General features: G+C 38.3%; 53 protein-coding genes and 10 tRNA genes. 3 read left to right on the top strand and 60 right to left on the bottom strand.

From position 1 onward, the window contains the following. Nucleotides 1–157: 157 nt before the first annotated feature. The 11 genes from AC6F34_RS14235 to AC6F34_RS14185 form a co-directional block, all read right to left on the bottom strand. Nucleotides 158–231, bottom strand: a tRNA-Gly gene (locus AC6F34_RS14235). Nucleotides 232–268: 37 nt separating this feature from the next. Beyond that, nucleotides 269–345, bottom strand: a tRNA-Pro gene (locus AC6F34_RS14230). Nucleotides 346–352: 7 nt separating this feature from the next. After that, nucleotides 353–429: transfer RNA gene (locus AC6F34_RS14225), tRNA-Arg, on the bottom strand. 60 nt (nt 430–489) lie between these two features. Continuing rightward, nucleotides 490–576, bottom strand: a tRNA-Leu gene (locus AC6F34_RS14220). Between the two features lie 59 nt (nt 577–635). Beyond that, nucleotides 636–720: transfer RNA gene (locus AC6F34_RS14215), tRNA-Leu, on the bottom strand. Nucleotides 721–747: 27 nt separating this feature from the next. Continuing rightward, nucleotides 748–820: transfer RNA gene (locus AC6F34_RS14210), tRNA-Lys, on the bottom strand. A 7-nt stretch (nt 821–827) separates the two neighbouring features. Then, a tRNA-Gln gene (locus AC6F34_RS14205) sits at nt 828–902 on the bottom strand. Nucleotides 903–982: 80 nt separating this feature from the next. Continuing rightward, nucleotides 983–1,054, bottom strand: a tRNA-Glu gene (locus AC6F34_RS14200). Between the two features lie 12 nt (nt 1,055–1,066). Next, nucleotides 1,067–1,157, bottom strand: a tRNA-Ser gene (locus tag AC6F34_RS14195). Nucleotides 1,158–1,161: 4 nt separating this feature from the next. Beyond that, nucleotides 1,162–1,236: transfer RNA gene (locus AC6F34_RS14190), tRNA-Asn, on the bottom strand. 280 nt (nt 1,237–1,516) lie between these two features. Further along, a complete protein-coding gene (locus tag AC6F34_RS14185) occupies nt 1,517–1,981 on the bottom strand; it encodes a SprT family protein (RefSeq protein ID WP_500773254.1) in 465 nt (154 codons plus the stop codon). Between the two features lie 91 nt (nt 1,982–2,072). On the opposite strand from AC6F34_RS14185, the gene cmpA reads away from it, so the two are divergent. After that, nucleotides 2,073–2,186, top strand: coding sequence for a cortex morphogenetic protein CmpA (gene cmpA / locus AC6F34_RS14180; protein ID WP_500773252.1), 114 nt, complete (start codon nt 2,073–2,075; stop codon nt 2,184–2,186). A 60-nt stretch (nt 2,187–2,246) separates the two neighbouring features. Here the strand turns inward: cmpA and AC6F34_RS14175 are convergent, their stop codons facing one another. From AC6F34_RS14175 to acpS, 14 genes are all read right to left on the bottom strand, one after another. Further along, complete coding sequence (locus tag AC6F34_RS14175) at nt 2,247–4,463, bottom strand: Tex family protein (protein ID WP_500773250.1); 2,217 nt, start codon at nt 4,461–4,463, stop codon at nt 2,247–2,249. Between the two features lie 37 nt (nt 4,464–4,500). Continuing rightward, nucleotides 4,501–5,097, bottom strand: a complete 597-nt coding sequence (locus AC6F34_RS14170) for a PP2C family serine/threonine-protein phosphatase (protein ID WP_500773248.1) — start codon at nt 5,095–5,097, stop codon at nt 4,501–4,503. Beyond that, nucleotides 5,094–5,888, bottom strand: coding sequence for an RNA polymerase sigma factor SigB (gene sigB / locus AC6F34_RS14165; protein ID WP_500773246.1), 795 nt, complete (start codon nt 5,886–5,888; stop codon nt 5,094–5,096). Before sigB ends, AC6F34_RS14170 begins: the two co-directional genes overlap by 4 nt. Then, nucleotides 5,866–6,339: an anti-sigma B factor RsbW gene (gene rsbW, locus AC6F34_RS14160; RefSeq protein ID WP_500773245.1), complete on the bottom strand. Its 474-nt coding sequence runs from the start codon at nt 6,337–6,339 to the stop codon at nt 5,866–5,868. Before rsbW ends, sigB begins: the two co-directional genes overlap by 23 nt. After that, on the bottom strand, nt 6,339–6,668 hold the full coding sequence (locus tag AC6F34_RS14155; protein ID WP_500773243.1) for an anti-sigma factor antagonist: 330 nt from the start codon (nt 6,666–6,668) through the stop codon (nt 6,339–6,341). Before AC6F34_RS14155 ends, rsbW begins: the two co-directional genes overlap by 1 nt. Nucleotides 6,669–6,725: 57 nt before the next feature. After that, entirely contained in the window at nt 6,726–7,736 is a 1,011-nt protein-coding gene (locus AC6F34_RS14150) for a PP2C family protein-serine/threonine phosphatase (RefSeq protein ID WP_500773241.1), read from the bottom strand. Nucleotides 7,737–7,749: 13 nt separating this feature from the next. Next, nucleotides 7,750–8,151, bottom strand: a complete 402-nt coding sequence (locus AC6F34_RS14145) for an anti-sigma regulatory factor (RefSeq protein ID WP_500773239.1) — start codon at nt 8,149–8,151, stop codon at nt 7,750–7,752. Nucleotides 8,152–8,155: 4 nt separating this feature from the next. After that, a complete protein-coding gene (locus AC6F34_RS14140; protein ID WP_500773237.1) occupies nt 8,156–8,521 on the bottom strand; it encodes an STAS domain-containing protein in 366 nt (121 codons plus the stop codon). Then, nucleotides 8,521–9,351, bottom strand: a complete 831-nt coding sequence (rsbRA, locus tag AC6F34_RS14135; RefSeq protein ID WP_500773235.1) for an RsbT co-antagonist protein RsbRA — start codon at nt 9,349–9,351, stop codon at nt 8,521–8,523. Before rsbRA ends, AC6F34_RS14140 begins: the two co-directional genes overlap by 1 nt. Nucleotides 9,352–9,726: 375 nt before the next feature. Then, nucleotides 9,727–10,077: a type II toxin-antitoxin system endoribonuclease NdoA gene (ndoA, locus tag AC6F34_RS14130; RefSeq protein WP_019156408.1), complete on the bottom strand. Its 351-nt coding sequence runs from the start codon at nt 10,075–10,077 to the stop codon at nt 9,727–9,729. Nucleotides 10,078–10,081: 4 nt separating this feature from the next. Beyond that, nucleotides 10,082–10,363 (bottom strand): CopG family ribbon-helix-helix protein, encoded by a 282-nt coding sequence (locus AC6F34_RS14125; RefSeq protein WP_500773232.1) that lies wholly within the window; start codon nt 10,361–10,363, stop codon nt 10,082–10,084. 188 nt (nt 10,364–10,551) lie between these two features. Further along, nucleotides 10,552–11,718 (bottom strand): alanine racemase, encoded by a 1,167-nt coding sequence (alr, locus tag AC6F34_RS14120; protein ID WP_500773230.1) that lies wholly within the window; start codon nt 11,716–11,718, stop codon nt 10,552–10,554. Between the two features lie 296 nt (nt 11,719–12,014). Next, the gene (locus AC6F34_RS14115; protein ID WP_500773228.1) at nt 12,015–13,043 is read right to left on the bottom strand and encodes a LolA family protein; all 1,029 of its coding nucleotides are present in this window, start codon (nt 13,041–13,043) and stop codon (nt 12,015–12,017) included. Nucleotides 13,044–13,183: 140 nt separating this feature from the next. Beyond that, on the bottom strand, nt 13,184–13,537 hold the full coding sequence (gene acpS / locus AC6F34_RS14110; RefSeq protein ID WP_500773226.1) for a holo-ACP synthase: 354 nt from the start codon (nt 13,535–13,537) through the stop codon (nt 13,184–13,186). Between the two features lie 126 nt (nt 13,538–13,663). On the opposite strand from acpS, the gene AC6F34_RS14105 reads away from it, so the two are divergent. Then, nucleotides 13,664–14,377, top strand: coding sequence for a rhomboid family intramembrane serine protease (locus AC6F34_RS14105; RefSeq protein WP_500773224.1), 714 nt, complete (start codon nt 13,664–13,666; stop codon nt 14,375–14,377). Between the two features lie 18 nt (nt 14,378–14,395). Here AC6F34_RS14105 and AC6F34_RS14100 read toward each other — a convergent pair whose 3' ends face one another. From AC6F34_RS14100 to AC6F34_RS13980, 25 genes are all read right to left on the bottom strand, one after another. Continuing rightward, a complete protein-coding gene (locus tag AC6F34_RS14100; protein WP_500773222.1) occupies nt 14,396–15,895 on the bottom strand; it encodes a PH domain-containing protein in 1,500 nt (499 codons plus the stop codon). After that, complete coding sequence (locus AC6F34_RS14095; RefSeq protein WP_500773220.1) at nt 15,888–16,367, bottom strand: PH domain-containing protein; 480 nt, start codon at nt 16,365–16,367, stop codon at nt 15,888–15,890. The genes AC6F34_RS14100 and AC6F34_RS14095 overlap by 8 nt, the downstream gene beginning before the upstream one ends. Before the next feature lie 102 nt (nt 16,368–16,469). Beyond that, nucleotides 16,470–17,444 carry a phosphotransferase gene (locus tag AC6F34_RS14090; RefSeq protein ID WP_500773218.1) on the bottom strand — a complete coding sequence of 325 codons (975 nt, stop codon included), beginning with the start codon at nt 17,442–17,444 and terminating at the stop codon, nt 16,470–16,472. A 189-nt stretch (nt 17,445–17,633) separates the two neighbouring features. Further along, entirely contained in the window at nt 17,634–19,106 is a 1,473-nt protein-coding gene (gene cshA / locus AC6F34_RS14085; RefSeq protein ID WP_500773216.1) for a degradosome RNA helicase CshA, read from the bottom strand. Between the two features lie 309 nt (nt 19,107–19,415). After that, nucleotides 19,416–20,111, bottom strand: coding sequence for an alpha/beta hydrolase (locus AC6F34_RS14080; protein WP_500773213.1), 696 nt, complete (start codon nt 20,109–20,111; stop codon nt 19,416–19,418). Between the two features lie 312 nt (nt 20,112–20,423). Further along, nucleotides 20,424–21,638, bottom strand: coding sequence for an ABC transporter permease (locus AC6F34_RS14075; protein WP_500773211.1), 1,215 nt, complete (start codon nt 21,636–21,638; stop codon nt 20,424–20,426). Continuing rightward, entirely contained in the window at nt 21,631–22,563 is a 933-nt protein-coding gene (locus AC6F34_RS14070) for an ABC transporter ATP-binding protein (RefSeq protein WP_500773209.1), read from the bottom strand. Before AC6F34_RS14070 ends, AC6F34_RS14075 begins: the two co-directional genes overlap by 8 nt. Nucleotides 22,564–22,576: 13 nt before the next feature. Beyond that, nucleotides 22,577–23,428 carry an ABC transporter ATP-binding protein gene (locus tag AC6F34_RS14065; protein WP_500773207.1) on the bottom strand — a complete coding sequence of 284 codons (852 nt, stop codon included), beginning with the start codon at nt 23,426–23,428 and terminating at the stop codon, nt 22,577–22,579. Further along, nucleotides 23,429–23,833 (bottom strand): GntR family transcriptional regulator, encoded by a 405-nt coding sequence (locus AC6F34_RS14060; protein ID WP_500773205.1) that lies wholly within the window; start codon nt 23,831–23,833, stop codon nt 23,429–23,431. Nucleotides 23,834–23,861: 28 nt separating this feature from the next. Continuing rightward, complete coding sequence (locus AC6F34_RS14055; RefSeq protein WP_500773203.1) at nt 23,862–24,587, bottom strand: hypothetical protein; 726 nt, start codon at nt 24,585–24,587, stop codon at nt 23,862–23,864. Between the two features lie 224 nt (nt 24,588–24,811). Next, nucleotides 24,812–26,221: an ammonia-forming cytochrome c nitrite reductase subunit c552 gene (locus AC6F34_RS14050; RefSeq protein WP_500773201.1), complete on the bottom strand. Its 1,410-nt coding sequence runs from the start codon at nt 26,219–26,221 to the stop codon at nt 24,812–24,814. After that, nucleotides 26,214–26,735, bottom strand: coding sequence for a cytochrome c3 family protein (locus AC6F34_RS14045; protein WP_500773199.1), 522 nt, complete (start codon nt 26,733–26,735; stop codon nt 26,214–26,216). Before AC6F34_RS14045 ends, AC6F34_RS14050 begins: the two co-directional genes overlap by 8 nt. Before the next feature lie 34 nt (nt 26,736–26,769). Further along, nucleotides 26,770–27,273, bottom strand: coding sequence for a TlpA family protein disulfide reductase (locus tag AC6F34_RS14040; protein ID WP_500773197.1), 504 nt, complete (start codon nt 27,271–27,273; stop codon nt 26,770–26,772). 27 nt (nt 27,274–27,300) lie between these two features. Next, a complete protein-coding gene (locus AC6F34_RS14035; protein WP_500773195.1) occupies nt 27,301–27,432 on the bottom strand; it encodes a CcmD family protein in 132 nt (43 codons plus the stop codon). A gap of 16 nt (nt 27,433–27,448) precedes the next feature. Continuing rightward, on the bottom strand, nt 27,449–28,159 hold the full coding sequence (gene ccsA, locus AC6F34_RS14030; protein ID WP_500773193.1) for a cytochrome c biogenesis protein CcsA: 711 nt from the start codon (nt 28,157–28,159) through the stop codon (nt 27,449–27,451). After that, nucleotides 28,159–28,842, bottom strand: a complete 684-nt coding sequence (locus tag AC6F34_RS14025; RefSeq protein WP_500773191.1) for a heme exporter protein CcmB — start codon at nt 28,840–28,842, stop codon at nt 28,159–28,161. Before AC6F34_RS14025 ends, ccsA begins: the two co-directional genes overlap by 1 nt. Beyond that, the gene (gene ccmA, locus AC6F34_RS14020) at nt 28,839–29,528 is read right to left on the bottom strand and encodes a heme ABC exporter ATP-binding protein CcmA (protein ID WP_500773189.1); all 690 of its coding nucleotides are present in this window, start codon (nt 29,526–29,528) and stop codon (nt 28,839–28,841) included. Before ccmA ends, AC6F34_RS14025 begins: the two co-directional genes overlap by 4 nt. A gap of 14 nt (nt 29,529–29,542) precedes the next feature. Then, nucleotides 29,543–29,875, bottom strand: coding sequence for a hypothetical protein (locus AC6F34_RS14015; RefSeq protein WP_500773187.1), 333 nt, complete (start codon nt 29,873–29,875; stop codon nt 29,543–29,545). Continuing rightward, nucleotides 29,872–30,228 (bottom strand): hypothetical protein, encoded by a 357-nt coding sequence (locus AC6F34_RS14010; RefSeq protein WP_500773185.1) that lies wholly within the window; start codon nt 30,226–30,228, stop codon nt 29,872–29,874. The genes AC6F34_RS14015 and AC6F34_RS14010 overlap by 4 nt, the downstream gene beginning before the upstream one ends. Before the next feature lie 15 nt (nt 30,229–30,243). After that, entirely contained in the window at nt 30,244–30,711 is a 468-nt protein-coding gene (locus AC6F34_RS14005) for a cytochrome c-type biogenesis protein (RefSeq protein WP_500773183.1), read from the bottom strand. A 71-nt stretch (nt 30,712–30,782) separates the two neighbouring features. Beyond that, complete coding sequence (locus tag AC6F34_RS14000; protein ID WP_500773181.1) at nt 30,783–32,747, bottom strand: heme lyase CcmF/NrfE family subunit; 1,965 nt, start codon at nt 32,745–32,747, stop codon at nt 30,783–30,785. Nucleotides 32,748–32,772: 25 nt separating this feature from the next. Continuing rightward, nucleotides 32,773–33,216, bottom strand: a complete 444-nt coding sequence (locus tag AC6F34_RS13995; protein WP_500773179.1) for a cytochrome c maturation protein CcmE — start codon at nt 33,214–33,216, stop codon at nt 32,773–32,775. Further along, nucleotides 33,203–34,177 carry a hypothetical protein gene (locus AC6F34_RS13990; protein ID WP_500773177.1) on the bottom strand — a complete coding sequence of 325 codons (975 nt, stop codon included), beginning with the start codon at nt 34,175–34,177 and terminating at the stop codon, nt 33,203–33,205. The genes AC6F34_RS13995 and AC6F34_RS13990 overlap by 14 nt, the downstream gene beginning before the upstream one ends. Nucleotides 34,178–34,449: 272 nt before the next feature. Beyond that, the gene (locus AC6F34_RS13985) at nt 34,450–35,820 is read right to left on the bottom strand and encodes a UDP-N-acetylmuramoyl-tripeptide--D-alanyl-D-alanine ligase (protein WP_500773176.1); all 1,371 of its coding nucleotides are present in this window, start codon (nt 35,818–35,820) and stop codon (nt 34,450–34,452) included. A gap of 62 nt (nt 35,821–35,882) precedes the next feature. Then, entirely contained in the window at nt 35,883–36,959 is a 1,077-nt protein-coding gene (locus AC6F34_RS13980) for a D-alanine--D-alanine ligase (RefSeq protein ID WP_500773174.1), read from the bottom strand. Nucleotides 36,960–37,361: 402 nt separating this feature from the next. Between AC6F34_RS13980 and AC6F34_RS13975 the strand changes: the two genes are divergently transcribed. Continuing rightward, complete coding sequence (locus AC6F34_RS13975; protein WP_500773172.1) at nt 37,362–38,525, top strand: dicarboxylate/amino acid:cation symporter; 1,164 nt, start codon at nt 37,362–37,364, stop codon at nt 38,523–38,525. 212 nt (nt 38,526–38,737) lie between these two features. Here AC6F34_RS13975 and AC6F34_RS13970 read toward each other — a convergent pair whose 3' ends face one another. The 10 genes from AC6F34_RS13970 to AC6F34_RS13925 all read right to left on the bottom strand — a co-directional run. After that, on the bottom strand, nt 38,738–39,340 hold the full coding sequence (locus AC6F34_RS13970) for a histidine phosphatase family protein (RefSeq protein ID WP_500773170.1): 603 nt from the start codon (nt 39,338–39,340) through the stop codon (nt 38,738–38,740). 47 nt (nt 39,341–39,387) lie between these two features. Then, a complete protein-coding gene (locus tag AC6F34_RS13965) occupies nt 39,388–40,083 on the bottom strand; it encodes an ATP-binding protein (RefSeq protein ID WP_500773168.1) in 696 nt (231 codons plus the stop codon). Next, nucleotides 40,080–40,568, bottom strand: coding sequence for an ECF transporter S component (locus tag AC6F34_RS13960; protein WP_500773167.1), 489 nt, complete (start codon nt 40,566–40,568; stop codon nt 40,080–40,082). Before AC6F34_RS13960 ends, AC6F34_RS13965 begins: the two co-directional genes overlap by 4 nt. 1 nt (nt 40,569) lies before the next feature. Continuing rightward, nucleotides 40,570–41,154, bottom strand: a complete 585-nt coding sequence (locus AC6F34_RS13955) for a cob(I)yrinic acid a,c-diamide adenosyltransferase (RefSeq protein ID WP_500773165.1) — start codon at nt 41,152–41,154, stop codon at nt 40,570–40,572. Beyond that, nucleotides 41,151–41,597 (bottom strand): bifunctional adenosylcobinamide kinase/adenosylcobinamide-phosphate guanylyltransferase, encoded by a 447-nt coding sequence (locus AC6F34_RS13950; protein WP_500773163.1) that lies wholly within the window; start codon nt 41,595–41,597, stop codon nt 41,151–41,153. Before AC6F34_RS13950 ends, AC6F34_RS13955 begins: the two co-directional genes overlap by 4 nt. Continuing rightward, nucleotides 41,549–42,160 carry a histidine phosphatase family protein gene (locus AC6F34_RS13945; protein ID WP_500773161.1) on the bottom strand — a complete coding sequence of 204 codons (612 nt, stop codon included), beginning with the start codon at nt 42,158–42,160 and terminating at the stop codon, nt 41,549–41,551. Before AC6F34_RS13945 ends, AC6F34_RS13950 begins: the two co-directional genes overlap by 49 nt. Further along, nucleotides 42,118–42,909 carry an adenosylcobinamide-GDP ribazoletransferase gene (locus AC6F34_RS13940; RefSeq protein WP_500773159.1) on the bottom strand — a complete coding sequence of 264 codons (792 nt, stop codon included), beginning with the start codon at nt 42,907–42,909 and terminating at the stop codon, nt 42,118–42,120. The genes AC6F34_RS13945 and AC6F34_RS13940 overlap by 43 nt, the downstream gene beginning before the upstream one ends. Further along, nucleotides 42,909–43,487 (bottom strand): bifunctional adenosylcobinamide kinase/adenosylcobinamide-phosphate guanylyltransferase, encoded by a 579-nt coding sequence (locus AC6F34_RS13935; RefSeq protein WP_500773157.1) that lies wholly within the window; start codon nt 43,485–43,487, stop codon nt 42,909–42,911. The genes AC6F34_RS13940 and AC6F34_RS13935 overlap by 1 nt, the downstream gene beginning before the upstream one ends. Then, on the bottom strand, nt 43,469–44,545 hold the full coding sequence (cobD, locus tag AC6F34_RS13930; RefSeq protein WP_500773155.1) for a threonine-phosphate decarboxylase CobD: 1,077 nt from the start codon (nt 44,543–44,545) through the stop codon (nt 43,469–43,471). The genes AC6F34_RS13935 and cobD overlap by 19 nt, the downstream gene beginning before the upstream one ends. Then, on the bottom strand, nt 44,520–44,915 hold a 396-nt coding region (locus AC6F34_RS13925; protein WP_500773153.1), incomplete at its 5' end, for a cobalamin biosynthesis protein CobD/CbiB. The genes AC6F34_RS13925 and cobD, both read right to left, overlap by 26 nt.

Here is a 44,915-nt window from a genome sequence, read left to right as displayed (position 1 = left end):
CACGCCGCCAGCGTTCGTCCTGAGCCAGGATCAAACTCTCCAATAAAGTGTTTGATTAGCTCGTTTTTGCACCTATGGTGCTTGTTTAACTGATTACTCAGTTTAGATTAACGTTGACGTTTTTTGTTCGTTCAGTTTTCAAAGAGCAATGTTTTTTTGGAGCGGGTGAAGGGAATCGAACCCTCATCATCAGCTTGGAAGGCTGAGGTTTTACCACTAAACTACACCCGCATATATTATATTAAGTAATAAAATTTAGAGTCTCGCATGGTCGGGAAGACAGGATTCGAACCTGCGACCCCTTGGTCCCAAACCAAGTGCTCTACCAAGCTGAGCTACTCCCCGTTTTATATGGCGCGCCCGAAAGGAGTCGAACCCATAACCTTCTGATCCGTAGTCAGACGCTCTATCCAATTGAGCTACGGGCGCATTTATCAAAAGCAACTTTCATATCTTAACATTTCTATTTTTGATTGTCAACACTTTTTTTGGTGCGGCCGAGAGGACTTGAACCTCCACGGGGTTAACCCCCACTAGGCCCTCAACCTAGCGCGTCTGCCATTCCGCCACGACCGCTTATTTTTAGCGACGAACTTTATAATAGCACACCCAACACATAAACGCAACAACTTTTTTGGTGCGGGTGAAGGGAGTCGAACCCCCACGCCTTGCGGCGCCAGATCCTAAGTCTGGTGCGTCTGCCAATTCCGCCACACCCGCACAAAAATAAAAAAATCACTTTTCAAGTGAGCCATGAAGGACTCGAACCTTCGACCCTCTGATTAAAAGTCAGATGCTCTACCAACTGAGCTAATGGCTCATAGAAATGGCTGGGCTAGAAGGATTCGAACCTTCGCATGACGGAATCAAAATCCGTTGCCTTACCGCTTGGCTATAGCCCAAAATGTATATAACTTCTACAGAAAACAAAAGAGTCGATTTTCATCGTCTCTATTTTCACTAAAACTATAAAAGTGAAAAATGACCCGTACGGGATTCGAACCCGTGTTACCGCCGTGAAAGGGCGGTGTCTTAACCGCTTGACCAACGGGCCAAAATAAAAAAATGGCGGAGAAGGAGGGATTTGAACCCTCGCGCCGCTTACACGACCTACACCCTTAGCAGGGGCGCCTCTTCAGCCACTTGAGTACTTCCCCATATTGGCTCCGCAGGTAGGATTCGAACCTACGACCGTTCGGTTAACAGCCGAATGCTCTACCACTGAGCTACTGCGGAATAATTAATGTCGTTTTTGTAATCCCCATTAAAAGACAGCCGAATGTCCGCATCTCAGAATGTTCATTCAAGTTGCAGCTCGATGCGTACAACTCGAAGTTGTTTCACCGATGCTCTGCTCGTTGCTCTACCACTGAGCTACTGCGGAATAATTTAGAGCTTACATTCAATAACAGCCGAATGGATAAACATCATCTTTTCGACTCTTTAAATTATAATAACCGTACTATTAAAAGTCAAGCTTGTTTTTCTAATATATTTTTGATTTATTATCCTGCAATTATACTATAATTTTTTCTATGAATTTCAACTTTCCTTTACATAATCCGCACACATATCGTTCAGTATTGACTTTTCTTTTTCGTGCATACGTTTTAAGACAATTTTGGCATTGATACACTAATCTCGATTCTCTTTTTTTAACTTGGTCAGGAAGTGTAGAACAATATCTTGGGGCACCGACTCTTCTTAATAACTCTTTGAAGTCGCGATCACTATGCTTATAACCTTTTCCATCTAAATGAAGGTGATAATGACAAAGTTCATGTTTGATAATCCCGATCATTTCTTCCATGCCCATCTGTTGATAATACTTTGGGTTGATTTCAATTCGGTGATCAGAAAGCATGTACCTTCCACCAGTCGTGCGTAAGCGTTTGTTAAACATTGCCTTATGACGAAATGTTTTTCGAAAATCCACAAGTGATATCCGTTCTACTAATCTTTGCAATTCGTTTTGCTCCAAAACACTTCCTCCTAAAAATGTAGTGAACATGACAACCTATTGTAGCATACATTACTTATACACTTATGAAGATTTACGGAGGTGGCCAATCATGCCTACCTGGCTAAAAAATCAAATTCAGCGAGCGTTTTTAGAAAAAAACCGTTCTCAAATCATTTTACTAAACCAATGTTGGTATTTTTACACGAAGAAGAACTGCTCTTGATCGAATATTTTCAAAAATCGAGAGAGAGCCGTAAAAGTCACTTACGACTCTCTATCTAATTTATTGAGGTTTTTTCATCGTTAAGGAGACTCGCCCTTTCTTAGCATCAACTTGGTCCACCCATACCGTCACGATATCACCAACTGAGACGACATCTAATGGATGCTTCACAAATCGATTGCTGATTTTCGAAATGTGCACAAGCCCATCCTGCTTAACCCCGATATCCACGAAGGCACCAAAGTCTACAACATTGCGCACTGTCCCTTGTAGCTCCATCCCATCACTTAAATCTTCTAATTGTAATACATCTTGCTTTAAAAGCGGTTGCGGAAGCTCATCACGCGGATCTCTTCCGGGTTTCATTAACGCATCAAGTATATCGTTTAAAGTCAGCTCACCAATTGATAGTTGCTCAGCAAGTGTTTTACGATCAAGCGATGACAACTTCTCTCGCAATTGCTCAGAACCTAAATCCCTTGTAACAAACCCTATCTCCGCAAGCAATTGCTTTACCTCTGAATACGACTCAGGATGAATAGCCGTTTGATCCAACGGTTCCTTCCCATCTAGGATTCGTAAAAATCCGATTGCTTGCTCATATGTTTTTGACCCCAAGCGAGGAATTTTCTTTAATTGCGTACGACTTGTAAACTTGCCTTCTTCTTCCCTCTTTTTAACTATATTGTTGGCGACCGTTTTAGATAGACCTGAAACATACTGTAATAGTGAAGAAGATGCTGTATTTACATTCACACCAACATGGTTAACGGCTGTTTCAACAACAAAGGTTAATGATTCAGATAACCTCTTTTGCGAAACATCATGCTGATATTGACCTACTCCAACCGATTTAGGATCAATCTTCACAAGTTCAGCGAGCGGGTCTTGAATTCTTCTTCCAATGGATACTGCACTTCTTTCTTCTACTTGTAATTTAGGAAACTCCTCACGAGCAAGGTCAGAAGCAGAATATACACTTGCTCCCGCTTCATTCACGATGATATAGAAGACAGTTTGTTCAACCTCTTTGATCGTCTCTACTATAAATTGTTCCGTTTCACGCGAAGCTGTACCATTCCCAATCGCAATCATATCTACACGATATTGCTCTATCATCTTTATTACTTTGCTTTTCGCTTCATTCTTTTTAGAAACAGGTGGATGTGGATAAATTACATCGATCGCTAAGACCTTTCCAGTTTCATCGATGACAGCCAACTTACAGCCCGTTCGGAATGCTGGATCAACCGCTAAGACAATCCGATCCTTAAGTGGCGGCTGCAATAAGAGTTTGCGCAGGTTTTCCGAGAAAATCGTAATCGCTTGCTCCTCCGCCTTTTCAGTTAGCTCGTTTCGAATTTCACGCTCAATCGAAGGTTGGATAAATCGCTTATACGCTTCTGTAATTGATTCTTCAACAATTGCAGTAGACGGTGAAGCTTCCTTTTTAATCCACTTATTCTTTAAGTACTGAATCATCCGCTCATCATGAGGTTTAATCTGTACACGAAGAATATCTTCCTTCTCCCCTCGATTCAAAGCAAGTGTACGGTGAGGTACAACTTTTGATATCGGCTCTTCATATGTATAGTACATTTCAAATACATTTTTTTCGTCAAGCTCTTCTTTTTTAACAGTAGAAACAATTTTTCCTTCTTTAAAGGTTTGTGTACGAATCCATTTACGAGATTCCGCATCATCAGAAACCCATTCAGCAATGATTTCTTTTGTTTCATTTAAAACGTCTTCAACTGTTAATAGTCCGTGTTCTTCTGATATGTATTCTTTCGCCTTTTCCTCTGGAACTTCGCTCATATCGAAATCTATTATCCATTTTGCCAAAGGCTCTAACCCTTTTTCCTTTGCAATCGTCGCCTTTGTTCGACGTTTCTGCTTATAAGGTCGATATAAATCCTCCACCTCTTGCAGTTTTGAGGCCTTCTTAATCTCTAACATTAATTCATTTGTTAATTTTCCTTGCTCTTCAATTAAGCGCACGACTTCAGATTTACGTTGCTCTAAGTTCTCAATATATTGCCAACGTTCCATTACATGACGAATTTGCAATTCATCTAGTGCACCTGTTAATTCCTTTCGATAGCGTGCAATAAATGGAAGCGTGTTGCCTTCCTCTAATAATTGAATTGTATGTTGGACCTGCTTTGGTTTTAAGCCTTGTTCTTTCGCAATGAGTTGAATTAGCTGATCTCTCTCCAAATCCTTACCTCCAAATGCTGTTTCCTTTATTTTAACAAAAGCTTCGATAAGTTTCATATCCAACATCCATCCATATAAAAAAGAAGCCTACATTTCACAGTAAGCTCCCTACAATAAATGTCGCATCATCATTTGCTGTGGAATTCTGCTGTTTTATTTTTTCAAAAATGCTTTCTACCGACAATGTCGAATAAAGCAATGATTTGACTTCCTTTATAAGAAATCCATCGGTGTGGATGATAAACTTTGAACCTTCTTCATATTGAAAACGATGTGTATTATAGACCGTTTTCGCACCTGACAAATACCCTGTCACCGGCAAGGGGTATGTCAACTTACCCATTTTTGAATAAAGAAAAAAGCGGATGTTGCCAACGCAGCTATATTCGAATAGTGGCTCTTTATAGCAAACTTTGAAGATGGCAACCGCGGCCCCCCTTTTATGTAGTAATTGCTCGTTACATAATCGCATCATATCGGAAACACTTTTGTCATGGTGTTCTTTCACAATTTCTACTGCGGCGGAAGATGACTCCCTGGCGATTTCCCCACTTCCAAGACCATCGGCCAGCACACAAACAAAATAGTCTTTCGTCGTAGTAAAAAAGAAGTCATCTCCACACAATCGTTTTCCTTGCTTTACGACCTGATGTGAAAGCACATGTATTTTTTGATCTTTTAATTCATTCATAATGACATCTCTGATTTTGATCGCTCTGCATTAATTTCATCTTGAAGTTTTTTGATTGCTTTTCTTTGTAATCTTGACACATGCATTTGCGAAATTCCCAATCGATCACCAGCTTCTTTTTGACTAAGATTATCTAAATACGTAAACTGAATAATTTGCTTTTCTCGATCGGTTAATACATATAAAACTTTCTCAAGAACAAGCATTTGATTAACTTTTTCATATCCATTATCAACATTACCAACGACATCTAATAATGTAACCGTTCCACCATCAGAATCCGCCTCGATCGAATGATCTACTGATAATGCTTGATAACTTTTCCCCATTTCCATTGCCTCTAATACCTCTTCCTCTGTTACACCAATAGCATCTGCGATTTCGTGTACTTTTGGAGAACGTTGCAAGACAGTCGTTAACTCTTCAGCTGTTGATTTTATTTTTGGTCCTAATTCCTTTATGCGACGGGGCACATGGACACTCCATGTTTTATCACGTAAAAACCTTTTGATCTCACCAATAATTGTCGGAATAGCAAACGCCTCAAAGGATTTGCCATACGAATCATCATATCTTCGAATCGCTCCTAATAAACCAATCACACCAACCTGTACGATGTCCTCATGCAATGATTGCCCTTTTGAATACTTTCGTGCAATAGATTCAACGAGGTTATGATAATTCATAACGAGGATATTTTGAGCTTCTTCATCTTGATGCTCTTGATACGCTTTTATAAGCGCATTTATTTCCTCTTTCGATTTCTGGTTAGGTTGAGATCTTTTCTGCATCCATCTCCACCTGCTCTCCTTCAAGGTACTTCGTCATAAAGACCGTGACACCCTCTTTTTGATGAATCCTCACCTCATCCATCAAAGTTTCAATCAAGTAAAGTCCTAGTCCCCCTTCACGCATGAATTCCACATTTTCGTTCTCTTTATATGGACCGATGCCTTGTCTTGCCTGAATAAAATCAAAGCTCTTGCCGTTATCGACAACAATGACCTCTAAACGATTTTGATATAGCCCGAAACCAACTAATATTTCGCCACCATCAGCCGACTTATAAGCATGTTGAACGGCATTCGTACAAGCTTCACTCGTTGCAATCTTAATGTCTTCAATTTCATCATAAGTAAAACCTAGTCTGCTTGCTATTCCTGATAGGGTTAAACGAATGATACCTACGTATTCTGCTTTGGCAGGAATCTTCATTTCAATATAATCTAATGATTCGTTCATTATATTCCACCTTCAATCTTACTATTGATCTCAATAATATCAGCCAAACCAGTAATCTTAAACAACTTAGTTAATCGCTCAGATAGCCCAATTAACTTGAATTCTCCATCGTGACTGCGAACATTTTTGAACACACCAACAAACACACCAAGTCCAGTACTATCCATATAGGAAACTTCTGATAGATCCACAAGCATTTTTACTTTTTCCTTGTCTGAGAGAGGAAAAAGACTTTCCCTTAACTTTGGAGCCGTATACGCATCAATTTCTCCAGAAACTTTAATCTCGACTAGCGAATCATTTTCTTTTACATCTATTGTCATATTCATAATTAACCCTTCCTTCAGATAAAATCCATTACTATAAAGTACCCACTTGCTATAACCTTAAACCACTCTTTTTAAAATAATCAATGTAAAATCATCGCGCAGTTGAAAATGTTGAAGTTTTTCTAACTCTTTGTATACGTGATCAACAATTTCCTGTGAAGACATATGAGCATGTTGCTTAATCATATTAAGCAAGAATTCTTTCTCTATAAAACCTTCTTCTGTTCTACACTCCGTAACACCGTCAGACATTAAAATAATCATCCCACCAACATCTACTTTCTTTTCAAAATGGCGATAACGAGCATTTCGATCTACACCTAATAAAATTCCTTTAGATGGTAGCTCTTTAATATCATTTGTGTATGGGTCGAAATATAATCCAGGCTCATGTCCCGCAGAAGCATATATAAATTTATGCTTATCTGTATGATAAATACCGTACAGCATCGATATGAACATTGTAATATCTACGTTTTGTTCTACGACCCGATTTAAATTCTCCAGCACACTATGGGGGTCATTCCTGTTTTCAGGAAGACTATCCATCGCATACTTTATCATCGTCATACAAAGCGCAGCCGGTAAGCCTTTCCCTATAACATCAGCAATTGCTATACTTATTTTATAATCATCATCTTTTACAAAATGATGGTAATCCCCATTCATATGTTTCGCAGGAACACTAATAGCGCCAATGTCTAAACTTGGCACCCGTGGAATTTCCGTTCCTAATAATGTTTCTTGAACATTCGCTGCAATCTCCATCTCTGTTCGGAGCTCTTTTTGCACATCCTTTAATTTTTGATGCTCTCTGTAAGCAAAACCATAGCCAACCATCACTTCCAATAAAATATCAAAGGAATGCGCCAACTCTGTTTTCATTTGTGGACATAATTCTAATAGAACTTGCTTGTGTATACTTATGATTTCATCTGGAGATACCTGTTCCTCAATGACCGTCCTGCTAAACTTTTGCGATGAGTATAGAGATTGCTCAGATTGTTCCTTCATATATTCAAGTAAAATATCTTTGTATGTTTCTTTTAAATCCTCGCGGTTCCCCATTTTGCAAATCCCCCTAACGGAGCCATTTGATTGCTAGAATCGAAGTTCCTTTCTCTGAGGAAGAATCAATAGAAAACTCATCCATTAACCTTCTGACACCAGGAAGGCCAGCTCCCAATCCTCCTGAAGTTGAATATCCATCTTCCATTACTTGTCTTAAATCAGTTATACCTGGCCCTTGATCAATCGCTTTTATACATAAACCCGATTTCCCTTGATCGTACTTTTTCTCAATCGCAATTTGACCTTGACCAGCATATAAGTATATATTTCTTGCCAATTCACTAATGGACGTCGTAATTCTTGCTTGATCCACATTGCCAAAACCAAGCTCTTTTGCTACATTACGTCCTAGCTGACGAGCAGCAACGATGTCCCATTCATTAATAATCTTTACGCAGGATTGGCTCTCCATATGGTTACTCCCCCAACTCCTGTTGTAATTTCTCTAACCCTTTTTCCAAATCTAATGCTGTTTGGACATCGTCAAGACGTATTCCTAATTCAATTAATGTAATAGCCACCCCAGGTTGAATTCCCGTCATAACCACCTTCGCCCCCATCAGGCTTGACATATTAATGACATCTCCTAATACTTTTGCGATAAAAGAGTCAATAAAATCAATTGCTGTTATATCAATGACTACACCTTTTGCATTTGTTTCATGAATTTTATTTAATAAATCTTCTTGGAATTCAAGTGCCGTTTGGTCATCCAATTCCCATTGAATTGAAATCAGCAAACAATTCTTTAATTTTAAAATTGGTATCCTTGGTAACTTCATTATACTTCCCTCACGTACACAATTCTTTGATCGAGCATTTCCAACGCTGTTTCAATACCTTTTTTCAATGTGCTTTTTGTTGTAATTTGATTTAAGTCAATGCCAAGAGTCACAATAGTTTGGGCAATTTCTGGTCGAATTCCTACTAGCATACATTTCGCACCAATTAACCGAACCGCATCAGCAGCTTGAATAATATGATGCGCGACCATCGTATCAACGACAGGAACACCAGTAATATCAATTAAGACAACCTCTGAACGATGCTTGACTGCACCATGAAGCAAATTCTCCATGATTTGTTTCGCTCTTTCTGTATCAACTGTACCAACTAATGGCATCACCGTGATTCCATCAAAGATAGGAATGAGTGGTGCTGACAACTCTTGAAGAGCCATTTTCTGCATTGAAACCGTTCTCTCCCAAGTGGTTGAATACGTCTGCACAATTTTATGAGTAAATGGTGTGATCCATTCATCAAACATATAGAGAAAATCGACTTCATTGTCTTTATGAACCACCCCAGCCTCCTTCAACTCCAGCATCAATACTTTTCGGAATAAGTGAACAGCTTTAGTGGCAAAAGTTAATGACCACCCTAACCGCACTAACTTCTCAGTATAGTCCGTCAATTGAGTGAGGAATTCCTCCTTATCTTCCGTTAAACTCACGATGATTAGATCTAAAAACTCCCTACTAGTTGCTGTATATACTTGATCTGAGACAATATTTATGACACGCTCATCTGCTTGAACCTTCATTTCTTCTAGCCAATGCTTAAAAACTCTATCTTTGTTTTCTTGAATAAACGATACAATTTTACGTTCCATAGTATCCTCCTTATAGTAACACACTAATTTTCCATCACTTGCCAAGAGTGTAAAATGTAAAACAAACTATAAAAATGTTATCGAAATTACATGAAATTAATCGATATGTATCATGACTTTTTTATATACCCAAAAGCAAACATCATCAAACCTATTTTTCCTGTTGTCAAAAGACGAATAGACATATATAAAGAAAAAACCCGCCAAAAAGGCAGGTTTAAACATCAAGAAAAAGTTAATTCAATTCTTAAAAGTATTAGTACTAACTAAAAAAACATCAGAATGAGTTGAAAACTCGTGTCAGGATAAAGCGGATGTCAACCATTCTTAAACAAATAAAAAACGCCCTCCACAGATTGGACGTTTTCGCGTTTATTAAAATTCGATGAGTCCCAAGCTGATTTGCAGAGCTTCATCCACTTTTTCCATCATCTCATCATCGAGATGGGTAATCTTATCGGTTAGACGCTGTTTGTCGATTGTACGAATCTGTTCTAGGAGAATTACAGAATCTCTTTCAAAGCCGTAACGCTTCGCATCAATTTCAACGTGAGTAGGCAGCTTCGCTTTTTGAATTTGTGCTGTAATAGCTGCGATGATCACTGTGGGACTAAACCGATTCCCGATGTCGTTTTGGATGACTAGTACTGGACGTACACCACCTTGCTCGGAGCCAACAACTGGGGATAGGTCTGCAAAATAAACGTCACCACGTTTAACAATCAAGGCATTATCCTCCGCTAACTAGACGTTCAACCGTGTGTTCTGCCTCATATTCCGCTTGAAAACTTTCCGATGCAATCGTCAAATTAATTTTTGCCATCTCCATATATCCACGTCTCATGGATTCACGAATCTGTCTCTTTTTCCGTTCACGCAAATACATTTTCGTTGCCTGATAAATGAATTCACTACGATTCACGTTCTCTTGTTTCACAAAGCCATCTAATTCGGTTACTAGATGCTGTGGCAACTCAACTAATATTTCTGTCGTTGTACTGGACTCAGACACAGACATACACCTCCACCATCACTACACACCATTTTTTGTATCTACCCTTTTCAATATTACCATTATTCATCATGTATGCAAAGACCTATAATTGTGAATTCATCAGTATTATCGGCAAAAGTGTGAAAAAAATATGCATGATTTAAGAAAAAGTACCACTTTTTCTTAACTTTTCATGTCATGACTATTTATATAGTAGGAATTAATGCATTTGATACCGAGACGATTCGACCGTCTTTCCTATAAACCCGCGGTACTCTTGAAGAGATTTGGCAAGTGATCTCATAGTTAATACTTTCTAGCTTAGCAGCAATTTCATCAACAGGAATCTGCTCATTGCCTTGGTTACCAATTAGCGTGACATCCGTACCGACTTCATATTGCTTTGGCAATTTGATCATGCACTGATCCATACAGATTCTCCCGACAATCTTGGCCCTACTTCCATCAATTAATACCTCTTGTCCAGACAATTTACGTAACCATCCATCAGCATAACCGATAGGCAATGTTCCAATCCATTCGTCTTCTGTCGCTTCATACGTAGCGCCATAACTTATTTTTTCACCTTTTTTTAGCTGCTTGACATGCACAAGCTTTGTCCGTAAGCACATCGCTTCTTTTAATGAGAATGGAAGGAGATATTTTATATCCGTAGAGGGAGATAAACCATACATGGAAATGCCAAAGCGAACTGCATTAAACTGCACATCCATATACCTTAGAGCCGCTGCGCTATTGCTGCAATGAACGATCGATGGTGTATGTTCAATCCAACCTAGCATTGTTTTAAAGGTAGCGACTTGTTTTTTAAAATATGTTTCATCCAGCTCATCTGCTGTCGCAAAGTGTGTAAACACTCCTTGTATCTCAATGTTTGAATGCTTGTTAATGGAAGCTTGAATAGAATTCCACTCTTCCTTTTTCCTAACACCAATTCTCCCCATACCAGAATCAAATTTTATATGGAGCTTTAAATGATCTGCTGGTGAGAGAATCTCCCCTGCTTTTTCTATCCATAAATAATCGAACACAGTTAAAACGATGTTATGATCAACGGCTAAACGTGCATTTTCCGGTCGAGTCGCACCTAACACAAGAATTGGCGATGCAATTTGAGCATTCCTAAGTGAAATCGCCTCATCTAAAGTTGCTACAGCTAGAAGCGATGCACCTGCTTGAAGTGCAGTATTTGCAACTTCAACTGCTCCGTGTCCGTATCCATTCGCCTTAACGACCGCTATGAGTTGAACTCCGTCACGAAGATATTTCATCATATTCTCTACATTATATGTGATGTGGTCGAGATTTATCTCCGCCCACGTATCTCTATAAAACAAATCTTGCTGCCACATTCGCCCACTCCCTTTAACTCATTAAAGCTCTTTTCATTCCATTATCAATTAATAAAGAAAAATGTCAAATCTTTTATAAAGTTTTTTTCTAAGAAACGCGAAAATGAGCCAGCATCGTGTGGGCATTGTTGACATGACCCGCGGCCTGTGTAGCCCTCCATAAACCGATAGCTATGGTGCCTGGAATTAGACATTGAACAAGATCGTAAATTACAATTCATCATTTCATGCTTTCTTTATCTTCGCACAAAAAGAGGCTGATTAGATTCATTAAATCTAATCAGCCTCCATTATATTTACTTATCAACATCCACTTCAACTGCTTTTGCAACAGCGATCAACTCATCCTTGGTCAAATCATTGGATGCAAGCATATATTCAACCCCATTGTTTGACCAGGTCACTGTATTATTTGATAATGCTCCGATCGTAAATCCTAAATCAACAGGCTCACCATTTACAGATGTTGCAACAAATGCAACTGGCTTAACATTTGCTTTTTCTTGTATCAATGTGAAGGACTTATCTCCGCCATACGATAGAATGATTCGCTTTCCATCCTCTAAGCTAATCTCCGACTCTTTAATCAACTCAACATTACCAAGATTTAACTGTTCCAAATTAGGATGAAGCACAGAGAATTCGTTCGAAAGACCTTCCTCTCCACTAACTGGAACATGATCAATAGCCGCGCTTGTCATATTTTTCTTCGTATCAAAATCATTCTTATCTAACTTCTCACCAAACTTCACTTCAGAAAACTCAACAGTTACAAGAGGATTTCTGTCCGTGTCCATCACCTTTACATGCACCGGTGTTAAATCTGACTTTTTAAAGGCAATTTCTTGAAGAGGAAGCATTTGATTGTTTTGATATCTTGTTTTTGTTTCGTAAATATAATGATCGTCAGTTGCTGTAAATTTTGCTTCTTTATCTTCTAAAATATCCTTGATTAATGATTGGTATAAATATGCTTGACTGCTATTCTCAGGCCATTTACTTTGGAATTTAAAGCTTTTATTTAATGCTGGTGTTAATACAAAGACACCTTCATCATTACGTAGAATCATTTGACTTTGATCTTTTTCGGCATTCTTTAAGTTTACTCGATAATAGTGTGGATCATTGTACCATACATCGATATCATACGTTTGTGGCTCAGTTCCCATTTGCAACGTCATTTTTGCATTTGCCTTGTAGCTTTTTAAATCTTCTACTTTTTGCCCAAGCTCTTTCGTAACATCCTCCTGTGATTTTGTACCGCAGGCTGCCAAAGCCATTACAGCCGACAGAACGAAAAGCAGTAGTATAAATCTTTTCTTCATCCCTTCAACCCCTTTTGTCACTTTTTTCGGCTTTTTAGCCTCGATTACAAATTGGCCTGTCTCCTCTTTGCACTACGAATATATGAGACAACCTGTGGGATTATACCAGAAGGAATAAGACAAACTAAAAAAACATTAGGTTATTCTTCAATAATGACTTGTGCAATCGCATATTGTTCACTATGAGAGATTGAGAGATGAATCCGATTCTCTTCAGGCTTAACAATAACAGGCTTCCCTCTTTCATCTTTCATAATTTCTATATCTTGAAAGGAAAGATCCTTGCCAATCCCTGTTCCAATTGCTTTTGCGTATGCTTCTTTTGCTGCAAATCGACCTGCTAGAAATTCGGTCTTTCGATGCTTCTGTGTTAGCCTGTCAAAGTCTATACGCTCTCGTTCTGTTAATATGCGGTCAATGAATTTCTTTTGCCTCGTTAAAAGGTTTGAAACTCTTTCCAATTCAATTAAATCAATTCCTATTCCAATAATCATTCTATATGTCCTCCCTTCTTCATAAAAATTAAATGCTTTTGAAGTGCTTATTTGTCCTCATTCAAGCTATTATGTATAGTAAAGGATGTTATACTTTTAGCCCGAGAAACTAAAAGGGGGAAAACTATGTTTGTTCGAACGGAAAACTTCAATGAGTTTAGACGATTTTATCCTGTTATCACAACCATTATTGCCATTAATCTAGCACTTTATCTATTAGGAATGTTCCCGCCAACTAAGGGCATAAATGACCTATTCATTGGCTTTAATCTTTGGATCATGCAAGGGGAGATATGGCGACTCGTTACGCCAATTTTTATTCATGGCGGCTTTGCTCATCTATTATTCAATTGCTTTGCACTCGTCTTATTCGGGCCAGCACTTGAGCAAGCGTTGAAGAAGTGGAAATTTCTTCTCGTTTATTTAGGCGCTGGAATTGGTGCCAATATCGCCACACTATTCCTTGAGCCGCTTATTTATTCTCATGTTGGAGCAAGTGGCGCAATCTACGGTTTATTCGGCTTTTACCTTGCGATTATCGTCTTTAGGCGGAACATGATGTCGCCTGCCAACACCCAATTAATCATTGTCTTTACCGGAATTGGTTTGTTAATGAGCTTCATGGGAACTAACATTAACATTACTGCCCACGTATTTGGATTGCTAGCAGGCTTCCTAATTGGTGTAGCAATGCTAAGAGATGGGCAAGCTTCTGCTGCAGGCTTTTCTCGACCTGCTTTTCGAGGTCGATCACAAAAACCGAAGATTCCTCCAAAAACTGCTCTATTTTTTGGAATCCTCATCCTCCTTGCAGTCATCGGACTCTTGTCGCAACTATAATTCGTTAAAAGCCAAAAGCTATGCTTTTGGCTTTATGTTTTTAATAGGAATATGAGAGAAACCCTCAGGCTGTATTGGTTTCTTTTCAGAATGTGAGTACCATTCATAAATTTCCTCTACATCGCTTTTTTCTAAATCAGCGACCGTTCCACCACTAATACCTGACCCTGCAACTACTGACGCATCGATTGTAGCTACATCTGATCGTACTTGAAAATAGCTTTGGCTCATTCTAAGAGACTGTATACGATTCTTACGCATAAAGATGGTTTGCCTTATGATCCCACGATAACGTAGCACCAACTGCTGTTGTTCGGTAATTGCCCAACCAGCATCTTTAAATTTCATATAACCTAACGCAAGAAGAGCTGGATACAATAGGAGCGCGATCAAACCAAGTGGGCGAAAGAAAATCACTGGAACCGCACTCAGAATAATTGCTGCTACTAGTGCACGAAATAAATACCTGCGTAACGACCGATTCGGTGCTGGTTTCAGTTCATAGTTGAAATCGTATTCTGTCAAATAGGGCTCAATTATTGATTGAATTCTGCTCTTTTTTATATAAGGCAAAATTAAGACGCTCGCACTGCTTTCTTCTGTCATTGATCCACCAGCATTTTCAATCGACACATTCGCAAATCCAAACGGTTGACGCAACAGATTTTCCGAAATATTTACAGATTGAATCCGCTCAAGCGGGATCGTCAATTGCCTTTTTTCCAGTAGCCCTCTTGTAACGACTAAATTCCCTTCGATCTTCTTCAACGTAAAGTCAGAATACTTAAGAATGGTACCAATAACAGCAATCAGCCAGGCAAAAGTGACAACGATCAATGCAACGGTGGCAATAAATACGACACCACTTGAAATTAGATCTTGCAATTCATTAAAGACTCGCTCGTAAGGGATGAACTCATCAAACTGTAGTAAAAACACGATTACTGCAGCAATAACAACTCCAGCACCACCAGAAGTTGAAGCTAGTAAAAGTAGTTCTTTAGGTGAAATTTTATAAAGAATTTCCTCTTTAGGCTTCTGGACTTCGCTTACTTCATCAATCATTGCATCTTGTTTTACTTTTGCATGAGCAATCTCTTCTTGGATTCGTTTAACCTCATCCTTTGTAATAGCTGTTAAAACAGCTTCTGCCTCACCTGAATTTGTAGAACCCGCTGTTTCAATCTTCATTTTCACTAATCCAAATGGACGTTGTAAAATCCCCTCCGATAAATCAAGGCTCTGAATTCGTTCAAATGGGATATAACGTTTTTTTCGTACAAACACACCTGTTTCAATACGTATTTCTTGATCTTCTAATCGATATGTAAACCTAAGCCATGAGATTAAGCCCACTATAAACACAATCACAATGATGGCACCAAATCCGATGAGTCGAAACAAGACTCCATCTGTACCAACAAATAAAGCAATGAGCAGTGGGATAAAAAGGTCTTTAATATACTTCAAAGCATTTGCAACAGCTGAAATTGGATGAAGCCTTCTCGGTTCAGACATCTTCAGTTGCCACCCTTGCAAGATTAGAGATGAAAAATCTAAGCTGTTCTGCCTCCTCTACATCCAATGCAGGTATTTCATGAACCGTCGCTGCTGTTGAAATATTCACTGTCGCTAAGCGATATTTTCTCAATATTGGACCTTGAGCAGTATCTACATGTTGTACACGAATCATCGGGATTAACGTACTGCGAATAATAAAAATCCCATGCTGCAATTCAATTTCGTTTTCCCTTACTTCATAACGCCATCTCTTCCATCTTAAGCCCGGTAAAAGCACGATAAATAAATAAGCATATAAGGCAAAAGCCATTAGCGCAGCACCAATTACCCAAATTGGCCAATCAAATATAAAAGTCAGTACAATCGTACCGATTGCGAATAACAAAACAAAAAAAGAATGAATCGCACCAGAAATTCTCCAAACAGTTAAACCTCGTTTAGAAATTCTTTTGTGTGGCCTTCTAATCATAACTACCTCCTGAAAACTTACATGTTGTTCCTCCTTAGTATACATGACATAGTGTGTACTTGTCGGTACATTTATTTCTGCTTTATTATGTATATATTTCTACTAATCCTTTATTATTTCTTCAAGACTATCCATGTGTTCTCCAATCCAAACCATCTCATTGAAAAATTGAGTTTCCTGATACCTGCCTGGATTAACATTAGAATGGATCCACCAGGTGCTTTCCAAATACCATAACACTTTTAAGGATCGAGAAAACAACCCAGAATTTATGTGCCTTTTTGTTTTGTATCCAGCTAAGAATGCAGATGCTGAGTCAATGTTTAGTGCTTGATTCTTTAACGCGCCCGACATAATCGCACGTCCAATATCTAATTCTAAATAATCAAATCCAAATCGATCGTAGTCAAGTACGGCTGTTACTTGCTCACCAGAAAACAATATATTGTCCACCCATAGGTCACGATGGAGCCAACCTGGTTCACACCCTCCTAATTCTTCAAGATTAAATGCTTTCGTTCTTGAAATTTGTTGATCAATCGTATGATTAAGATTAGGATTCATCCGCTTTACTTGCTCCCAATGCTGTACACGATGATTGATATCGATAGGTTTGAACTTTACACTTCCCTTAGCATATGTTCCATCGTTAAAAGCATTATGAAGATCCGCAATAGTCTCACCAAGATGACGCATTTGCTCCACCGTTAGCTCACCGGGAAAAATGTTCTCTCCTTCTGAAAAAGTCATGACCATAAAGCGTTCACCGGAATTTGTTCTCTGAATGATCTTGTGTTTATGCATTAGTGGCATTGGACATCGAATTCCCAACTTTGAATGCCGTAACTGTTCCTTTACTGCTTGTTCTTGCTCGAAAAATAGATTTGAGTTTCTCAAACTATTAAAACGTTCTTTGCTAAATTGTTTGATGACATACATTCCTTTATCTGTTTCAACTTTCCACTTTTTATTCAAATAACCTCGTGTAAGTGGAGTTGCTTGCTTTATTTGAATTTGAAAAAGTGCTGCAATCGAATCGCTCAATTCTTTTAACATCTCTTCACTAGTAATACTCATTATGACACTCACCTCCACTGAATAAATTCTCGTTGTATCTATGATTACCTGCACTGAACTCCCAACCATGTTTCGGCAGATTACACACTCAAAAGTTTACGAATTTCGCTTTTTTCCTTTCCTAACACCTTAAAATATAAAAAGCCTATTAAAGCTTTTTGGGCTTTAATAGGCTGAATCAATGCATATTTATGATGGACGGTAGCTGTTTGACTTTGGTTTATTGTAAACTCTTTTACCGGCTTTGTGACCACCTTGGCGTGATTTACTTGATCCTTGCTGTCTGCTACCCCGTTGACCTTGGCTTTTATTGCGATCATAAGGTTTACGATCTCTCTTAGCAGGAAGTGGTTTTTCTTCCGTCAGTTTAACAGGCGTTGTGTCTGGTTCTTTCGTTAACATTTTCAATACAGCTTGAACGACTGTTGATGCATCATGTTTTTCTAACAACTCATCGGCAGCTTGCTTGTAATATTGCAGATGGTTTTGGTCAATTGTTTGCTCAATCTTTTCTAAGACTGCCTTCTGTTGGCCTTCTAGCGCCTCATCCAATGTTGGAGCAGGCATACGTTCCATTTTTCTCTTCGTTGTGCGTTCAACAATGTGTAAGTATGACTTTTCTCTAGGGTTAATAAATGTCATGGCTACACCCTCTTTACCTGCTCGTCCAGTACGTCCAATGCGGTGGACATAGCTCTCTGGATCTTGCGGGATGTCGAAGTTGTATACATGTGTAACCCCTGAAATATCTAAGCCACGTGCCGCCACATCTGTAGCAACTAAAACATCGATAGAACCTTCTTTAAACTTTCTTAATACAGACATTCTCTTCGCCTGGCTTAAATCGCCATGAATGCCTTCCGCCATATACCCTCGTAGTGTCAATGCTTCTGATAATTCATCTACTCTACGCTTCGTACGACCAAAAACAATCGCTAATTCAGGTGATTGAATATCAAGCAGTCTTGTTAGCACATCGAACTTAGTCTTTTCTTGAACTTCAATATAATATTGTTCAATTAAAGGCACTGTCACTTCTTTCGTTTTAACCCGAACAATCTGTGGATTCTTCATAAATCGCTCTGCAATTTTCTGAATTGGTCCGGGCATTGTCGCAGAGAAAAGCAACGTTTGACGCTCTACCGGAATGTTTGAAAGGATGGATTCAATATCTTCAATGAACCCCATGTTTAACATCTCATCTGCTTCATCCAAGATCGCAGTATGAACATGATCCAGTTTTAATGTTTTACGATTAATATGGTCGAGGATTCTACCAGGAGTTCCAACAATAATATGCGGACGGTTTTTCAATGCGCGAATTTGACGATTAATATCTTGCCCACCAAAAATTGATAACACTTTTGCACGCTTGCCATATCCAATTTTGTATAATTCTTCTGACACTTGAATCGCAAGCTCTCTCGTTGGTGCAATAATAATTCCTTGGATAAAATCCTTTGTTGTATCAATCTTATCAATCATTGGGATTCCAAACGCAGCAGTCTTACCAGTACCTGTTTGTGCTTGCCCAATTAAATCTTTATTCTCAAGGCTTAACGGGATCGTCTCTGCTTGAATAGGAGTTGCTTCTTCAAAACCCATTCTTATAAGAGACTTCATCGTAGCTGGACTAATACCTAAATCTTGAAACTTAGTCAATGTATTCATTCTCCTTCATATCTTTGAAAATTTAGATTGTCAAGTATGCAGGAATAACTCCTAATGGAAGCATGGGGAATGATTGCTTCTCTATTTACGAAACCCACTTTTTAAGGGTTACTCGTTCATTTTTTCTTTTAGTTCCATGAATGGAATGACCTTATTCATGAAAAAAGACATTCTCCACACCGGAGTATGTCTGGGGTTTCTAAAGAGGTACCTGTTGACACTTTGAAGTTTATCTTATCATCTAAATAAACCGATTGCAACGGCATACCGACCTATAAAATCGTTATTCATTCGTTATCTTTACTCCTGTTCTTCATGCAAAAAACCGTACACCTCATCGAATAATTCCTGTTTTTCATCGCAATGACAAATCATATGATTCGATTTATTAAAGTAAATCACTTTTTTCGCTTCTGCTCCAATATTCTCATAGAGGAAGTCCGCACTTCTCGGTGGAACAACCCCATCAAGCCCTCCCTGAGCTATTAATGTTGGAATACTCACCTGTTTCAACTTTGGTCGCACCGCATTCACCAACCTCCTGAATTGCATCGTCGCTGTGATTGGAGTCGCTTTAAGTTTTCTTTTATACCTTTGAAACATTTCATTTTCCCGAATCTTCCCCTGCACTACATCACTAAACATCGCTTGAATATCCAAAAAGATTTGTTTCGGATTAATATAAAGTGCAGCAGCACTTAGAAGTACCAATTTTTCAACCGGATATTTAACTGCAAGATGACTCGCAATTAGTCCACCCATTGAAAACCCAATCACATAAACTTGATCACATTCGTCTAACATTTTTTCTAATTCTTCTTCCGCATGACGAATCCAACTTTGATAAACAACACCTTTCAAGTGTAGCTCTTCACCATGACCAGGTAACGTTGGAACGACTACTTTCCAATCAGTTTCTTTCTGTAAAAAGTCTGCAAGCGGAGCTACCTCATAAGGAGAACCTGTAAACCCATGAATACACATGCATCCTATCATTTTTTACACCACCGAAATAAAGTTAATCTAACTCAATCATGTCTTATTGCTATACTCTTCCCTCTTCTACCCATAATTAAAACGGATAAAAGGCCCATTTTTAACATTAGTGTAATTTTACACTAATTTATCAAAAAGTGCGCAAGGTAATACTATTCATATTTTACTTTTCACCTTGAATGCCAACAGGACTTAGTGCTAGGAAATAAAAGAAAAGCATGCTTCAAAAAAGAAGAATTATAACAAAACTTCAATCATCTTGTCTTTTAACAAAAACAATGCAGTGAGCAACTAGCAGCCCACTGCATTAGATTAATATTTCAACCACTTGATGATTTCTTGTGGTGTTGCATTTTTACCATAAATCAAAATTCCAATTTTGAAGATCTTACCGGCAATTTTCATAAAGACGAAAATGCTCACAACAAGGATGACTAATGCAATTGCAATTTCTAACCATGGCCAGTTCTCCATCATTGAAAGGCGTAAGATAAGTACACCTGGTGATGTGAATGGGACGTAAGTTCCAATCATCGCCAACACCCCTTCTGGATCACGAATTACTGGACCGAAGAAGAAAAATGGCAAGAACGGGAGCATGAAGACCAACCCTTGGAAGTTACTTGTTTGGTCCATATCCTCAAATGTTGCCCCTATGCCTGCAAAGATCGTCGCAAATAATAGATAGCCAAGAATTGCGATGACTAATAGTACAAGTGTTTCTGGAACAAACAAGTAATTCCATAATTCAAATTCATAGCGCCACACGATGAATGGGGCAATTAGCGCAATCCAAGCACCAACTTGAGTTAACCCTAATGCAAAGTAACCAATGATTTTTCCTTGCATCAATTCATGTGCTTGAAGAGAAGAAAGTACAATTTCAGCCACCTTCTCCTTCTTCTCTTGCGAAGCACTTTGGAAAATCATCATCCCTGTGAGTACGATTGAGAAGAGAATGATTCCTGCAAATATACCAGGAACTAATCGTTCAAGAGGGTCTGAGGCTACTGTCTCTTCTGTTTCACTTACTTCAACTGAGTTGATTTGAAACCCGTTTGTGACAATCTCCATTTCCTCTGGTGAAAGTTGAAATTGTTGCAGTTGCAACGCTTGCAATGGGTGAACGAGAAGCTGCATTCCTTCATTGAAAGCCTGAGGCATTTTTTCATGATGATACACATTCACACTTCCGTCAGTAAAAATGGATTCATTTAATTGAAGAAACGCTGTGTTCTCATCTCCCTGTACAATTTGTTCCATTTCAGCAAATGTATCATTTGTTTCCTTTACGTCCCACTTAATGTCCTGTGCTATTAACATTTCTTCAACCGTTGGCCATACACCTAATTCATCGTTGATAAAAACAGTTGGCGGTGTGGGCTCAGATTCAAATGAATCCATTAGAACTGGAAACATCGAGAATGCAATGAAAATCAATGGTGTTAATAAGATTGAGATAATGAACGATTTGTTCTTGATATTCTTTTTAAATTCCCATTTTGCAACCTTCATACTGTTACGCATTCTTCTCACTCCTTCCTAAGCTATTTTGCTCTGTTGCGATATCAATAAAAATTTCATGAAGGGAAATTCTTCTGAGCTGTAACTCTTTTATATCAATGTCTTCAGGTAGCTCTTTCATCCAGCTTCCGGGATGAATATCGTTTTCTAAATAAAGCGTATTCGTACCTTCTCCCTCTTCCACTCTTTGCACTTTTGGCAAACTAATCAAACGTTTGATTGAATTTTCGCCAGTAATAACGCACTTAAAGCTTCCATACTGGTTCTTCACTTCTTCCATCGTTCCATAAATCACTTTTTCACCTTTATGAATCATATAGAGTGAATCACATAACTCTTCCACAACATTCATTTGGTGTGCCGAAAGCAAAATAGCCGTTCCATTTTGTGCTAGTTCGCGAATTTCTGATTTCATCATTTCCTGACTGACAGGGTCGAGGCCAGAAAACGGTTCGTCCAAAATAAGCAGTTCAGGCTCATGAATGATCGATGCGATAAATTGCACTTTTTGCCCCATTCCTTTGGAGAACTCTTCAATCGTGCTTTTTTCTTTCCCTTCTAAACCCATCTTCTTTAAATAAAATAGCGCGCGCTCCTTCGCTTTTTTCTTCGGATAATCTTTTAACTCAGCAAAATAGAGAAGAATATCCATAATCGGGATCTTTTTATAAAGCCCTCTTTCTTCTGGTAAATAACCGATCCGATTGCGAGGGATTTCTCCTTTTTTGCTTCCTGCAAAATGAATGTCACCTTCATCTGGTTGAGTAATGCCCATAATATTACGAATCGTCGTTGATTTTCCTGCCCCATTTGGTCCTAGAATCGCAAGAATTTCCCCTTTTTTCACTTCAAAAGAAATTTCACGGATAATGCGCTTATCTTTATATGACTTGCCAACTTGGTTTACTTTTAATACTGTTTCTCCCATTGTTGCTCCCTCCTTATGCTAATAAAAATGTAATAATTTCTTCTACCTCTAGCACTCTATCATCAATCCAAGCTATTCCTTTATTACGAAGATAAGTTTCCAATTGTTCCACATTTTCTGTAACGATTGTTCTTTCTAAATTTACTCGCTCCACTTCTCCTGGAAGCAATTGATCAGGCAATATTTCGAACCAATAACGGCGATATTTACCGAAAAGTTCATCCTTTTCAAAGTGACCAATCATTTGCCCCTTCTTCATTACTACAACATAGTCTGCTAGCTTACGAATATCATCGGTTTGATGACTGGAAATGAGCATCGTCCGCTCTCCTTTATCCATCCATTCAACAAAAAGATCCATCATTTTTTTCTTCGATGGGATGTCAACATTGGCAGTCGGCTCATCCATAACCAAGACATCTGTATTACGGGCTAACGCCAAAGCTATGACCAATTTTTGTTGATTCCCTTTAGAAAGCTTCCCGAATTTCTTGTTTAATGGAATATCAAGAAACTCAACAATGCGATTATAGTAAACATCATCCCAGTTTGGATAGAGCCCCTTCATTAGTTCTACTAAATCAGCACTCTTGAATAAATTCCATCCGATTAATTGCTGAGGAACATAAGCAATTCTATGCTTCCAAGCCTCTTTCCCATCTAGTATGGAATCTCCATAAAAGTAGATTTCTCCATTGTCAGGAGTGACTAAATCCATAAGCATTTTAATTAAAGTACTTTTCCCAGCTCCATTATCTCCAACGATGACAGAGACTGTTCCTGCTTCAATAGTAAGTTGAATCGGCTGTAACGTAAAATCATCTATTGACTTCGTTACATGGTCGAATTCCACTACTTTCTCCATTTAGGCATCCCCTTTCTGCCTTTCTTTCATTGATAAAATCACTTCACGAAAAATACGTTCAATTTGCTCAATTGTATAATCATGCCTTAGTGCTGTCTCTACACTTTCCTCAATTGCTTTATACACGGTCGTAATCTTAACCTCCTCTTTAATTTCATTCTCCATTTCTGATACAAATGTTCCTTTTCCTTGAGTCGTCTTAATAAAACCTTGATGTTCTAAGTTTAAATACGCCCTTCTCGTCGTAATCACACTAATCTCCAATTCCTTTGATAGAACTCTAATTGATGGCAATGGCATACCTGCTTTTAATTTTCCGCTCGCAATCAGGGCTTTTACCTGCTCTTCAATTTGATGATAGATCGGTGTTTTCGATTCCTTTGAAAGACGAAGAGGTAATTTCATATATGCTTTCCTCCTCTATTCCATTTCATTAAGTTAAATAGTTGATTTTCTTAATCCGTTTTACAGATACCTTTTGTGTCCAAAGGACATAGATCACAGTTGTAATAACGGAAATAATCATTGTTAAAAATGGCCAGTTTAGAACGAGCTGAAGCGATAAATTAAAGATTGTTGAATTTGCGTATATATTAATGAAGATAATAATTCCAACCGGAATGGCAAAAGTTAACGCAATGATCGCTGCATACACTACTGGGTGAAACGTCATGCGATCACCGGTATCTGCATAAGGATAAAGACTACCCATAACAATACCAAAGCAAATCCATAGAACGATAAATGCTAAGTAACTCTCAAATGGAATTTCTGCTCTCACATCTGCTGAGAAGACATACGGAGAAACAAGACAAATAAGATTAAATGGAAGAGCGTAAATAAAGTAAACGATAAAGCGACTCCACACTAATGCGTTTCGATTTGTTGCCAGTTGATTCATTAGCATAAATACAGGAGAAGCATAAAACTCTCCGTCCAGCTTCTGCATTTGAAAATCCTTCGGTCTCATCCATATTGTCATGCTAAATAAAAATGCAACAAAAACGATGTCGTAAAAAAAATCTTTTTCTTCTACTAAGAATATATCCGTAATCAAGTACGAGAAAAGCACACTGAACGGGATCAAGAACCATAACACGCTTAACGAACCTTTCACTTCGAACTTTGCTAACCACCAAGCTTGTTTCCAACTATTCATTTCATCACCTCTAACTGTTATACTGTTTATATCTATATACACAGTATACTCTGTTCAATCTCATTTTGCAACAAGTATTCTGACTTTTTTCATTTATTGAAGAAAACCATTATTCGTATAAGTTGACAACCACATTATCTTCTGGCAATTTTAAAAGGAAAACACCGTACATATGCTAGTCCCATAGTACGGTGCTTTCCTTTTTCATTTATTTAGGAAGGAGGCTATTGTTGAGGCGGAAAATAGGCATTTGTTGCATGGTCTTTTTTCTTAAAGTTGTCTGGTTCCTCAAATACAGCCTTCTTCACTTTTTCAATCTCTTGATCTACCTCTTCTATTTGAACGCCATTCTTTACTAATTCTACTGTGGCAATTTTGATTGCTTCATTGGATGCATCAGAAGATAATTTTAATGTCTCCATCATTCCCTGAGGATTATGGAACCCTGCTGAATTTTCTGCTGCTACGATATCCCACAACCATTGAGCTTTACGAATATGATTTTGTGCTTCTATTATTTTTTCTTCACTTATTCCTGATGTTATCATCTTATTTACATAATAATGAGATGTTATCGATAGGTCTTCCGCTGCATGCAATTCCTTCATATGTGTGTCCTGAATCTCTAACACTCGATTCTCTAAATCTTCAAGCTCCCTGTTACTATGACAAGTAGCACACGAGCGTTCCATTGTTTTTAATGGTGACGTCCACCAATGTGATGTTATTTTTTTCTTATTATCTGTTCGCTCGTAAGGCATATGACAGTCTGAACATGTAACACCAGCTTTTCCATGAGGACCTTCAATATGTGTTTCAAATTCAGGGTGTTGAGCTTTTAATATTGGTGTTCCGGAAATATTATGAATCCAGTCTTGGTTAAAGCCACTATCTTTTGCAACCGTCTCATAATATTCATACATCTCTTCCGGCTTAAAGCCGTTTGCCCAAGGGAATGTTACTTCACTATTGTCAGGAGCAAAGTAATACTCTACATGACATTGACCACAAACATAATTTCTCATATCATTTTTTGTTGCATTCTCAACATCTATTCCTTGCGAAGCCATGGCTTTAATAAAACTCGGCCTTGTAATTCGTAAATCCATTGTTTCTGGATCATGACAGTCTGAACATCCAATTGGTGAATGCCCCATCGCCTCTGCAGCAGGCCAAACTTCATCCAGAAAACTACCTCCCCAGTATCCATCGCCCATTTCTTCAATGAGGTGAGGGACAGCTGTTGATTTGCAAGTTAAGCAAGATCCAACGGATTTATCCGTAATCCTTGCAATGTCACGAACATCCTCATTTGCATAGACATGACCGCGATCTTCATTGTATTCTACAGCAAAGCCATATCCATTGAATAGAATTGGTAAGTATGGCTCTTTATCCTCATCATACTTACTTCTCTTCACGGAACCACTATACTTTGTATCTTCCATTTCACTATTTTTCATATAACTAGAATAATGTAACGGAAATAAATCTTTAAATGCTTCATTGTTGATTTCATTTTTATCCAAGCCTGTTGTCTCAGTACCTGAACTCTCATTTTCATTAGAACATCCGGTAATGACAAGTGCCATGACTACAATAGCCAAAAGCCCTAATCGTACAAACTTATCCATTCGGTGAGATCCCTCCTTTATTTTCTAATAATTCTCCTGGAACAGGACGTTTGTAAAAATCTTCTGTTTTGAAGTCCTTCCCATGCGGAACGGCTTGGTGACAGGTTGAGCAACTATCCTTCGCTTCATGGGATACGTTATTAATTGTACTCTGATGACAATCAATGCAATTTTGGTTGATGATTTCTTTTGAATTATCTGTTGTATGCAATACATCTGGAATCTTATCAGAACCTAAAGTGTTAAAATATAGATGCCCTACCCCAGCCTTTGCTTTATTCGTCAACTTGTTCACAACTGTATCATGTGGCAAATGGCAGTCACTACAACTCAGCTCAGCATGTGTTGAATCAGCAAATGAATCATGCACACTCTCCATAATATGACAGCTACTGCAAAACTCTGCAGAGTCTGTATAAGCAAGTGTTTTGACGGTAACAACCGAAAAAATGATCCCAATGAACACTCCAAATAAAAGAAGAAATTTTTTATCTAGAAGCTTACCTTTTTTCATTTTTCCACCTCCTTTCATTCAACATAAAGAAGGATTATAAGGCCTTTTCTTCAATCAATTGAATCAGCATATTTTTTGTTGTCGGTCCATTAAATCGTTCAACAATTATTCCGTCTTTGTTGATAATTAGTGTATCAGGCTGCCCAATCACTCTGTACAAATCAGATATTTTTTCCTGAGTATCTAAAAGATACAAAAGCTCGGACTCAGACTCGCGAATATACTTTTCCATGCGTCTTTTTGATTCGCCTTTTGCAATAATAATCAACTTGGCATCTTCATATTCTGAACCAAATGCTTCTAGCTCTGGTGCTTCATCTATACACGGCTGACACCACGTCGCAAAAAAATTCAAGACAACCGTTTGCCCAGAGTAATCTGATAAACGATAGATATCCTCATTCAAGTCTTTTAGCTCGAACGGAAGAGCTTCATCCCCTATATGGGTAGTCGCCTTTCCTTCCAGCCCAATCATAAAGAAAATGACTACACCTGACGCTATTATCGTTACAAAAATGGAAATGAGATACTTCTTCATGTGAACACCTCGCATTTTCCTCACACTTTACTCTTCAGAATTCCATTCTGCCAATTGGGCAATTTCCTTTTTCAAACTCCTTTGTCTCATTCCTAATAGCAACACATACCCAGCAATCATGACCCATGTAATGGAATACGTAATAAATAAAAAATTCATCGTCTGCTCCTCCTATTTATCCAGCAATCTTATTCATCATTTTGTTTTTAGAATCAACTACCACCTGGCGCATCTGTTCAATCTCTGCCGCCTTACGCATTAGAAAGACATAGAGAATCGTGATCGTAAACACAGAGAAGAGTAATGTAATAAGCATTTCTGGCTCCATCCCACCACCGCTTTGGTTTTGTCCTTCACCGAAAACGACTGGATGCAATTTTGTATTCCACCATCGGATTGCCATAAAAACAATTGGCACATTCAAACAGCCAATAATTCCGAACACAGAAGATAGCTTTACAATCTTCTCCCACGAGCCATCCATCTTACGAATCATTAAATAGGCAATGAAAATAAACCATAAGATCAATGTTGTCATGAGGCGTGGTTCCCAGCTCCACCATGTATTCCAACTTACCTTCCCCCAGAGTGTTCCGGTAATCAGCGTAATCGTTGTAAACAAGACACCAATCTCAGCCGATGCTCCTGCTAACTGATCAAAACGCATTCTTGGTTTAATCAAATTTCTGACGCTATAGTAACCAACAACGATAAAAGAAAGAAATGCGACCCAAGCACAGCCTACATGAAAATAAAATATCTTTTGTGTTCCCCCCATTACCTTTTCAATCGGTGACCATATAAAGATCAAATATAAAAGAATGAGCATAGACGGAATTAGTACATACAATAAGGCTTTGTCTATTACAACGTTGTTCCACTTCATCATGAGCCCTCCATAACATATTCAAATAAAAATAAACACACTGCTAGAAACAATAGATCGTATGCTGCAATTAAATAAAGCCAAGAGGATACTTCCTGTATATCCGGACGCTCAAGGATATGAGCAGTTGCCTGAACAGCTGCAATCATCAATGGAGTTAACAGTGGCATCAACAAGACTGGCAATAGCATCTCACTATTTTTTGCATTTGCGGCAATTGCGGCTAAAAATGTTCCTACTAAGATAAACCCTAATGTCCCTCCAACGATTAACAGAATCAGCCAGATGAGTTTCCCTGTAAATTGGTAACCAAACAATATAAATAATGCCGGTATGCTAACGATTTGTACTGCTGACACAATTACAAAATTTGCGATAACCTTGCCAATATAGATGCTTGATACATCAATCGGAGCAGACATCATTCCCTTAAGGCAGCTTTCTTCTTGTTCAGATACAAAAGATCGATTTAATCCTAATAGTCCTGTAAAAATCGTAAGTAGCCAGATTAAACCTGGTACTACTGTACGGACCGTATTATTAGTAGGATCAAACGCAAAGCTAAAGATCAAAATGACAAGTCCTGAAAAGACAAGCATAATCGCTAATGTTTGCTTCCCTTTCCATTCCTTTTTTAAATCCTTTCCCGCAATGACAAAAGCGTCAGCAAAAATAAACTTCATTTGCTCATCACCACCGCATCATACCAGCTTTTTAATCCATGTAATTCGGATGTTTCTGCAACAATTCTTCCTTTTTGCAAAACTACCACACGGTCTGAAACTTCTTGAACTTGTTCAAGATCATGAGATATAAGCAAGATTGATGTTCCCAGTTTCTTTTTTTCTACGATGATTGAATTTAATAAGCCGATTGCTTCTCGATCTAATCCTGTATGAGGTTCATCCAAAAGAAGAAGATTTGGCTCCGCTAAAAAAACTCTAGCAATTGTTAGTCTTTGCTTCATTCCTCTAGAAAAAGAACGTACATACTCATTCTTAAATCGATGCAAGCCCACTTCTTTGAGCAATGTATCTATCTTTTGCTTCAAACTCTGAACTTTATAGAGTTTTCCATAGAAAAGGAGATTCTCATAGGCTGTTAGCTCACCAAACAAAAAGGAGTCATGACCAATAAATCCGATTTTTTTCTTTTCTTCTATTTTGCGATCTTTTACATTTTCTTCATTTATAATGATTTCTCCATATGTGCTTTTTATGAGTCCTAAGATGCATTGAAAAAGAGTGCTCTTTCCTGCTCCATTCGGACCAAGCAAAGCAAGAACTTCACCACCATTTACTTTGAAGGAAACTTTATTCAGCACAAGACGATTGCTTCTTTGTATCGATAAATGCTTGATTTCAAGCATCGGCGTCAGCTCCTTCATTCAGTATATTTCTGCAATTCTTTGGTGATTAAACGGAGCTTCATTTCCATTTCGCTTTTCTTAGTCTCCTCGTTTTCATCTATTCCTTTTATCTTCTTTCTTTCTATTAACTCTTTTTCTATTACATCTTTTTTCTTTAACAATTGGATAAATCGATCATCCTCAAGTTGATATGCCTTCACCATTGACCTTTTCATGTATACATAAAGGACAGTCAATATAACCACTAATAAAACAACGAGGAAACCATGTGGATTGATTTTATTGACGATTGGAGTTGTTAGCCAAAACTGAACGAGCCATTCAGGGTGAAACGCTGGAGTGTTCACTGTTTAATTCCCCTCTGCTTTCTAAGATCTTCAAGCTCTTTCGATATCTCGTCATCAATATTTAGTTTCTCTTCCTTTTTATTAGTAACTTGATTTGCTTGCATGAGTTCCCCAGCAGCCCTTTGATATCTTTCCTTTTGGTGAAAATAATCCTTTTCATTCATTTTTCCCATTAAGTATTCCATTTCTAATTCATTCATCGTTTTATAAAGGTCCTGTAAGGCATCATCCTTTTTTAGCTGAAGATGATGATTTAGTGAAAGAATGCTCTTCTCTCTTAAAAAGGGAGACGCAACTAAATAAATACATGTAATAATCATCGCTGCACTAATAAGTAAATAAATGATACTCATAGAGATGCCCCTCTCTTAAAAATACTTTTTGCGTTCTTCCTCTAAAATCTTTTCAATTGCCTGTTTCTCATGGGATGATTGCCACTCTATCAATTCATCAGAGCCTGCTTTTTTAACATTCATTTTTCTTAACCACATTGAGACAACCGTCCCTCCAAAAACTAAACCCATAGCAGGCATTCCCCAAGCCAAAAGACCACTTCTGTCTCTTGCTGGTTCTTTTAAAGCTGCCTGACCGTATTCCTCAACATAATAGTTGATGATATCATCAGGTGTCTTCCCATCATTTAACATCTCGAGCACTTCGTTATGATAAACAGGTTGAATCGAACAAGTAGAAAACTCATGGTTCGAATGTCCCTGCATATCAAGCTGTTTAATAACTTCATTAAATTCCTTTGAATTAACTGTATATGTTGTCTCAGCAAAATTATAAGGTACCGCTAAGAACATAATTGCGATCAAACATGTCAACGTTCTCAACGCCAGACACCACCTTGATTTTATTCATTTATATGAGATAAGAACTCATAATTTTTTCTAACTCCATGCACTTAATAGGTATTCCCGGTTCTATGTTGTATTCTTGGCTTTCCACCAATTAGCGCGATCATTGTCCCTATTACCATAACCATGCCTCCTGCCCAAATCCAACTAACAAAAGGATTGATCCTAACTTGAAATGTTGCCTTATCTTTAGATTCCCAAGAGCTTAATACAACGTATAAATCCTCCTTCCAATTCGTTTTAATCGCTACTTCTGTTGCTGGCTTTTGCCATTGATCATGAAAAACCTTCTCCGCTGTTACATTTCCTACCATTTTTCCCTTATATGTTGTTTCTAGGACGGTGAGAACGATTGTATTACCGTTTGAATAAGTCTCTTCTAAGCCATTAAACTGAAGTTCGTAGTCACCAATGGAAATGGTTTCACCGCTCTCAACGGTAAGCAGGGACTCTTCTTCATAATTGTGAGAAGAGATAATACCAACCGCGATTAAGGCCATCCCAATATGGACAATATACCCGCCATATCTTCGTTGGTTTTTTTGAAACAGCTTATACGACGATTTCAATAAAGACTCTTTTGTCGCTTTCATACGTGCTCGTATTCCAATGATGATTTCTTGTATGTGGGTAAAGAACATAAAAACAGTTGCTCCGATTCCAATAAGTGCGTAAATACCTCTAATGTTTAACAGTAGTAAGATTACAATTGACACTATTCCACCAACTACTGGAACAATCATGCTCTTTAATGATTTTTCGATAGATGCTTTATGCCATGCAATGAGTGGGCAAATCCCCATTAATAATATAAGACCAAGGAAGATTGGGGCTGTCACTGTATTAAAATATGGTTCTCCAACATTTACCTTTGTTCCAGTGATTACTTCTGAAATCAATGGATACATCGTTCCCCAAAAGATAGCAAAAGTCGCACCAACTAATAATAAGTTATTTAGTAGAAAGGAACTTTCTTTTGAAAAGTAGGCTTCAATGGGCTGACTTTCTCTTTTCAACATGCTATACCTTGTCACTACAATATAAATGGATAACGCTAGCATGAATGCAAGGAAAATTAATAAATAGGCACCTACATTTCCATCACTGAATGCATGTACACTTGTTAAAATTCCACTTCGTACAAGGAACGTTCCAAAAATGGTTAATAGATAGGAAATGATCACCAAACTAAGATTCCATAGTTTAAGCATCCCTTTCCTTTCTTGAATCATAATGGAGTGAAGAAATGCTGATACTGTTAACCAAGGAAGAAAACTTGCATTCTCTACTGGGTCCCATGCCCAATATCCACCCCAACCAAGCTCAAGATATGCCCACCAGCCACCAATTATATTTCCTAAGGTTAGAAACAACCAAGCTACCAACGTCCAACGCCTAGTAAGCTTTATCCATTCTGCATCCGCTCGTTTTAACAGAAGGGCCGCAATTGCAAAAGCAAAGGGAATTGCTAACCCCACATATCCTAAGTAAATCGTAACTGGGTGTAGAATCATTCCGGGATGCTGCAACATTGGATTCAATCCTTTTCCGTCTACAGGGATTGTGTCCGTCATTGCAAATGGATTGCTACTAATCACGATAAGAATGAAGAAAAACAAGATATTTAGCAGTAAGATAGAATAGACATATGGCATAAGGGGATTGTTTTTCACTTTTGAAAAAGCAAGGATCCCGCTATACAAGCATAAAAGCAAGAGCCAGAGTAAAAGTGAGCCGGCATTCCCTGCCCAAAAAGCGGTGATTTTATAAACAAGTGGTAAGCTTTCATTTGTATAAGAAGCAACGTACTGAAATTGGAATTGACCAGTCACTAAGCTATATAGCAAAAGGAAACTCGCAATACTTGCTAGAAATAAAAGAGCAAGAATTCCTCCTCTCCCACTTTCGATCCACTTTCGTTCCTTTTTACGTATTCCAATTACTAGGGCAATGAAAGAGTATAATGAGATGATTATCCCCAAATACAACGCTGAGTTTCCAATTATATACATACCTATAACCACCTATTTAAATTGATTATTCGCTGTTAGAAAGGATTTGCTTATGTGCTTCAATATCATAATTTTCCATATCTTCACCTTCGTATTTTGATGGACATTTTGTCATTACTTTTTCTGCATGAAAAGTATCGTTCTCGTCCATAAAGCCTTCTATAAGCACAATAATGTCATTTGAGAAATTATCTGGTCTAATGCCTTTATGGTAAACTTGCAATCTCTCTTCGTTTTCATCATAGATTTCAAATCGTAGTTCTAACAAATCAGCATCCCATTCAATCGAATCCTCATTTAATAAGCCTTGAGTCATAATGTATTCATCCTTAAATTTGATTGAATCTTCCTTAAGCTCCGAAATTGAAATCTCCTTGCTTCCTGCACTCGGCATCGATGTAAAGATTAATATGAATAGCGCCGTGAAAATCATGATTATGCCAAAAGTCATTTTTTTATTTTTTGACATCGCTCTTCTCTCCCATCTTTTCAATTAAATGATGATATTCTTCTTCTGACATTTTTCCTTCCATTAGCATTAAACGTAATCTTTTTTTATGCTCTGGCTGAGATGGCTGCTTTTGCTTCTTTTCTTTGCCCTTATTTTTCTTTATGATTGCAATCATGACGCCGATGCCAAACATGATAAACACTCCTAGCGCCACGAGTATTTGCCACAATGGGATCAGCTCTTCATTCTGCTTCGCGGGTAATTGTTCTCCAGCTGATCCAACCATTGCTTCCATCATTTCACCTGTTGTCCTTTTTTCCTTCCGTTCATAACTGGCTTGTATAGATATTTCTTGGCCAGGGAGCATCTGTCTTTCTTGGTAGATAAACATATTAAGGTTATAAGAGTTTTTTTGATGACTTTCTGCAGCAGGCTCTAAACTGAATTTCTCAGTTTTTAACGGTTCAATGATCATTAAATTTAGTAGTCCAACCTGTGAGAAACTCTGAAATTGATATTCAAATTCTTTCTGATCTCCATTCATGAAAATCGCATCCGTATAAAACTCAATAACGAATTTATAAGCTTCCATCGGTCCAATCTCTCTATTAGTTTCCCATGCAATCGTTCTTTTCTTTTCATCCAATGTATACTCGATTTCATACATCTCCGTTAAGTCATCAGAATAGTCCGCAACAAAGCCGAGTTTGAAATTGTTATCCTCTGTTGGCAGCGGGATTTCTATCTGACCTTTTTGACTTTCTTCACTTTCATTTCTAAACGACCCATGGTAACCAATTAATAACGGAGGATTCTTTTTGTTCTCATCCTTTGGATGATAAGCATACTCTGGTAGGACTTGAATTGTTAGTTCCTCTAATATCAGCGGGTTGTTATTAGCGAGATCATCTGCAGTAACAGGAGTCACCTTAAATGCAAGGCCAATTAAAAGCACCCAAAAAATATGCCTAATTTTCAAGGAATCACACCTCTCTTTTTTATAATGAAACAACATTTTTTCCTCCATATACTACCGAACCAAACATATCACGCTAATAGTCGCCATTCTGTGAAATATATCACAAAGTAAAATGCAGGTTTGTGAACAATATTAGAACCTTCCTACATTTTCGAAAGAGCCCTGCCAATCTTCTTAAAAGCTCTCTCACTCTTAGGCACAAAAAACCTATTTTCACAAAGGAAAATAAAAAAATGCCTAAGAGTTTCACTCTTAGGCTTTTGCAGCTGCTGTTAAACAAGTTTATTAATAATCGCTTCTAGTTTAAGTGCTCTTGAAGCTTTGAAAAGAACAATTGTCTCACTATTCACATGTTTACGAAGCTCTTTAACAAGATCTTCTCCGTTCGTATAGGCAAATACATCACTTTCATTCATTACTTGCTTCGCTCCATCGGCAATGAGCATTCCAAGTTCACCATACGTAAACAATAAATCAACTTTGGAAGCGTCAATAGATCTTCCCATCTGTAGATGAAATTCCTTTTCCTCTGATCCTAATTCCAGCATATCACCTAATACTAAAATCTTTTTTGTATATCCAGGGAGATTAGCTACTAACTCAATAGCCGCTAACATAGATGTAGGACTAGCATTGTAGGCATCGTTAATGATTTTTTCTCCACTGGAGCCTTCTAATAGCTCCATTCTCATATTTGTTAACTTCACACCTTTTAATCCAACGTTCATTTCTGAAAACGATCGTTCAAAATGTATTGCCACCTGCATTGCTGCAAGCGTATTTAAAATATTATGCGTACCAAGTATTGGCAGGAAGAAGGTTTCCTCACTTTGATTTACTGTAAATTTACTTCCAATCGCAGTTTGCTCGATTGATGTTGGGTATAGATCATTGGCATCAGTTCGCCCAAACGTTTTCGTTGTCATGTTTTGGCTTTTACTCAGAACTTGATTAAGTAACGGTTCATCTCCATTGTAGATGACTACTCCGTTGTCTTTTAATCCATTAATAATCTCAAGCTTCGCCTCAGCAATTCCTTCTCTTGAGCCCAAGTCTAGCAAATGTGATTCTCCAATATTCGTAATCACAACAGCATCAGGCCTTGCTAATCGGCTCAAGAAATCAATTTCACCTTTTCCGCTCATACCCATTTCAAGGACAGCAATTTCTGTATCCTCATCTATGGACAAAACAGTTAAAGGAAGACCAATATGGTTATTATAATTCCCTTGTGTTTTTTGAACTTTATAGCGTACTTCTAAGAGATTTGCTACTATATCCTTCGTTGTTGTTTTCCCATTGCTCCCTGTGATACCGACCACTTTTACTTTGAGTTCATCTCGATACGCACGAGCTAGTTCTTGCAATGCGACTAACGTATCTTCCACAAGTAAGATGGGTAAATGCAATGGTGGGTTTGGGACGTCTCTTTGCCAAAACGCACAGGCTGCACCTTTTTTTATTGCGTCCTCAACGAAGCGGTGACCATCTGAATGCTCCCCTTTGAATGGGACAAACAAATTGCCTGGTTGTATATTACGTGAATCGATACAAACCCCTTGAACCATTTCGTTCTCAAAGGCTTGCACAGCATTTTCAACAGGAATCATATTCATGATTTGCTTGATTGTTCTTCTAATCATCGCTGCCTCCTTAATTCAATAAAACCGAAGGAACACGGCGATTTTAAGTCGCCGTGCTTTCCTTACATCGTATGTTTAATCTGTTGTTTTTCCTCGTGTCGTTCAATAGCAAGGTTCACCAGTTGTTCAATCAATTCTGGATACTCAACACCAGTATGCTTCCAAAGTAAAGGGAACATACTAAATGGTGTAAATCCTGGCATAGTGTTCACTTCGTTCATATAGATGTCACCATCACTAGTTAAGAAGAAGTCTGCTCGTACAAGCCCTGAACAATCCAATGCTTTGAAGGATTTTATCGCAATGTCTACGATTTGCTTATAATGTTCATCTGAAACATCCGCCGGAATGATCAATGATGTATCTCCGTCTTGGTACTTTGCCCTATAATCATAAAAATCTTTACTTGCCACAATTTCACCAGCAACAGAGCATTTCGGTTCATCGTTTCCTAACACACCAACTTCAATTTCCCTTGCTACTACCCCTTCTTCAATGATGATTTTTCGGTCAAATTGGAAGGCTTCAATAAATGCATTCTCTAATTCATTACGATTTGAACATTTGCTAATTCCAACGCTCGAACCAAGGTTCGCTGGTTTTACGAAGCAAGGGTACCCAAGCTCCTGCTCAACTTTTTCATAAGCAAGCTCTTTTTGCTTCTCCCATTCTTTACGTAAGAACCAAACATAATTCACTTGTGGAAGACCTGCCTGAGCAAAAATGTTTTTCATAATTACTTTATCCATTCCTGCCGATGAGGCAAGAACACCATTTCCAACATATGGAATGTTTAATAATTCCAGAAGTCCTTGTACCGTTCCATCTTCCCCATTCGGTCCGTGAAGTAAAGGCAAGATGACATCAAATGGTTGTTTGTCAACATCGTCAGTGAATAGTGTTGGAGCCAATGCCGTTGAAGCAATTGTTTCTCCTCCATCAAACGCCAATTCCTTCACTGTTTCCACAGGACCTAGTAATTCTTGACCCTTAATCCACTGTCCACTCTCAGAAATATAAATAGGATGTATGATAAATTTATCTGGATTTAACGCTTTTATAACGGCCATCGCTGTTTGCATCGATACGTGATGCTCCGCTGATTTCCCGCCGTATAATAAACCGATTTTTGTTTTCATTCGTTGAACCTCCATTTTAAATAACCCAAAATTATTTTACACTTTTTGTATTGAAACTTCCATTATGTTCTGATTAATGGCAAATATAATTAAATCGCCCATATGTATTGTATGAAGCAACGATAAAATCGGGTACTGATCACCCATATTTTTCACTAGTTCAATTAAAACATGATTCTATTAAAAATGGATAACAGACAAGCAATATTTTTATAACAATCGCTGGTAATTTGAGGATTTAAACGTACTATTATTCATTTAATGCCCATTCTCTGGAGGAATTTTTTATTAGCTGAATTATTTTACTATTCTGATATAATTATTATCTATTAACATATGAATGGTTATACGATATAATCCTCCTATTAAAAACAAATGTGCATTTTAGGAGGACAGATCATCATGAGAAAAATAGGGTTACTACCTCGAATTATCCTAGCCATTGCATTAGGAATTTTCCTTGGTTCTATTTCACCCAAATGGATCATACAAGGGTTTGCTACATTCAATGGGCTATTCGGCAACTTTCTTGGCTTCGTGATTCCACTAATCATCATCGGTTTCATCGCACCAGGTATTGGGTCTATCGGCAAAGGTGCAGGGAAAATGCTTGGGTTAACAACAGGCATAGCCTATGTTTCAACGATTATTGCAGGAATCTTTGCTTATACGGTTGCATCCTTTCTGTATCCAATACTCTTAAAGAATCAAAGCCTTACACGATTCGGAAATCCGTCCGAAGCATTATTGTCTCCCTATTTTGAAGTTGAAATGCCTCCAGTTATGGGTGTAATGACTGCTCTGCTTATTGCATTTACAATTGGACTTGGTCTAGCTGTTATTAATGGACAAACTTTATTAAATGTGATGAATGATTTTCAAGAGATTGTAAAGCTTGTCATTGAGAAAGTCATTATTCCATTATTGCCGATTCATATTATGGGGATCTTTGCGAATATGACACAGGGTGGACAAGTTGGAACAATTATGACGGTTTTTGCAAAAGTTTTTGTAATGATCATTGTTCTCCACCTTCTGTTTTTAACATTCCAATACACGATGGCAGGGATCACAACAAAAAGTAATCCATTCTTGTTGATGAAAGGAATGCTTCCCGCTTACTTTACTGCTTTGGGGACACAATCATCCGCTTCTACAATTCCTGTTACTTTAAAGCAGGTGAAAAAGATTGGTGCAAAGGAAAAATACGCGGACTTCGCGGTCCCTTTACTTGCTAACATTCATTTATCAGGAAGTACGATTACAATCGTCAGCTGTGGAATGGCCGTCATGATGCTATTAGACGGAATGCCTAGTTTTGTAAGTATTTTGCCATTCATTTTCATGATTGGAATTACAATGGTAGCAGCACCAGGTGTTCCTGGGGGTGCCATTATGGCAGCAATTGGTCTGCTTGAAACGATGCTTGGCTTTGATCCAACAATGGTCGCATTAATGATCGCATTATATATGACCCAAGATAGCTTTGGTACAGCATGTAATGTTACAGGCGATGGCGCATTAACATTGATTACCGAGAAAATGGCCAAGCCAAAAACTTCATAGAATGAACTTAAATGTAGACAAAGCTTATAACCAGCTTTGTCTACATCTCTTTAAATAGTACCTTAAATTAAGAGAAGAACGAACAAGCAACGACGTATGCGAGCGTTTGTCAACATGTTCCACATCTAGTTTTCTAAATAGGAAAACTCTTGAAAACACTTGTCAGGCTAAACACCGCACTCTTAGAGAAGAACCGATTAGAACAAAATGGTTCATTTAACATGCTCTGTACATGCTTCTAGTCTGATAGAGTTATTAGCATCGATGATCGTTAAGCTCGTCCCGTGAATATAAGGTCGGTCCCAAATTTGCTTAATTTCTTCTTTTCTACAAACAAGATAAAACGCTTTTATCACAACTGAGTGGGAAACGACTAATACATTACCTGTAACATTCTTGGATTTAAGGGATTTCATAAATGCCTCAACACGATCGACAACATCTTGAAAGGATTCTCCATCACTCATCTGAAAGTCTTGTGGGGAATTCCAGTATTGATCAGACAAGTCTGGCTCTTGCTCTTGAATCTCATCATGAGTGAGGCCTTGCCAACTCGCCAAATTCATCTCCATTAACTGTTCATCAATTTGAATTGGTACATTCTGATCTTTTCGTACATAAGCAGCTGTATCTAGGGCACGCTTGCTAGGAGATGATAAAACATATTGAAAATCAATTGTCTCTAATCTTTCCCCTAAAGACTTCGCATCTTGAATGCCTTTTTCTGTTAAAGGTGAATCCAAATGTCCTTGCATTCTCTTTTGAATATTCCATTCTGTTTCTCCATGTCGAACAACATATAAACAATAACTCATAATATCTCCTTATGTGAATCAATTTCATCACTAGATTTACTACGTATTTATAATATTGAATAAAAATGATCCTCTGCTGCTTTTTTGATTTTCCCTTCTTGCCAAAGAGGATACACAGCAATAAAACATGTAGAAGGTCCTGATGATTTTTTAGTATCTAGACAAGCAGGAAAGTCATCACCTAACAACGGAAGCTCGGTAAAAATTTGCGTTAATTCATAATAAATTCCTTTTGAGCCTACAGGTTGAACGAGTACATCCTTCATATGGACAATTTTATAAAAGAGGGATAATGGAGCAACTCTATGTTTATTCTCTATTACCTCTTGTCCGACTAGCGGCTGGCCAATGACAGCGATCCCTATATTGTCCCCCCACCGATACTCAGGTACTATTCTCTTCCTCTCACCGACAACAGTTAAACCAATTGCAGACTGCGAAAGTGAAAAGTTACTCTCAGAACTACCGGTTATTTGAATGGAACCTAGACCGATCTCCTCAATTCCTTGCCTTATTCCTTTCTCTAAATCCTCCCATGCTTCGTCTCCACAAAAGTTTTGCAGAATAACAGCGACTGGCTCACCTCCAGCGGCTATACATTCCATTACTGCAGTGCGAAATGAAAAGGAAGATACAAGATCATAAGGTGCCTTCACAACATCTGCTTCCTTCAACCCAATGGCTCCACTGTTATCAACAGCTACAATCAGTTGATCCCCAATGTTGATTGCATCCTTTTTCATCGATTCTCTCCGATGTGAAGGCGATTAAATACTCTGTTAACTTTAGGGATAAGAACGAGTGCAATGACAACGTTAAATATTGCTCCTAAAAACAATGATGGAAGTAGTGCAACATAGAAAGCGCTTCCGAATAAAAAGTAAAAAGGCACAGGGGCCACTAGTGTATTGCTTACAACAAAGAGGATTGAAGCTAGCCATCTATAACCATTGCGGTATACATATGCATATATCGCAACAAGTACAGCCATCTCAATAGCAATTATTACATGCATCGGTCCAAGTGGCATCCCCCCTAAGAACGCTGACAATAAATGTGCTAAAGAAGCAACAATCGCACCACCTAATGGACCGACAAGCACACTAGCCATTAAGGCTGGAAACATATCGAGAGCCACACTCGCTACAACTGCTGGTATTTTTAAGCTTGCGCCTACAACGGCTAAAGCGGTGAAAATACTAATCCAAGTGATGGGGCGTATATGCAACTCACTCTTCTCCCTTACGCTTTATTTCTTTGAAAACTTTCGCGCTACGCACATACTCTACATCCTTCAGTTGAAGTCTAGCATTTATTACTCTACCAACCGCAAAGAAATAATCAGATAATCGGTTCAAATATTTAAGTGCTACTTCTGGTGTATCAGGGTCAGCTTTAGATAATGAAACGACTAAACGTTCTGCTCTTCTAGTGACAGTTCGAGCAATATGAATGGATGCCGCTGCTGGAGCACCCCCGGGCAAAATGAATCTCTCAAGCTCTGGAGCCTGTGCTAGACATTCGTCAATTCGTTTCTCTAGGTAGTCTACAGCTTCTTTTTCTAGCTTGTATTGTTTCTTCTTCATCACGTTCGCTAAATCTCCGCCACAATCAAATAGTTCATGTTGGATTTTCTCTAAATCAGATAAGATGTCTTGAAAAAGAGTAGGATCTAGTTGTGAGACAGCCTGCCCAACAAAACAATTGGCTTCATCCACTGTTCCGTATGCCTCAACTCTAATATCATCCTTATCTACTCTCCCCCCAATTATGCTCGTTTGTCCTTTATCACCTGTACGTGTATAAATTTTCATTGAACATTCTCCTTTATTGTTTGATTTAACCCATACCAAATGAGGTCGACTTTTCTTGCTTTACCAACAATGTCTTGAAAAACCCAACCAGCTATATCTCTCCATAAACGCTCCTCTGCATCAATTGGCACAATTCCCTTCGTTATATCACTTCCAATAACGATAATGTATCTTCCTTGCTCTTCTGCCTCCCATTGGAGCCACTCTTCTATTATTCTATTCCACTCTGATCGAACATTTTCCTTTGATCTTGCCCGTAGACTCTTCATAATCCATGTCTCTATACCTTCTAAAATGACAAGTTGCGGCAATAAGTCTTCTAGCTTTAGTAAATCTTCATTACGGTATGCAGAAACCCATAAATGCTCCCGCTGATCAAGCTCATATTCCTTGTTTACCCATTTTGCTTTTCCATTAAAGGAACCTCCCGTAATGAAATGCATCGCTGCCCCCTCCTTACATCAGCTATTGAAAATTCAAGCTCATATCCTGAATCATGTGGGATGTTCCACTCCCAAAAATCTTTTTTTGCAGGTGCATATTTTGCTAATAGGTAGCGAAGAACTCCACCGTGACTAACAATGGCAACGTTAGATAATTTGCTGTTGTTGATTTCTTCTAGAATGTTTTGAAATGCTTCATCAATGCGTTGTGAAAAGTCAGCAAACTTTTCGCCATTCTGTGGAAAATTCGTAAACGGATCTTCTATCCAGTTACGATAGGATTGTAGATCCTTTAATTCTTCATATGTATGCCCTTCGAAATCTCCAAAGTTCATCTCACGCAAACCTTTACAATCAATAAACTCAATTCCGGGAAACAAAATGGAGGCCGTTTTCATACAACGATTCAAATCACTGCTGTATATGCGATCATATCCTCGCTTCAATGGTTTTTCCTTTCCTGTAAGAAGCAGGGGAGAATCCAACCATCCAAGATACGCTTTCCTTTTATTCTCACTCGTTAAAAAATGACGAAATAATGCAATAACCAGACGATCATCCATAAAAACAGCTCTGCTCCTTCCGTCCCAGCACCTAATAAATCACCTGTGATTCCTCCAAAATGCTTTTTCATTTTATGAATGGCTAGAAGTATATAGGCAATAGCCATTGCAATCATCATGAGATAAACAAGAATCATTTCAGGTTGATACACAATCAATAAGCATCCGATGAACGAAGTAAATAACAGATAATAACCGAGCGTCCCTTTATGAGCGGCTTTTTGAAAGGTCGCAGCAAGCCCTGTCGGTTTAACGGCTTTAATAAAAAGCAAGAGCAGACCCATCACTAATTTCCCGAAAAAGGGTATGAGCAATACAATCGGATAGAGGAGCTTTGATTCCATTAATACAAGTTCGTACATAAAGAAAAACTTTGATGCCAATAAAACGATGACGGAAAGGACAGCAAACGCACCTGCTCTTGGATCATCCATGATTTCTAATCTTTTCTCACGGTCACGATAAGAGAAATAAGCATCACTTGCATCCATCCACCCATCTAAATGGAGACCACCAGTAATTACGATTGAAAGGAGCCATAGTATAAAAGCAATGGTTAATGAAGAAAAAGGTGACCACTCCAGTAGAGGATAGGTCACCCCTAAAAGAATAAAGCCTTGAAATAAACCGAGGAGTGGAAACAGTCGGATTGCATAGTTAAGATTCTCTGCTTCCATTGGCAATGTACGATGAACAGGAATGGAAGTAAAGAATTGGAGATTTATAAGCCAGCCAATTATCCATTTCATCAGTAATCTCCACCGTTCTTTTGCAATATTGGAACACCACTTTCAACCAAATAAGCTTTTGATGATTTTTCCACAATCCACTGATGCAGATTGCCTAGCATTCTTTTATATTGAAGAACAAATGTTGAAGCACCTACTGGTTCATTTAATACTTCATTGCTGACAATAACAAGTATGTAGCAGCTGCTCGAGACAGCTTCTATTGCCTTAGTCATCTTATTGAACAACCTTTGTTCCATTTCGTCTTTATCCCATTGATCACCCAAACGAAACAATTCATTGTTCAACCATGTCGTCACACAATCAAGCAAAAGCACATCACCTCTTGAGAACCGCTTAGCCACAGACTCTAGATGATAAGGAACATCCCAGCTTGACCAGTTAGCATCACTCGTCTCACGGTCTTGCTGATGTCTACGCACTCTTTCATTCATTTCTTCATCCATCACTTCACTCGTTGCTAAGTAATGAAGCCGCTTCCCATATCTCAAAGCGAGATCAATTGATGTTGCTTCTGCAAAGCGGCTTTTGCCACTTCTCACACCACCAGAGATAAAAATTATCTTTCCATTCGCCATGCGCACATCACCTCCATTAGTTTCGAATGTGCTTCTGATGATTGGATTGCAAACCTAAGCCATCTTCCATCTAATCCGGCAAAATTATACGTATGCCTTGGAATGATTCCTCTTGATAGCAAATATTTTAGCAAAGGCAGCTGATCGTCCAATTGCGGATCTCTTACTAAATAGAAATTCACTTCAGATGGAGAATAGTTGAATTGATACTCTCTAAAAAAAGAGAAGAGTGCCTTTCTTTCCTTTTCGATATGTTGAACGGTCGTTTCAATAAAGTTCTCATCTTCAAGGCATAGAAGTCCGGCTCTCAACGCAATTCCATTAATATTCCATTGTGGCTGATACATTTTCATCGATCTTATAACTTCTTCTGATGCTAGAAGATAACCTAATCGCAATCCTGGAATTGCATACATTTTCGTGAGTGAACGAATAACCATCAACTTAGAATAGGCTGGTAGAAGATCAGCAACGGACGGTTGATTTTTTATAAAATCGTAAAATGCTTCATCAACTATACACCAAACATTTTTCTTATGACATTGTTCAATGATTTCCTTGAGCCAAGCTCGATTTTTATGTAATCCCGTTGGATTATTTGGGTTGCAAATAAAGAGCGCGTCTACCGAATTCAGGTATTCACTTAATCTATTCTCGTTCCAATCCCATGTATCCAGATTCAACGGCAAAGAATAAACGGTTGCACCGTGTGCCTCGCATGCCTCCCGATACTCAGAAAACGTTGGTTCTAACAATAATACTACTTTATTGGCTAAAAACTTTCCTATCCACGCAATACATTCTGCTCCACCATTCCCAAGTAAAATAGACGATGGTGAAAAATGTTCAATGCTTGAGATGCGCTCAATTAATTCAACACCATGTGGATCTGGATACTGAGTAATTTCATTATATAAATCCATCCAATTATCTTTGATCATGCGCGGAGGCCCTAGTGGATTGATGTTCGCGCTTAAATCAATGGAATCAACCTGATGTTCGATTGCTAGTGTGTTTAATAAATAATGTGGATTAGCTCCATGTGATGGCCACTTCAATGAGTAACCCCCCTACCCATAGAAATAATAGAAATAGTGCAACAGTCCTTGTTACAATATGATTTGCATCTAATATGTGCTGAGCCTGCAAAGGATGAAGTACCTTCCCCATCTTCGCTCGCTCAGATCGAATGCCTTTATAATGATTCACTCCACCTAGTTGGATCCCTAGAAGATAAGCGACTGCCGCCTCACCCCAACCACTATTAGGGCTTGGGTGTTTTCGTGCATCTTCCTTAATTGCCTTCCAAGTTAACATGCGGCTTAAGTGAGCCGGTCGCTTCATCAGCACCATACATAGTGAAGTTATTCGACTAGGAATAAAGTTGAGCAGATCATCTAACTTGGCTGAGGCGTAGCCGAAGTTTGC

The organism is Niallia sp. CD-39 (assembly GCF_059874745.1).
Note: the sequence above shows the minus strand (reverse complement) of the source record. Positions and strands in the feature narration are given on the sequence as shown.

Excerpts from the sequence above, each read along its gene's own strand:
- cmpA (WP_500773252.1), top strand. The coding sequence starts at position 2,073 with ATGCCTACCTGGCTAAAAAATCAAATTCAGCGAGCGTTTTTAGAAAAA.
- AC6F34_RS14175 (WP_500773250.1), bottom strand. The coding sequence starts at position 4,463 with ATGAAACTTATCGAAGCTTTTGTTAAAATAAAGGAAACAGCATTTGGA.
- AC6F34_RS14170 (WP_500773248.1), bottom strand. The coding sequence starts at position 5,097 with ATGAATGAATTAAAAGATCAAAAAATACATGTGCTTTCACATCAGGTC.
- sigB (WP_500773246.1), bottom strand. The coding sequence starts at position 5,888 with ATGCAGAAAAGATCTCAACCTAACCAGAAATCGAAAGAGGAAATAAAT.
- rsbW (WP_500773245.1), bottom strand. The coding sequence starts at position 6,339 with ATGAACGAATCATTAGATTATATTGAAATGAAGATTCCTGCCAAAGCA.
- AC6F34_RS14155 (WP_500773243.1), bottom strand. The coding sequence starts at position 6,668 with ATGAATATGACAATAGATGTAAAAGAAAATGATTCGCTAGTCGAGATT.
- AC6F34_RS14150 (WP_500773241.1), bottom strand. The coding sequence starts at position 7,736 with ATGGGGAACCGCGAGGATTTAAAAGAAACATACAAAGATATTTTACTT.
- AC6F34_RS14145 (WP_500773239.1), bottom strand. The coding sequence starts at position 8,151 with ATGGAGAGCCAATCCTGCGTAAAGATTATTAATGAATGGGACATCGTT.
- AC6F34_RS14140 (WP_500773237.1), bottom strand. The coding sequence starts at position 8,521 with ATGAAGTTACCAAGGATACCAATTTTAAAATTAAAGAATTGTTTGCTG.
- rsbRA (WP_500773235.1), bottom strand. The coding sequence starts at position 9,351 with ATGGAACGTAAAATTGTATCGTTTATTCAAGAAAACAAAGATAGAGTT.
- alr (WP_500773230.1), bottom strand. The coding sequence starts at position 11,718 with ATGTGGCAGCAAGATTTGTTTTATAGAGATACGTGGGCGGAGATAAAT.
- AC6F34_RS14115 (WP_500773228.1), bottom strand. The coding sequence starts at position 13,043 with ATGAAGAAAAGATTTATACTACTGCTTTTCGTTCTGTCGGCTGTAATG.
- acpS (WP_500773226.1), bottom strand. The coding sequence starts at position 13,537 with ATGATTATTGGAATAGGAATTGATTTAATTGAATTGGAAAGAGTTTCA.
- AC6F34_RS14105 (WP_500773224.1), top strand. The coding sequence starts at position 13,664 with ATGTTTGTTCGAACGGAAAACTTCAATGAGTTTAGACGATTTTATCCT.
- AC6F34_RS14100 (WP_500773222.1), bottom strand. The coding sequence starts at position 15,895 with ATGTCTGAACCGAGAAGGCTTCATCCAATTTCAGCTGTTGCAAATGCT.
- AC6F34_RS14095 (WP_500773220.1), bottom strand. The coding sequence starts at position 16,367 with ATGATTAGAAGGCCACACAAAAGAATTTCTAAACGAGGTTTAACTGTT.
- AC6F34_RS14090 (WP_500773218.1), bottom strand. The coding sequence starts at position 17,444 with ATGAGTATTACTAGTGAAGAGATGTTAAAAGAATTGAGCGATTCGATT.
- AC6F34_RS14080 (WP_500773213.1), bottom strand. The coding sequence starts at position 20,111 with ATGATAGGATGCATGTGTATTCATGGGTTTACAGGTTCTCCTTATGAG.
- AC6F34_RS14075 (WP_500773211.1), bottom strand. The coding sequence starts at position 21,638 with ATGCGTAACAGTATGAAGGTTGCAAAATGGGAATTTAAAAAGAATATC.
- AC6F34_RS14070 (WP_500773209.1), bottom strand. The coding sequence starts at position 22,563 with ATGGGAGAAACAGTATTAAAAGTAAACCAAGTTGGCAAGTCATATAAA.
- AC6F34_RS14065 (WP_500773207.1), bottom strand. The coding sequence starts at position 23,428 with ATGGAGAAAGTAGTGGAATTCGACCATGTAACGAAGTCAATAGATGAT.
- AC6F34_RS14060 (WP_500773205.1), bottom strand. The coding sequence starts at position 23,833 with ATGAAATTACCTCTTCGTCTTTCAAAGGAATCGAAAACACCGATCTAT.
- AC6F34_RS14055 (WP_500773203.1), bottom strand. The coding sequence starts at position 24,587 with ATGAATAGTTGGAAACAAGCTTGGTGGTTAGCAAAGTTCGAAGTGAAA.
- AC6F34_RS14050 (WP_500773201.1), bottom strand. The coding sequence starts at position 26,221 with ATGGATAAGTTTGTACGATTAGGGCTTTTGGCTATTGTAGTCATGGCA.
- AC6F34_RS14045 (WP_500773199.1), bottom strand. The coding sequence starts at position 26,735 with ATGAAAAAAGGTAAGCTTCTAGATAAAAAATTTCTTCTTTTATTTGGA.
- AC6F34_RS14040 (WP_500773197.1), bottom strand. The coding sequence starts at position 27,273 with ATGAAGAAGTATCTCATTTCCATTTTTGTAACGATAATAGCGTCAGGT.
- AC6F34_RS14035 (WP_500773195.1), bottom strand. The coding sequence starts at position 27,432 with ATGAATTTTTTATTTATTACGTATTCCATTACATGGGTCATGATTGCT.
- ccsA (WP_500773193.1), bottom strand. The coding sequence starts at position 28,159 with ATGAAGTGGAACAACGTTGTAATAGACAAAGCCTTATTGTATGTACTA.
- AC6F34_RS14025 (WP_500773191.1), bottom strand. The coding sequence starts at position 28,842 with ATGAAGTTTATTTTTGCTGACGCTTTTGTCATTGCGGGAAAGGATTTA.
- ccmA (WP_500773189.1), bottom strand. The coding sequence starts at position 29,528 with ATGCTTGAAATCAAGCATTTATCGATACAAAGAAGCAATCGTCTTGTG.
- AC6F34_RS14010 (WP_500773185.1), bottom strand. The coding sequence starts at position 30,228 with ATGAGTATCATTTATTTACTTATTAGTGCAGCGATGATTATTACATGT.
- AC6F34_RS14000 (WP_500773181.1), bottom strand. The coding sequence starts at position 32,747 with ATGTATATAATTGGAAACTCAGCGTTGTATTTGGGGATAATCATCTCA.
- AC6F34_RS13995 (WP_500773179.1), bottom strand. The coding sequence starts at position 33,216 with ATGTCAAAAAATAAAAAAATGACTTTTGGCATAATCATGATTTTCACG.
- AC6F34_RS13985 (WP_500773176.1), bottom strand. The coding sequence starts at position 35,820 with ATGATTAGAAGAACAATCAAGCAAATCATGAATATGATTCCTGTTGAA.
- AC6F34_RS13980 (WP_500773174.1), bottom strand. The coding sequence starts at position 36,959 with ATGAAAACAAAAATCGGTTTATTATACGGCGGGAAATCAGCGGAGCAT.
- AC6F34_RS13975 (WP_500773172.1), top strand. The coding sequence starts at position 37,362 with ATGAGAAAAATAGGGTTACTACCTCGAATTATCCTAGCCATTGCATTA.
- AC6F34_RS13970 (WP_500773170.1), bottom strand. The coding sequence starts at position 39,340 with ATGAGTTATTGTTTATATGTTGTTCGACATGGAGAAACAGAATGGAAT.
- AC6F34_RS13965 (WP_500773168.1), bottom strand. The coding sequence starts at position 40,083 with ATGAAAAAGGATGCAATCAACATTGGGGATCAACTGATTGTAGCTGTT.
- AC6F34_RS13955 (WP_500773165.1), bottom strand. The coding sequence starts at position 41,154 with ATGAAAATTTATACACGTACAGGTGATAAAGGACAAACGAGCATAATT.
- AC6F34_RS13950 (WP_500773163.1), bottom strand. The coding sequence starts at position 41,597 with ATGCATTTCATTACGGGAGGTTCCTTTAATGGAAAAGCAAAATGGGTA.
- AC6F34_RS13945 (WP_500773161.1), bottom strand. The coding sequence starts at position 42,160 with ATGGATGATCGTCTGGTTATTGCATTATTTCGTCATTTTTTAACGAGT.
- AC6F34_RS13940 (WP_500773159.1), bottom strand. The coding sequence starts at position 42,909 with ATGAAATGGATAATTGGCTGGCTTATAAATCTCCAATTCTTTACTTCC.
- AC6F34_RS13935 (WP_500773157.1), bottom strand. The coding sequence starts at position 43,487 with ATGGCGAATGGAAAGATAATTTTTATCTCTGGTGGTGTGAGAAGTGGC.